Annotated in this window: 51 protein-coding genes (2 of these 51 running past the window's edge); 24 read left to right on the plus strand and 27 right to left on the minus strand. The window is 68.3% G+C overall.

From position 1 onward, the window contains the following. Positions 1-147 carry the 3' portion of a hypothetical protein gene (locus V5F74_RS12130; protein WP_394008293.1) on the plus strand. The gene continues 126 nt to the left of window position 1, outside the view, so only the last 147 of its 273 coding nucleotides appear in the window; its start codon lies beyond the left edge, outside the window; it ends in the stop codon at positions 145-147. A 57-nt stretch (positions 148-204) separates the two neighbouring features. Here V5F74_RS12130 and hisG read toward each other — a convergent pair whose 3' ends face one another. Together hisG and V5F74_RS12140 are read right to left on the minus strand one after the other, a co-directional pair. Beyond that, positions 205-1,182, minus strand: coding sequence for an ATP phosphoribosyltransferase (gene hisG / locus V5F74_RS12135; RefSeq protein ID WP_029559003.1), 978 nt, complete (start codon positions 1,180-1,182; stop codon positions 205-207). Further along, entirely contained in the window at positions 1,179-2,342 is a 1,164-nt protein-coding gene (locus V5F74_RS12140) for an ATP phosphoribosyltransferase regulatory subunit (protein ID WP_024278389.1), read from the minus strand. The genes hisG and V5F74_RS12140 overlap by 4 nt, the downstream gene beginning before the upstream one ends. Positions 2,343-2,500: 158 nt before the next feature. On the opposite strand from V5F74_RS12140, the gene V5F74_RS12145 reads away from it, so the two are divergent. Further along, positions 2,501-2,776 (plus strand): exodeoxyribonuclease VII small subunit, encoded by a 276-nt coding sequence (locus V5F74_RS12145; RefSeq protein WP_394008296.1) that lies wholly within the window; start codon positions 2,501-2,503, stop codon positions 2,774-2,776. Between the two features lie 96 nt (positions 2,777-2,872). Here V5F74_RS12145 and V5F74_RS12150 read toward each other — a convergent pair whose 3' ends face one another. Further along, positions 2,873-3,463 carry a protein-S-isoprenylcysteine O-methyltransferase gene (locus V5F74_RS12150; RefSeq protein WP_394008298.1) on the minus strand — a complete coding sequence of 197 codons (591 nt, stop codon included), beginning with the start codon at positions 3,461-3,463 and terminating at the stop codon, positions 2,873-2,875. After that, complete coding sequence (locus tag V5F74_RS12155; RefSeq protein WP_394008300.1) at positions 3,460-4,836, minus strand: hypothetical protein; 1,377 nt, start codon at positions 4,834-4,836, stop codon at positions 3,460-3,462. The genes V5F74_RS12150 and V5F74_RS12155 overlap by 4 nt, the downstream gene beginning before the upstream one ends. A 130-nt stretch (positions 4,837-4,966) precedes the next feature. Here V5F74_RS12155 and V5F74_RS12160 point away from each other — a divergent pair, with 130 nt between their 5' ends. From V5F74_RS12160 to dxs, 3 genes are all read left to right on the plus strand, one after another. Continuing rightward, positions 4,967-6,238: a glycosyltransferase family 9 protein gene (locus V5F74_RS12160; RefSeq protein WP_394008302.1), complete on the plus strand. Its 1,272-nt coding sequence runs from the start codon at positions 4,967-4,969 to the stop codon at positions 6,236-6,238. Between the two features lie 7 nt (positions 6,239-6,245). After that, positions 6,246-7,163: a glycosyltransferase family 2 protein gene (locus V5F74_RS12165; RefSeq protein WP_394008304.1), complete on the plus strand. Its 918-nt coding sequence runs from the start codon at positions 6,246-6,248 to the stop codon at positions 7,161-7,163. Between the two features lie 119 nt (positions 7,164-7,282). After that, the gene (gene dxs, locus V5F74_RS12170) at positions 7,283-9,226 is read left to right on the plus strand and encodes a 1-deoxy-D-xylulose-5-phosphate synthase (protein ID WP_394008306.1); all 1,944 of its coding nucleotides are present in this window, start codon (positions 7,283-7,285) and stop codon (positions 9,224-9,226) included. A 218-nt stretch (positions 9,227-9,444) separates the two neighbouring features. On the opposite strand, the gene V5F74_RS12175 is transcribed toward dxs, so the two are convergent. From V5F74_RS12175 to V5F74_RS12220, 10 genes are read right to left on the minus strand one after another with little or no spacing between them, the layout of a single operon-like run. Continuing rightward, positions 9,445-11,070, minus strand: a complete 1,626-nt coding sequence (locus V5F74_RS12175) for a gamma-glutamyltransferase family protein (RefSeq protein ID WP_394008307.1) — start codon at positions 11,068-11,070, stop codon at positions 9,445-9,447. Positions 11,071-11,095: 25 nt separating this feature from the next. Beyond that, positions 11,096-12,178, minus strand: a complete 1,083-nt coding sequence (locus tag V5F74_RS12180) for a PLP-dependent cysteine synthase family protein (protein WP_250168097.1) — start codon at positions 12,176-12,178, stop codon at positions 11,096-11,098. Next, the gene (locus V5F74_RS12185) at positions 12,175-13,716 is read right to left on the minus strand and encodes a class I adenylate-forming enzyme family protein (RefSeq protein ID WP_394008309.1); all 1,542 of its coding nucleotides are present in this window, start codon (positions 13,714-13,716) and stop codon (positions 12,175-12,177) included. The genes V5F74_RS12180 and V5F74_RS12185 overlap by 4 nt, the downstream gene beginning before the upstream one ends. Further along, positions 13,713-14,495 carry a VOC family protein gene (locus V5F74_RS12190; protein ID WP_394008311.1) on the minus strand — a complete coding sequence of 261 codons (783 nt, stop codon included), beginning with the start codon at positions 14,493-14,495 and terminating at the stop codon, positions 13,713-13,715. The genes V5F74_RS12185 and V5F74_RS12190 overlap by 4 nt, the downstream gene beginning before the upstream one ends. A 10-nt stretch (positions 14,496-14,505) precedes the next feature. Next, positions 14,506-14,925 carry a PaaI family thioesterase gene (locus tag V5F74_RS12195; RefSeq protein WP_029558991.1) on the minus strand — a complete coding sequence of 140 codons (420 nt, stop codon included), beginning with the start codon at positions 14,923-14,925 and terminating at the stop codon, positions 14,506-14,508. A gap of 11 nt (positions 14,926-14,936) precedes the next feature. Next, complete coding sequence (locus V5F74_RS12200) at positions 14,937-15,953, minus strand: zinc-binding dehydrogenase (RefSeq protein WP_029558990.1); 1,017 nt, start codon at positions 15,951-15,953, stop codon at positions 14,937-14,939. 49 nt (positions 15,954-16,002) lie between these two features. Continuing rightward, complete coding sequence (locus V5F74_RS12205; RefSeq protein ID WP_394008314.1) at positions 16,003-16,980, minus strand: ABC transporter substrate-binding protein; 978 nt, start codon at positions 16,978-16,980, stop codon at positions 16,003-16,005. Between the two features lie 50 nt (positions 16,981-17,030). Next, positions 17,031-17,822 carry an ABC transporter permease gene (locus V5F74_RS12210; RefSeq protein ID WP_197023041.1) on the minus strand — a complete coding sequence of 264 codons (792 nt, stop codon included), beginning with the start codon at positions 17,820-17,822 and terminating at the stop codon, positions 17,031-17,033. Between the two features lie 56 nt (positions 17,823-17,878). Further along, positions 17,879-18,625, minus strand: coding sequence for an ABC transporter ATP-binding protein (locus V5F74_RS12215; protein WP_374253512.1), 747 nt, complete (start codon positions 18,623-18,625; stop codon positions 17,879-17,881). Then, positions 18,622-19,392 (minus strand): GntR family transcriptional regulator, encoded by a 771-nt coding sequence (locus V5F74_RS12220; RefSeq protein WP_250168101.1) that lies wholly within the window; start codon positions 19,390-19,392, stop codon positions 18,622-18,624. Before V5F74_RS12220 ends, V5F74_RS12215 begins: the two co-directional genes overlap by 4 nt. A gap of 345 nt (positions 19,393-19,737) precedes the next feature. On the opposite strand from V5F74_RS12220, the gene V5F74_RS12225 reads away from it, so the two are divergent. The 6 genes from V5F74_RS12225 (at position 19,738) to V5F74_RS12250 (ending at position 25,673) form a co-directional block, all read left to right on the plus strand. Then, positions 19,738-20,241: a MarR family winged helix-turn-helix transcriptional regulator gene (locus V5F74_RS12225; RefSeq protein ID WP_374253515.1), complete on the plus strand. Its 504-nt coding sequence runs from the start codon at positions 19,738-19,740 to the stop codon at positions 20,239-20,241. 436 nt (positions 20,242-20,677) lie between these two features. Further along, a complete protein-coding gene (locus V5F74_RS12230) occupies positions 20,678-22,282 on the plus strand; it encodes a UbiD family decarboxylase (protein ID WP_394008317.1) in 1,605 nt (534 codons plus the stop codon). Positions 22,283-22,496: 214 nt separating this feature from the next. Beyond that, positions 22,497-23,468: an ABC transporter substrate-binding protein gene (locus V5F74_RS12235; protein ID WP_394008319.1), complete on the plus strand. Its 972-nt coding sequence runs from the start codon at positions 22,497-22,499 to the stop codon at positions 23,466-23,468. An 8-nt stretch (positions 23,469-23,476) separates the two neighbouring features. Next, entirely contained in the window at positions 23,477-24,286 is an 810-nt protein-coding gene (locus V5F74_RS12240) for an ABC transporter permease (protein WP_394008321.1), read from the plus strand. Then, on the plus strand, positions 24,277-25,095 hold the full coding sequence (locus tag V5F74_RS12245; protein WP_394008323.1) for an ABC transporter ATP-binding protein: 819 nt from the start codon (positions 24,277-24,279) through the stop codon (positions 25,093-25,095). The genes V5F74_RS12240 and V5F74_RS12245 overlap by 10 nt, the downstream gene beginning before the upstream one ends. 5 nt (positions 25,096-25,100) lie before the next feature. Further along, complete coding sequence (locus V5F74_RS12250) at positions 25,101-25,673, plus strand: UbiX family flavin prenyltransferase (RefSeq protein WP_394008325.1); 573 nt, start codon at positions 25,101-25,103, stop codon at positions 25,671-25,673. 10 nt (positions 25,674-25,683) lie between these two features. Here V5F74_RS12250 and V5F74_RS12255 read toward each other — a convergent pair whose 3' ends face one another. From V5F74_RS12255 to V5F74_RS12285, 7 genes are all read right to left on the minus strand, one after another. Continuing rightward, positions 25,684-26,577, minus strand: coding sequence for an MBL fold metallo-hydrolase (locus tag V5F74_RS12255; RefSeq protein ID WP_394008327.1), 894 nt, complete (start codon positions 26,575-26,577; stop codon positions 25,684-25,686). Continuing rightward, complete coding sequence (gene scpA / locus V5F74_RS12260) at positions 26,574-28,730, minus strand: methylmalonyl-CoA mutase (protein WP_029558978.1); 2,157 nt, start codon at positions 28,728-28,730, stop codon at positions 26,574-26,576. Before scpA ends, V5F74_RS12255 begins: the two co-directional genes overlap by 4 nt. 15 nt (positions 28,731-28,745) lie before the next feature. Then, entirely contained in the window at positions 28,746-29,129 is a 384-nt protein-coding gene (locus V5F74_RS12265) for a hypothetical protein (protein WP_029558977.1), read from the minus strand. A 36-nt stretch (positions 29,130-29,165) separates the two neighbouring features. Then, on the minus strand, positions 29,166-31,007 hold the full coding sequence (locus V5F74_RS12270) for a methylmalonyl-CoA mutase subunit beta (RefSeq protein ID WP_394008330.1): 1,842 nt from the start codon (positions 31,005-31,007) through the stop codon (positions 29,166-29,168). 217 nt (positions 31,008-31,224) lie between these two features. Then, positions 31,225-32,454: a class I SAM-dependent methyltransferase gene (locus V5F74_RS12275; RefSeq protein WP_394008332.1), complete on the minus strand. Its 1,230-nt coding sequence runs from the start codon at positions 32,452-32,454 to the stop codon at positions 31,225-31,227. Between the two features lie 191 nt (positions 32,455-32,645). Further along, complete coding sequence (locus V5F74_RS12280) at positions 32,646-34,673, minus strand: acetyl-CoA carboxylase biotin carboxylase subunit (protein ID WP_250168111.1); 2,028 nt, start codon at positions 34,671-34,673, stop codon at positions 32,646-32,648. Positions 34,674-34,930: 257 nt separating this feature from the next. Continuing rightward, a complete protein-coding gene (locus V5F74_RS12285; RefSeq protein ID WP_029558972.1) occupies positions 34,931-36,463 on the minus strand; it encodes an acyl-CoA carboxylase subunit beta in 1,533 nt (510 codons plus the stop codon). 273 nt (positions 36,464-36,736) lie between these two features. Between V5F74_RS12285 and V5F74_RS12290 the strand changes: the two genes are divergently transcribed. The 3 genes from V5F74_RS12290 (at position 36,737) to V5F74_RS12300 (ending at position 41,615) form a co-directional block, all read left to right on the plus strand. Continuing rightward, on the plus strand, positions 36,737-38,161 hold the full coding sequence (locus tag V5F74_RS12290) for a helix-turn-helix domain-containing protein (RefSeq protein WP_029558971.1): 1,425 nt from the start codon (positions 36,737-36,739) through the stop codon (positions 38,159-38,161). A gap of 156 nt (positions 38,162-38,317) precedes the next feature. Beyond that, positions 38,318-40,159 (plus strand): SH3 domain-containing protein, encoded by a 1,842-nt coding sequence (locus V5F74_RS12295; protein ID WP_394008902.1) that lies wholly within the window; start codon positions 38,318-38,320, stop codon positions 40,157-40,159. Positions 40,160-40,250: 91 nt separating this feature from the next. After that, a complete protein-coding gene (locus tag V5F74_RS12300; RefSeq protein WP_394008335.1) occupies positions 40,251-41,615 on the plus strand; it encodes a glutamate--tRNA ligase in 1,365 nt (454 codons plus the stop codon). A 221-nt stretch (positions 41,616-41,836) separates the two neighbouring features. On the opposite strand, the gene V5F74_RS12305 is transcribed toward V5F74_RS12300, so the two are convergent. From V5F74_RS12305 to V5F74_RS12330, 6 genes are all read right to left on the minus strand, one after another. Then, positions 41,837-43,327: a DegQ family serine endoprotease gene (locus tag V5F74_RS12305; protein ID WP_374253539.1), complete on the minus strand. Its 1,491-nt coding sequence runs from the start codon at positions 43,325-43,327 to the stop codon at positions 41,837-41,839. Between the two features lie 352 nt (positions 43,328-43,679). Further along, on the minus strand, positions 43,680-43,868 hold the full coding sequence (locus tag V5F74_RS12310) for a DUF2065 domain-containing protein (RefSeq protein WP_024278426.1): 189 nt from the start codon (positions 43,866-43,868) through the stop codon (positions 43,680-43,682). Positions 43,869-43,885: 17 nt separating this feature from the next. Beyond that, positions 43,886-44,800, minus strand: a complete 915-nt coding sequence (gene hflC / locus V5F74_RS12315; RefSeq protein ID WP_029558966.1) for a protease modulator HflC — start codon at positions 44,798-44,800, stop codon at positions 43,886-43,888. After that, complete coding sequence (hflK, locus tag V5F74_RS12320; protein WP_029558965.1) at positions 44,797-45,930, minus strand: FtsH protease activity modulator HflK; 1,134 nt, start codon at positions 45,928-45,930, stop codon at positions 44,797-44,799. Before hflK ends, hflC begins: the two co-directional genes overlap by 4 nt. 290 nt (positions 45,931-46,220) lie before the next feature. After that, positions 46,221-46,499 (minus strand): ribbon-helix-helix domain-containing protein, encoded by a 279-nt coding sequence (locus tag V5F74_RS12325; RefSeq protein ID WP_024278429.1) that lies wholly within the window; start codon positions 46,497-46,499, stop codon positions 46,221-46,223. Then, entirely contained in the window at positions 46,480-46,695 is a 216-nt protein-coding gene (locus V5F74_RS12330) for a DUF4169 family protein (protein ID WP_309298293.1), read from the minus strand. Before V5F74_RS12330 ends, V5F74_RS12325 begins: the two co-directional genes overlap by 20 nt. Positions 46,696-46,940: 245 nt before the next feature. Between V5F74_RS12330 and fumC the strand changes: the two genes are divergently transcribed. From fumC to fusA, 10 genes are all read left to right on the plus strand, one after another. Further along, positions 46,941-48,329, plus strand: a complete 1,389-nt coding sequence (gene fumC / locus V5F74_RS12335) for a class II fumarate hydratase (protein WP_029558964.1) — start codon at positions 46,941-46,943, stop codon at positions 48,327-48,329. A gap of 105 nt (positions 48,330-48,434) precedes the next feature. Further along, positions 48,435-49,034, plus strand: a complete 600-nt coding sequence (locus tag V5F74_RS12340) for a ParB-like protein (protein ID WP_024278432.1) — start codon at positions 48,435-48,437, stop codon at positions 49,032-49,034. Between the two features lie 93 nt (positions 49,035-49,127). Continuing rightward, complete coding sequence (locus tag V5F74_RS12345; protein WP_024278433.1) at positions 49,128-49,739, plus strand: LemA family protein; 612 nt, start codon at positions 49,128-49,130, stop codon at positions 49,737-49,739. A gap of 28 nt (positions 49,740-49,767) precedes the next feature. Beyond that, positions 49,768-50,607, plus strand: coding sequence for a TPM domain-containing protein (locus tag V5F74_RS12350; RefSeq protein WP_394008904.1), 840 nt, complete (start codon positions 49,768-49,770; stop codon positions 50,605-50,607). 67 nt (positions 50,608-50,674) lie between these two features. Then, positions 50,675-51,337, plus strand: coding sequence for a TPM domain-containing protein (locus tag V5F74_RS12355; RefSeq protein WP_394008340.1), 663 nt, complete (start codon positions 50,675-50,677; stop codon positions 51,335-51,337). Between the two features lie 92 nt (positions 51,338-51,429). Beyond that, a complete protein-coding gene (locus V5F74_RS12360) occupies positions 51,430-51,813 on the plus strand; it encodes a hypothetical protein (protein WP_156026415.1) in 384 nt (127 codons plus the stop codon). Between the two features lie 149 nt (positions 51,814-51,962). Continuing rightward, complete coding sequence (locus tag V5F74_RS12365; RefSeq protein WP_394008342.1) at positions 51,963-52,946, plus strand: malate dehydrogenase; 984 nt, start codon at positions 51,963-51,965, stop codon at positions 52,944-52,946. Between the two features lie 540 nt (positions 52,947-53,486). Further along, positions 53,487-53,858, plus strand: coding sequence for a 30S ribosomal protein S12 (gene rpsL, locus V5F74_RS12370; protein WP_012113697.1), 372 nt, complete (start codon positions 53,487-53,489; stop codon positions 53,856-53,858). A gap of 17 nt (positions 53,859-53,875) precedes the next feature. After that, the gene (gene rpsG, locus V5F74_RS12375) at positions 53,876-54,346 is read left to right on the plus strand and encodes a 30S ribosomal protein S7 (protein WP_024278437.1); all 471 of its coding nucleotides are present in this window, start codon (positions 53,876-53,878) and stop codon (positions 54,344-54,346) included. 17 nt (positions 54,347-54,363) lie between these two features. After that, a protein-coding gene (fusA, locus tag V5F74_RS12380; protein WP_024278438.1) for an elongation factor G crosses the window boundary here: on the plus strand, positions 54,364-56,367 show its 5' portion. It continues 72 nt past the right edge of the window; 2,004 of the gene's 2,076 nt are visible here — the first part of the coding sequence; its start codon is at positions 54,364-54,366; the stop codon falls past the right edge of the window.

The raw sequence follows: 56,367 nt of genomic DNA on the forward strand, positions 1-56,367 counted from the left end.
TCGCAGGTGCAGCCGCTCGGCTACGCGACGCCCCGCGCCGGCCATCCGGCCTTCGTGGCGCTCTCTGCCGGTCAGGAGCGGAGCTCGCTCTCGGAAGCCGACCGCCTGTTCCTGGCGCAGGGTGACCGCGGCCTCGGCACCAACTGACGAAAACCCCCGGCCGGCGTCCTGCGCCGGCCGGGGGCATTCACGAAGGTCAGCTGTTCAGCCGTTCAGCCGCGCGTCCAGCGCCTCGTAGAGCGGATTGTCGGCGGCGAAGACGTATTCGATGGGGCCGACCGTCACCATGCTGGCGCCGCGCTGGCGCAGGAAGGTGGCGAGGGCGTGCAGCGTGTCCGGCGGGCAGTGCAGGGTCAGCATGCCGGACGACGTGGGGCCGCCGAAGGGCGCCACGCAGCGATAGGCCGCCACCGCCTCGTCCACCAGCGAGGCATCACAATCGGCAAAGCGCGTGCGCACCTCCCGCATGGTCCGGGCGCGCTTCTCGGCTCCCAGCCGGTCGAACATGGCGCGGGCCGCCGCGAGGGGACCGCCGCTCCAGTTGGCGGTGAGGGAGGCGACGAGGTTCGCCTCGGACTTCAGGATGATGCCGTCGTCCACCACCTTCAGCGCATTGGCGGCGAGCGTCGCGCCCGTGGTGGTGATGTCCACGATCAGCTCGGCCGTGCCGGCGGCGGGCGTGCCCTCGGTGGCGCCGGCGCTCTCGACGATGCGGTAGTCGATGATGCCGTGGCGGGCGAAGTAGCCGCGCGTCAGGTTCACATATTTGGTGGCGACGCGGATGCGCCGGCCGGTGCGGCCATGGAAGTGGCTCGCCACGTCGTCGAGATCGTCCATGGTGCGCACGTCGATCCACGCCTGCGGCACCGCGACCACCACATTGGCATGGCCGAAGCCGAGCTTCTCCAGCAGCGCCACGCGGCTGTCCGCCTCATGGATGTTCTCGCGCACCAGATCCTCGCCGGTCACGCCCAGATGGGCGGTGCCGGAGGCCAGCGCCGCGGCGATTTCCGAGGCGGACAGATAGGCGACCTCCACCCCTTCCACCCCGCCCAGCGCGCCGCGATAGTCGCGGGCGCCGCGGGCCTGCGTCAGCGGCATGCCGGCGCGGGAGAAGAAGGCGTGGACATTTTCCTGAAGCCGCCCCTTGGACGGCACGGCGAGGATGAGCGGCGTGGTCATCGGGCGTCCTCCGCGGCACCTGAGAGGCCGGCGAGGCGCTCCACCCAGGCGGCAAGCCCGACGCCGGGGATGGCACCTTCCGCACCGAGCCGCGACAGCAACCGGTCATAGCGTCCACCCGCCACCAGCGGTCCGGCGCCGGGACGGGCCGGGTCGTGCAGCTCGAACACCATGCCGCTGTAATAATCGAGCGGCCGCCCGAAGGCGGTGGAGAAGCGCACGGACGACAGGTTCACCGCATAGGCGGTGAAGAAGCCGGTGCGCCGGTCGAACAGGTCGAGGGCGGCGTTGAGGTCGATGCCCGCATCCGCCGCCAGCGCCCGCATCCGGGCCGAGGCGTCGTCCGGCGTGCCGGAGATGGCGAGGTAGCGCGAGAGGATTTCCGAGGTTTCCGTCGAAAGCCCGCCGCCTGCGTCGAGGGAGGACTGCTCCAGGAACCGCTCGGCGATCTCGGACACGCTGCGCCCGCCCACCGTCGAAATGCCGGCGATGGAGAGAAGATCGGTGATGAGCGCGCGGGCGGCAGCCGGGTCTGCGCCATCGAGCGCCGCCAGCACGCCGGCATGGGCGGGGGCGCCCTCGCGGCTCTTGTCGTTGAGCTGGGCGAGATCGAGGTTCACCCGTCCCTGGCCGAAATCCTTCAGCAGCCGGCGGCGCATGGCCGGCGCCAGCGGCAGGGCATCGAGCAGCGCCGTGAACAGGCCCACATCGCCGAGCCGGATGTCCGGCTGGGGCAGGCCGTAGAGCGCGCAGGCATTGAGGCCGAGGGACAGGATTTCCGCGTCCGCCGCCTCGATGTCGGTGCGGCCGAAGGATTCCACGCCGGCCTGCCGGAACTCGCCGGGGCCTTCGCCACGAAAGCGGAAGACGGGGCCGAGATAGCTCACCCGTGCCGGCATCGCCATGCCCTCGGCCAGCACCGCGCGGGCGACCGGAATGGTGAGGTCCGGCCGCAGGCACAGCTCGTGGCCTTCGGCGTCCGCCGTCAGATACATGCGGCGACGGATGGATTCGCCCGAAAGGTCGAGGAATACGTCGGCCGGCTGGAGGATGGGCGGATCGAGGCGCGCGAAGCCGGCGGCCGCGAAGGTGGCGACCAGCGCCTCCTCGAGGCTCGGGGACGTGCGGGAGGTGAGGGGCGCGGGCGCCGCGGGCGACATGGGTGCAAGGTTTCCGTGAGGTCTTGCGGGCTTCTAGCAAAGCCGGCGCCTTACGGCCACCCCGGCGCCGACTCGGCCCGCCTCCCGGGTGAAGCGCCGCGCTTCGGGTGGCGGCGGGTGTCGTCTATGGTGAGCGCCTGTCGAATCAGGAGGCGGCCATGGCAGGCGCGGGCGGAGCAAAGGGCGGCACGGCGGCGGCCGGCGTCGAAAATCTCTCGTTCGAGCAGGCGCTTGCCGAACTGGAAGCCATCGTCGCCAACCTTGAGCGGGGCAACGTGCCGCTGGAGGAATCCATCGCCATCTATGAGCGCGGCGAAGCCTTGAAGCAGAGGTGCGAGGCCTTGCTGAAGGCGGCCGAGGCGCGGGTGGAGACGATCACCCGCGACGCCGCCGGCCGGCCGGCGGGCACCCAGCCGCTCGATCCGGACGCCTGACAAGCGTCCCGAAACGGGACGGTTGCAGGATTTGTCGGGGACAGTGGGGGAACGCAGCGGGACCGAATCGCTGCTGCGCCCGTTTTCCCGCTTCGTTCAATAGATGCCCGGAATGACGCGCCTGGTGCGACGGGCATAAGCGTCATACTCGGCGCCGAAGGCCTCCCGCATCATCTGCTCTTCGCGCCCGACGCGGAAGAAAAAGAGGATGCCGAAGCCGATCAGGCCGGCCGGTCCGGCGATGAAATTCGGCAGAAGCAGCGCCTGCGCCAAGCCCCACAGGAAGAAGGCCGAGTACATGGGGTGGCGCACTTTCTGATACACCCCCGAGGTGATGAGCTCGTGCTTGTCCTTGATCTCCAGCGTCACCGACCAATACTTTCCAAGCTGCCGGTGGGTGCGCCAGAACAGCAGGAGGGAGCCGGCGAACACCACCACGCCCGCCACCACCTGAAGCACGGTCGGCGGGTAGGAGGCGAACCTGGGGAAGCCCGTCGCCGCATAGATCGCGGGGATGATTCCGAGCCCCAGCGTGGAGATGGACAGAAGGATCATCTCCCGCAGATTGCGGTGCCGCGCATCCGCCACGCGCTGGCGTTTTGCCTTTCGTTCGAAGGGGATACGCAGGACGTACCAGGATACAACGCCCACGGCCCAGGCGATCTTGGCGAAGGTCAGGAGGCTCATGCGGCGGTCTCGGGTTCCGGGAGGGGGAGGATGCAGCCGGCGTCGTCATAGACCAGCGGGCGCAGGGTTCCGTCGGGCAGGAGATAGGCCCGTAAGCTATTGGTATGCGAGGCCAAAACGTCGAATGAGAGGGGTCCGCAGACATACGCATAGAAGTCATGCGTCGAACGGATATCGCCGGCGAGGAAGCACTGGCAGTGCAGGCGCATCACGTCGAACCAGTGGCGGCGGTAGATGGCCGGTGAGATCATCTGCCGGATTTCCACATGCCGGATCAATGGCTTGAGGAAATAGTCGGCGGGCGGCAGCAGCACCGGGGCGAAGCTGACGGGGCCGAGGGTGACGGGGTTCACCTTGTAGAAGGAGACGATGTCGTCGCGCGACTGCACCTCCACCCAGCCGATCTGCTCGGCCGCCGCAACCCGTTCTGCTGCCTCGCGAAAACGTCCGCCGGCCGGGTGCAGGGCGAACTTGGCGGTGGTCGAGCCGAGGGTGAGGATGCGCACCCGCGCGCGGGTGCCGAAGGCAGGATCGGCGGTGAGCGCCGCGGCCACCGCGCTGACCGCGAGCATGGCGCCAAGGCTATGGCCTGCAACGATAATCTCGTCGATGCCCTGCGCCGCCGCCTCCGCTTCCACCGCCCGCAGGCGATCGGCGAAGGCGCGGATGCGGGCTTCCACCTCGGGATGCCGGCCGCGGACGAAATCCACTGAGAATTCAGCGAGATCCAGCGACTGTTTCAGCCGGAAGCGGCGCCCCGGCCAGCGCATCAGGAGGAGCCCGCCGGCGAGGGTCACGGCAAGGCCGGCGACCGTCGCGACCAGCGTGCCGAATGCCGCAAGCCATTGATGAACAAGGAAACCCGCTGCCGCCGCCAGCCCCCAGAACAAGGCGAGCAGCATGTAGGTGAAGAGGAAGAATAGGCCGTAGCGCCGGCTGGAGCGGAAGTAGTTGGCGATCGTGCCGCTCGACACCATGTCCGCCATGGCCCGCACCGAGCCCTTCATGTGGCTCCAGACTGAACGGCCCATGTCAGCCCGGGTCAGGTCATGCCACCCCAGGTTTTCGAACGTGGTTTCGGTATGCCAGTTGGGGCCGTCAGCTTCGGTTCGCCAGAATCCGCCCGTGGGCGTCGGCACGGGTGCCGAGTCGCGGCAGTGGGTCCGCACATTCCACACGTCGCCGAAGCGTTTTAGCTCGCGCACGAAAATGCGGTGGTGTCCCTCCACCGCCATGGGGTCGAAGCCGGCGATGAAGAAGACGTGGCGGCGGCGGACCCGGGCGCGCGCGTCCGCGTCCTGGGGCGGGATACCGCGCGCTTCGGCGTCGGTCCCGGCGGTGGGGCCTGCGAGCGTTCCCTCGGCGTCGTGCATGGGGCGCCTTCTAGCGAAGATGGCCGGGCGTGGCTAGTTGCGGCAACGGCAGGCGCCGGGATAATGGAGCCGTCCCACCTCGGCAGGGCAGGGGCGGCGGGCCCCTCATCGCGGCGGGCATGGAGAGGGCATGTCGAGGCTGCGGGATCTGCTGACCGCCATGTGGAAGCCATCGGCGCCCGTGGGTGGCGACGCGGCCGCTCCCTTGGTGTCCGAGCCTCCGGCGCTGCCCCAGGCCGAGGCGGAGCCGGTACAGCCCGTCCTGCAAACTTCCCCCAGCTTCGCGCCCGGCCTTTGGGATAGCCCCCTGTCCCGCCTCGCCGCGCTGGGTCCGGCGCCGTCGCTGCTGGTGGTGAAGCTCGATCATGCGGGGGATTTCGTCACCGCGCTGCCGGCGATCCGGCGGCTCCGGGAGGCGTTTCCCGCATCGCGCCTGACGCTGCTGTGCGCGCCCTTCATGTGCGATTTCGCCGCCGCGACCGGCCTCTTCGATGCGGTGCACGGCTTCGATTATTATCCGGCGCGGGGCCATCCGCCCGCTGCCGTGCCGGACGCGGCGCTGGCGGCGGTCGCGGCGCTGGATCTGCCGCCCGTGGACATCGCCATCGACCTGCGCCACGCCGACGATTCCCGCGCGCTGCTGGCGGCGCTGCCGGTGCGGTTTCGCGTCGGCTTCGCCGGGCTCGGCGCCCGCCATGCTCTCGACCTCGCCTTGCCGGAGATGGAGGCCTCGGCCCGCGCAGGCGGCCTGCTGGCGCCGCTGCCGGCGGGGGCGCGCCTCTGCGCCCTTGCCGAGGTGCTGGCCAGCGCCTTTCGGGCCGTCCACGGCCAAGGGGCGCCCATCCCTCTCGGTGCCCCGCCGGCTCTGCCGGATTTTCCCGAGGGCTATGTGGTGCTCGCCCCCGGCGCCCGCCTCGCCATCAAGCTCTGGCCCGTGGAGAACTGGCGGGTGCTGGCGGAGCGGCTGCTGGACGCCGGCGCCCTCGGCCTCGTGCTCACCGGCACGGCGGAAGAGGAGCCGCTGTGCGCCGCCATCGCCGCCGGGCTGCCGGCGGATCGCGTGGTCAACCTGGCGGGAAGGCAGGATCTCGCCGGGCTCGCCGCCATCATCGGCGGGGCACGGGCCGTGGTGGCGCTAGATTCCGCCCCGGCCCACCTTGCGGCGGCGCTCGGACGACCGACGCTGTGCCTGTTCTCAGGCCTTGCGGATATCCATAGCTGGGCGCCTGCCGGCCCGCGCGTGGCGGTGCTGAGCGCCCATGCGAGCTGCGCGCCGTGCTTCCTGAACGATGTGGCCGACTGCACCCACGGCCACGGCTGTATGACGCGCCTCACGCCGGACCATGCGCTGGCGGGGCTCGCCGCCCTCGGCCTTGAGTTTGCCGGCGTTCCGCTGCACTAGAGCGCCCATGATGCGCCCCTTTCCGACCGTGGCGGAGGCCCCGTCCGATGAGGACGGCCCACGGCCCGCTCCCGCCGACGTGACGGTCGTGTTCGTCACCTACAACAGCTCGGCCGTCATCGGCCGTGCGGTGGCGAGCGTGCCGGCGGAATGCCCGGTGGTGGTGGTGGACAATGCGAGCCCCGAGGGCACGGCGTGGGCGGCGGCCCTCGCGCGGCCGGTCGATTTCGTCGCCATGCCTGCCAATGCCGGCTTCGGCACGGCCTGCAATGCCGGCGCCCGGCGGGCGGGGACGCCCTATGTCCTTTTCCTCAATCCCGATGCGGTGCTGGGGCCGGATACCATTCCCCGCCTGCTGGCGGCGGCCCGGCTCTATGGCGAGCCATCCATTCTCATGCCGGCCATCGTGGGCGAGAACGGCCGGCTCATGCGCAAGGAAGGCTCCATTCTGGAGACGGTCCCGCGCAGCGCCCGCCTCGCTCCGGAGGAGATCGCGGGGGATTATTGCACCCGCTTCGTCCACGGCGCCGCCTTCATGGTGTCCCGCGCCGCCTTCCTCGATCTCGGCGGCTTCGACGAGGCCATATTCCTCTACCATGAGGACGATGACCTCTCGCTCCGCGTATTGGCCCGCCGCGTCCCCATCGTGGTGGTGACGGACGCGCGGGTGACCCATGCGGGCGGGCGCTCCAGCACGCCCTCCTTCGGCCAGACCTTCCGCATCAACCGCGCCAAGATGCACTCGGAACTCTATGTGCGGGAGAAATACGGCCGCGCCGGCGGGCGGGCGTCGCGGCTCCTCTGGCTGGGGGCCGGCTGCGCGCTGGCGCTGGCGCTGTTCGACCTCCACCGCGTCGCCATCCGGGCGGGAAAATTCGCCGGCTGCCTCGATGGAGTGCGCCGGAATGCCCCGCCGCACGTATAGGTTTCAGGTGTAGACGAAGGTCGCCCGAGCGTCGCCGCAAGGTCAGCCTTTGTACGTTGCATACCAGCGAGCCCGTGTGTAAGGCTCGGTTTCCCGGTTCGTTCCGGTCGGAGTGGTCCGTGACTTTGCTGAAGACCCCGTTGCTCGATACCATCCGCGAACCCGCAGATGTGCGGCGGCTGCCCCAAGAGAAGCTGGCCCAGCTTGCGGCCGAGCTGCGCGCCGAGACCATCGATGCGGTTTCCGTCACCGGCGGGCATCTGGGCGCGGGCCTCGGCGTGGTCGAGCTGACGGTGGCATTGCACCACGTGTTCAACACCCCCCACGACCGGCTGATCTGGGACGTGGGCCACCAGTGCTATCCCCACAAGATTCTCACCGGACGGCGCGAGCGCATCCGCACGCTGCGCACCGGTGGCGGCCTCTCCGGCTTCACCAACCGGGCCGAGAGCGAATACGACCCCTTCGGCGCCGGCCATTCCTCCACCTCCATCTCCGCCGGCCTCGGCATGGCGGTGGCGCGCGACCTCGGCGGCGGCGAGCGGAACGTGGTGGCGGTGATCGGCGACGGCGCCATGTCGGCGGGCATGGCCTATGAGGCCATGAACAATGCCGGCGCCATGGATTCGCGCCTCATCGTCATCCTCAATGACAACGACATGTCCATCGCCCCGCCCACGGGCGCCATGTCGGCCTATCTGGCGCGGCTCATTTCCGGCCAGACCTATCGCTCCCTGCGCGAGATCGGCAAGCAGATCGCCGGGCACCTGCCCAAGTTCGTGGAGCGCGGCGCCCAGCGGGCCGAGGAGTTCGCGCGCGGGTTCTGGACCGGCGGCACGCTGTTCGAGGAGCTGGGCTTCTATTATGTCGGCCCCATCGACGGGCACAATCTCGACCACCTCCTGCCCGTTCTGAAGAACGTGCGGGACGCCAAGACGGGGCCGATCCTCGTCCATGTGGTCACCCAGAAGGGCAAGGGCTACGGCCCGGCCGAGCAGAGCGCGGACAAGTACCACGGCGTCGTGAAGTTCGACGTGGTGACGGGCGCGCAGGTGAAGGCCAAGTCCAACGCCCCGTCCTACACCCGCGTGTTCGCCGAGAGCCTGATCTCCGAGGCGCGGCGCGATCCCAAGATCGTCGCCATCACCGCCGCCATGCCCTCGGGCACGGGGATTGACCTGTTCGGGCAGGCCTATCCCGACCGCACCTTCGACGTGGGCATTGCCGAGCAGCATGCGGTGACGTTCGCGGGCGGCCTCGCGGCGGAGGGCTTCAAGCCGTTCTGCGCGCTCTATTCCACCTTCCTCCAGCGGGCCTACGACCAGGTGATCCACGACGTGGCGCTCCAGGGGCTGCCCGTGCGCTTCATCGTGGACCGCGCCGGCCTCGTGGGGGCGGACGGGGCGACCCATGCGGGCGCCTATGATCTTGCCTATCTCGGCTGCCTGCCCGGCATGGTGCTGATGTCGCCCGCCGACGAGGCGGAACTGATGCACATGATCGCCACCGCCGTGGCCTATGACGACGGCCCCTCCGCCGTGCGCTTCCCGCGCGGCGAGGGCGTGGGCGTGGAGCGGCCGGACCGGGGCGAGGCGCTGCCCATCGGCAAGGGGCGTATCGTGCGCGGCACCGGGGAGGGCGATGTGGCCATCCTCTCGCTGGGCACCCGCCTTGCGGCCGCGCTGGACGCCGCCGAGCGGCTGGAGGCTGCCGGATTCACCGTGACGGTGGCCGATGCCCGCTTCGCCAAGCCCATCGACCGCGACCTCGCGCTGAAGCTGGCCTCCGGCCATGCCGCGCTGGTGACGGTGGAAGAGGGCTCCATCGGCGGCTTCGGCAGCCAGGTGCTGCAATTCCTCACCGACGAGGGCGTTCTGGACCGCGGCACCGTCAAGGTGCGCTCCATGGTGCTGCCGGATATCTATATCGACCACGACACCCAGGCCCGCCAGATCGCCGAAGCCGGCCTCGACGCCAACGCCATTGTGGCGAAGGTGGAGGGGCTGCTGGGCAAGGCCAAGGCGGCGGGGCTCTCCGGGCGGGAACTGTCGCGGGCGGGGTGAGGGGCGGGGGCTCCTTGGGGCATCATCGGAGTCTGCAGCGCCTGCGTTATCCGAACAACCGTCATGGCCGGGCTTGTCCCGGCCATCCACGTCGTGACGCTAGCATCAACGTCCGAATGCCGTTCCCGGCCTAACCACGTGGATGCCCGGCACGAGGCCGGGCATGACGGGTGTCATGGTGGCGCGGCCTGCTCGGGTCTCCGGCTCGGCTCGTCCCCTCAGCTCACCGCCGCCTGACCATCCCGGCGCGGGTCGCTCGCGGCCGCATAGCCTTCCACCGCCGGATCGCCCATGCGCCAGATGAACTGGCCGGCGCCGAAATCCTGATAGGTGTCGTTGAGCACGGCCACCTCGTGGCCCAGCGCCGCGAGGCCGTCCAGCAGCTCCGGCGTGTTGCCGGGCTCGAGGTTGATGGACAGACCCTCGTCGAAGCGCCAGCGCGGGGCGTCGCAGGCGGCCTGCGGGTTCTGGGCGAAGTCGAGCATCCGCACCAGCGTCTGCACATGGCCCTGGGGCTGCATGTTGCCGCCCATCACGCCGAAGCTCATCACCGGCTGACCATCCCTGGTCAGGAAGCCGGGGATGATGGTCTGGAACGGCCGCTTGCGCGGCGCCACCACGTTGGCGCGCTCCGGGTTGAGGCTGAAGCCGAAGCCGCGGTTCTGGAGCGACACGCCCCAGTCCGGCAGCACCACGCCGGAGCCGAAGCCCTGATAATTGCTCTGGATGAAGCTCACCATCATGCCGGAGGCATCCGCCGCCGTGAGGTAGATGGTGCCGCCGCGCACCGGATTGCCCGGCGCGAAGCGCTGGGCGCGGCGCGGGTCGATGAGGCGGGCGCGGCCGGCGATATAATCCTTGTCCAGCATGTCCGCCGGGCTGATCTCCATGGCCCGGGGATCGGCCACGTAGCGATAGACGTCGGCGAAGGCGAGCTTGATGGCCTCGATCTGGAGGTGCTGCGCCTCCACGCTGTCCGCCGACAGGCCCGAAAGATCGAAATGGGAGAGGATGCCCAGCGCCATCAGCGCGGTGATGCCCTGCCCGTTGGGCGGGATCTCGTGCACCGTGTAGCCGCGATAGTCCTGCGCCACGGGCGTCACCCAGTCCGGGGCATAGGCGGCCATGTCGGCGGCGGTGAGGGCGCCGCCATTGGCCTTGGCGTTCGCCTCCAGCGCGTCGGCGATCTCGCCGCGATAGAAGGCCTCGCCCTTGGTCTCGCCGATCAGCCGCAGCGCGCGGGCGGCGCCCGGCATGGTCACATGCTCGCCCACGAAGGGCGCGCGGCCCTTGGGCAGGAACACCTCCCTGAAGCCTGGCTGGCTGGTGAGCTGGGGCAGGGTCGCGGCGGCGGCCCACTTGTGCTGCACGTTGGTGGAGACGAGGAAGCCGCGCTCGGCGATGGCGATGGCCGGCTCCAGCAGGTCCGCGAACCGCAGCTTGCCGAAGCGTTCGGAGAGCGCGACCCAGCTCGCCACCGCGCCGGGCACCGTCACCGCGTCCCAGCCGCGCTGGGGCAGGGTCTTGGCGTCGGCGCCGTACTTGGCGCGGAAGTATTCGGGCGTCCAGGCGGCGGGCGAGAAGCCCGAGGCGTTGAGGCCGTGCAGGCCCTTGCCGTCCCACAGGATGCAGAAGGCGTCCGAGCCGAGGCCGTTGCTGCACGGCTCCACGATGGCCATGACGGCGGCGGCGGCGATGGCGGCGTCCACCGCATTGCCGCCCCGCCCGATCATGGAGAGCCCCGCCTGCGCCGCCCGGGGATGGGAGGTGGAGACCACATTGTTGCCGAACACGGGCAGGCGCCGCGAGGGATAGCCGGCGGACCAATCGAACGACGCAGTCATGGTGCAGTCCCGCAAGAAGAGAAGCTCAGCGCTCAGGGCCGAACACGGCATCGAGCCGCGCGATGTGGGGCTTAAGGTCGATGCCGTGCTCGGCGAGCCAGGCATCGTCATACAGGGTGGAACGGTAGCGCGCGCCGGAATCGCACAGCAGGGTCACGATGGACCCGCCTTTCCCCTCCGCCGCCATCTCCTCGATGAGATCGACGCAGGCGGAGATATTGGTACCGGTGGAGCCGCCGCAGGCGCGGCCGATGACGGCGCTGATCCGGCGGGCGGCGGCGATGCTCGCCGCGTCGGAGATCACCGCCATGCGGTCCACCACCGAGGGGATGAAGGAGGGCTCCACCACCGTGCGCCCGATGCCCTCGATGACGCTCTTGCAGGCATCCACCTGCATCACCGAACGGTCGGCATAGTGGCGGTGGAAGACTGACGCCTCCGGGTCCGCCACGCACAGCCGCGTGGGGAACTTGCGATAGCGGATGAAGCGCCCGATGGTCGCCGCCGTGCCGCCGGTGCCGGCGCTGCACACCACCCAGTCGGGGATCGGAAACGGCTCCCACGCCATCTGCGAGAAGATGCTCTCGGCGATGTTGTTGTTGCCGCGCCAGTCGGTGGCCCGCTCGGCGAAGGTGAACTGGTCCATGTAATGGCCGTCCAGCTCCTCGGCGAGGCGACGGGCTTCTTCCGAGGTGTTCCAGCCGTCGATGAGGTGGGGCTCGCCGCCCTCGAAGGCGATGGCCGCCACCTTCTCCGCCGAGGTCCGCCGGGGCATCACCGCGATGAAGCGCAGGCCCAGCAGCCGGGCGAAATAGGCCTCCGAAATGGCGGTGGAGCCGGAGGAGGATTCGATGATGGTCGTGTCCGGCCCGATCCAGCCGTTGCAAAGGGCATAGAGGAACAGCGAGCGCGCCAGCCGGTGCTTGAGGCTGCCGGTGGGGTGGCTCGATTCGTCTTTGAGATAGAGCGTGATGCCGGGCACGCGCGGCAGCGGGATGCGGATGAGGTGGGTGTCGGCCGAGCGGTTGATGTCCGCCTCGATGCGCGCGATGGCCTCGGCCACCCACGCCTGATCGGGCACGGCGCGGGGCGGGGCGATGACGTTCATGCCGGGCTCCCTGCGGGGCTCATCTCGGCCGCGCTCACATCGGCGATCGCGCGCCGCTTCAGCGCACTGCGGTCGATCTTGTTGGTGGTGGCGAGCGGCATCTGCTCCAGGAACCAGATGCGGCGCGGATGCTGATAAGCGGGGGCGTTGGCGAGCATGAACTGCTTGAGCGCCTCCTCGCTGATGTCGGCGCCGGCGCGGCGCACCACGAAGGCCACGGGCTTCTCGCCCTTGATGTCGTCAGGCACCGGCACGACGCAGGATTGCAGCACCTGCGGGTGGCGGTCCAGCACCGCCTCCACCTCGCCGGGGAAGATGTTCTCGCCGCCGCAGACGAACATGTCGTCGGTGCGGCCGAGGAAATAATAGAAGCCATCCGCGTCGCGACGGAACACGTCGCCGGTGCGGTAGAAGCCGTCAGCGGTGATGGGCGAGCGCACGTCCGGGCGATTGTGATAGCCGAGCATCACCGCCGGGCTCTTCATCTCCAGCTCCCCGGTCTCCGGCGCCTCCGGCCCCACGAGGCGCACGGCGACCTGCGGGTGGGGATAGCCCACCGAGCCCATGGGCACGGGCCGCCCATCCGGATGTCCGGAGAACACGATGGGCCCGCCCTCCGTCGTGCCATAGGCATTGATGATGGCGGCGTTGGGCAGAAGCTGGCGGATCTGCTGGGCCAGCGAATCCGTCACCGGAGCCGAGCCCATGCGCAGCATGCGTACGCCGGAGAGGTCGGCCTTCGCCAGCGCCGCTTTCTCCCGCAGCATCATGGCGATCATGGGCGGCACGGCGGTGAGGAAGGTGCAGCCGTGGCTGGCGATGGCCTCGATATAGGGCACCGCGCGGAACTGGGGCAGCAGCACCGCCGTGCTGCCGGAGGCGCAGGTGAGCAGGGCCAGCGCCAGCGCGTTCATGTGGTAGAGCGGCGCGGCAATCAGCATGCGTTCGCGGGAGAGGTCGGTCTCGGTGCGGCGGGTGTCCGCCACCCACCGGTGCGCGGCGTGGGAGAGCAGCACGCCCTTGGGCCGTCCGGTGGAGCCGGAGGTGTAGAGGCTGAGCGCCGGCTCGTCGGGCGCAGGCACCACCGGCGCGAACGGGCCGGGATCGAGGAGGGCGGCGAGCGTGCCCGGTCCGGTGCCGTCGAAATCCACGAAGGCGACGCCGGCGGGCGGTTCGGCGGGCAGCAGCGCGCGGCGCTCACCATCGTGGACCACGAGGCGGGCGCCGCAATCGGCGATCACGTCGGCGATGGTCGCGGCCGGGAACTTGAAGTTCACCGGCACCGGCACGATGCCGGCGCGCATGGCCCCCATCACCACCGCCACATAATCCGGCCGGTTGGCCGCGAGGATGGCGATGCGGTCGCCGCGCACGAGGCCTTGGCTCAGCAGGCCGCGGGCCACGGCGTCGGCGAGGGCGTCGAAGGCGGCGCGGGTGAGCACGGTGGTGCCGCCGTCGAAATCGAGGCCGATGAACAGGGGATGGTCCGGCGCGTTGGTGCGGCAGACGAAATCCCCGAGGTTCGCGGGCAAGCTCATCGGCTGCTCCTGCAGGTCAGGTTCAGGTCAAAGGCGGGCAGGCTGAGCAGGCCCGCATCGGGGGAAAGGGGCTGCCAGCCGGCATCGTCGCGCGCGGCGGCGCGGGCCGCGATGTCGTCGAAGCTGGCGAAGCGCAGCGTCGCGGTGCGGAAGACGGCTGTCTCGCCCGGCACCACCAGCACGTCGGCATCATCCAGCGGCACGCGCCAGCCTTCGGCCTGGGGCGTTGCGGTGCTGTCGAACGCCCTGGCAAGGCGGCGGGCCTCGGCGTCCGGGTCGGTCGAGGAGATGGTGAAGGCGTCGATGGCGAGGAAGCCGTTGGGATGGGTCATCCATTCCGGCCGCCAGACCAGCTCCGGCGTCAGGTGTTCACAGAAATAGACGCGCCCGGCCGGGAAGGTCTCCGGCGGCAGGCGCACGGTGCGGAAGCGGGCGTCATGCTCGACGCCCTCCACGTCCACCGGCCGCGAGAAGGCCACCGGCCCGGTCGGGGCGAATCCAGCGGCCGCGAGGCGGTCGCGGGTGGTGTCGGCGTCGAAGGTGCGCAGCACGAGGCCGTTGAGGCCGAAGGGACTGTCCAGCACCTCCTGGCGCTGGCGGCCGGTGTCCGGCACCCCCACCAGCTCCAGATAGGCGCCGGGCGTCATCATCAGGTGGTTGATGGACCCGAGCGAATGGTACCCCCGCGGCGTGAGCGTGAAGCCCAGCGCCGCAAAGAGGTCCGCGGCCGCGTCCATGGACTTGAGGGTGTTGATCACCACATGGTCGAGCGCGGCCACGGGCGCCTCCTCAGGCCTTGGGCGGGATCATGTAGACCCCGCGCCCGGAGGCCAGCAGCTTGCCGTCCTCGTCCAGGACCTGCGCCTCGGAGACGCAGAGCTGGCCGCCGAACTTGATGACCTTGCCCACGCAGATGAGGTCGTGCTGCATGGCGGCGCGGTGGTAGTCCACCCGCAGGTCCACGGTGGGCACGCCGCGGCCGGTCTTGGACACCAGCGCCCAGTCGGCGGTGAGGTCAACGAGCGTGGCGAGGATGCCGCCGTGGGCGTAGCCCTTGTCGGCGTTCACCACCCATTCCGGGCGCCACTTGGCGCGCAGGCGGATGGTGCCCTCGCCCACGTCCTCGACGGTGAGGCCGAGCCACTGGTGGAAGGGGCCCTTCAGCAGAAGGGCCTGGACCTGTTCCTTGGTCAGGGGAGCGTCAGACATGGTGCGGCCTCTCAGGGGGTAACGACGATCTTGCCCATGACCTCGCGGTCGCGGATCATGCGCAGGCCCTCGGCGGCCTCTTCGAGGGGGAGAACCTTGTCCACCACCGGCTTCAGCTCGCCCTTCTGGATCATGTCCATGAGGGCGGAGAGGTTCTCGTGGTAGAAGCTGTTGGAGCCGATGACCTTCAGCTCGAAGCTCCAGATGTAGCGAAGATCTTCCTTCGGGTCGTGGCCGGCGGTGGCGCCGCATACGAGGATGGTGCCGCCGCGCTTCACGCAGCGGAGCGAAGGCACCCAGGTGTCGCCGCCGGTGAAGTTCACCACCACGTCCACGCCGCCCTCATAGGTGCGGCGCTGGGGCTTGCCGTACTTCTCGACCGCCCACTTGGAGAAGTCGGTGGTGCGGTAGTTCACGACATGGTCGGCGCCCAGTTCCTTCAGGCGGGCCATCTTGTCGTCGGAACCGGCGCAGGCGATCACCTCGCAGCCCATCTGCTTGGCGAGCATCACGCAGCCCGTGCCCACGCCGCCCGATGCGCCGAGGATGAGCACCTTGTCGCCTGCCTTCACCGTGTTGTGGGTGACCAGCATGCGGTGCGCGGTGCCGTAGGCGACCGGCAGGGAGGCGGCGTCGGTGAAGCTCACGCCGTCGGGCATCTTGATGAGCTGGCCGGCGGTGACGGCGCAGTATTCCGCCATGCCGCCGTCCATCATCTCGCCCATCAGCCCCACCTTGGGGTTGAGCGGGTTCACCAGCACCCGGTCGCCCACCGACCAGCCGGTGACGCCCTCGCCCAGCTCCACGATCTCGCCGGCCATGTCGAGGCCGATGATGACGGGCAGCGGCACCTTGATGCCGGGCATGCCCTTCACCGTGAACACGTCGTGATAATTGAAGGACGACGCACCGACCCGGATCACCACCTCGCCCGGCTTCGCGCTGGGGACGGGATAGTCGTTGACGACCACGAGATCGCTCACGTCGCCATGTTGCTTCAGCAGCAGGGCCTTCATGGTTTTTGTCATTTCACTTCTCTCTGCTTGGAACGTTTCGGCGGCTTGAGCGCCAGGGCGACTACTTGATGGCCTTGGAAGCCTGGTAGGGGGCGGGGTCCAGAGCCGCGTCGGGCAGGTCGCCCTTTACTGCGCCGACGCTTTTGAAGACTTCGAACTCCGCCTTCATCGACGCGATGTCTGCGGGTTCCATGGAGACGGTGTAGATGCCGTCCCAAAGGGCGGCGTAGGCCTTGGCATCGGCTTCGGGGATGTTGCCGGCGGCCATCAGGGCCTTGGCGACGGCGGCCTTGTCGGCCTTGCCGGCCTCGTAGGCGCCGCGCATGCCCGCGATGACCTTGGCGGCGCCCTCGGGATTTTCCTTCATCCACGCGTTGCGCATGAGGCCGACGCCGAGCACGGGCGGGGCCTCCTTGCCGGTAACTTTCGCCCACTCGCCACGGAAGGAGGCGAGCTTGCGCAGCTTCACGTCGGGCAGGAGGGCGATGGTGACGGTGCGCAGCGCCGCGGCGTCGATGTTCTTCTGCACCAGGAACTGCGCGAGGCGCGGATCAGCGCCCGGCACGGCCTCGAAGTCCGAGGCGGTCATGCCGTAATTCTTGATGAGGATTGCCGCGCTGATGGCCGCCGTGGCGCTGCCGGACGGCGACATGCCGATCTTCTTGCCCTTCAGCTCCTCCATCTTGGTGATGGGGGAATCCGCCATCACCACGAAGTCGAGATCGGCCACCTGCGTTGCGAGCACGATGGTCACGGGCAAGCCATCGGCGGCGACCGAGAAGGCGCTGCCGGCGCTGGCGCCGATGGCGAAGTCGATGGCGCCGGCGGCCATGGCCTTGGTGGGGGCGTTCACATCCGGAAACTTCACGAACTCGGCTTCGAGCCCCTGCTTCTCCATGAACTTGCCGGCTTCCAGGAAGGAGCCGAAGCCGAGGCTGACGCCGGAGCTCCAGTATCCGATCCGAACTTTCGCGGCTTCGGCGGGAAGAGATGACAGGCCGATTGCGACTGCGGCGGCCAGTAAAGCAAGACGCTTCATATCGAAATCCCCGTGATGGAAGGTTGTATTGTTTTTTGGCTTTATGGGTTTCAGGCCGGGCGCGGCTTGCGCCAGGCGAAGAGATGCGTTTCGAGGGGCTTCAGCAGCACCGCCTCGATGAAGATCATCAGGATGACAAGGGTGAGGGTCCAGGCGAACACCTGGTCCGTCTGCACGAGGTCTGCCGCCTGCCGCAGCCGATAGCCGATCCCGCTCGACGCGCCGAGGGCTTCCGCCACGATGGAGACGCGGGCCCCGAAGCCGAAGGCGAGGCGCGCGCCGGCGAAGAACTGGGGCAGGATGGTGGGCAGGTAGATCTTCAGAAGAACCTGCAGCCGCGACATGCGGAAGGTTTGCGCCAGCTCGATGAAATCGCGGTTCACCGTGCTCGTGCCCTGCCAGACATTTGTGAGGATGAGCGGCATCGCGGTCATGAACACCACGAAGATGGTCGACCAGTTGGACAGGCCGAACCAGATGAGCGCGAAAATCGCCCAGATGGACGAGGACACCGTGTTGATGACCACCAGCAAAGGCTGGAAGAAGTCGCCCAGCGTGCGGCTCGCCCCGAGCAGCAGGCCCAGCACCACGCCCACCACGGTGGCGAAGATGAACCCCATGGCGATGCGGTAGAAGGTGATGCCGAAATCCGCCCAGAAGCCGGGCGTGACCACGAGCTGCGTCCACACCCCGAACACCCGGCGCGGGCTCGGCAGAATGAAGGCGGGCGCGCCCAGCGAGCCGATGCCCCAGAGGCCGACCACGATGATGATGAGCAGCAGCCTGAGGCCGATGAGGCGCAGCCGGCGGTCCTGGGTCATCTGGAGGGGGGAGCGCTTCATCTGGCTCGGCTTCTGCGAAGGAGGACGGACGCGGCGGAACGCGGCAGGGAACGTATTCACAGGCTGAGGCGCAGCAGGCGCACCTCTTCGGCGACCTCGGGCGAGAGCGGATTGCGGGGGTAGGGCAGGTCGATCTCGCGGGTTTCCTTCACCCGCCCGGGACGCGGCATCAGCACCACGATCTTGTTGGCGAGGACCACCGCCTCCTCCACGTCGTGGGTGACGAACAGCACCGACATCTGCCGCAGGCCGGCGATGCGCAGCACCTCGTCGTGCATCTGCGTGCGGATGGAGGGATCGAGCTTGGAGAAGGGCTCGTCCATGAGCAGGATCGACGGCTCGGTGACGAGGCTGCGGCCCAACGCGGCGCGCGAGCGCATGCCGCCGGACAGTTCGTGGGGGAAGGAGTCGGCGAACTTCTCCAGCCCCACCAGCTCCAGCACCTGCATGACCCTATCGCGCCGCTCCTTGCGCGGCATGCCGGCGGCTTCGAGGCCGAGGGCGACGTTCTGGGCGGTGGTGCGCCAGGGGAACAGACGGTCCTCCTGGAACATGTAGGTCATGGTGCGCCAATCCTTGAAGGCGCTGGATTTCTGGCCGTTCAGGAACACCGTGCCCTGATCCGGCGGGATGAGACCGGCGACGATGTTGAGCAGAGTGCTCTTGCCGCAGCCCGAGGCGCCGACGAGGGCGACGATGGAGCGCTCCGGCACGTCGAGATCGATGTTGCGCAGCACTTCGAGCTGCTCGCCGTCGCGGCGCATGAAGCTCTTGCCGACGCTTTCCAGCTGGACGACGCTCACCGCTCCCTCCCGCTCAGGCTGGAGAGCGGGGCGACGGGAACCACCGCGGCGGAATCCCGGAGCGAGGCGATGACCTTCTCCATGGTCATCTCGCGGAACGTCTCCACATGCCGCCGCGCCACTTCGGCGGCGGCCGCGGCATCGCCGGCGGAGAGATATTCGATGAGCAGGACGTGATCGTTGGCGATGTTGGGGCGCACGCCTTGCACGCCGAAGCCGAGCGCCACGAGGCGCGTCATCTCGTCGAGGAGGCCGGAGAGCGAGCGGCACAGGCGCTGGTTGCCGGCGGCCTCGGCGATGGCCATGTGGAAGCTGCGGTTGGCTTCGAGAAAGAAGTCGATCTGGTTGCCCACATCGGTCGTCAGCTTCACCCGGCAGGCCTCTTCGAGCCGCTCCAGATGGGCCCGGTTGACCCGCCCGGCGGCGCCGCGCGCGGCCAGCGGCTCCAGCACCAGCCGGAGCGCGAAGACCTCTTCCACATCCTTCACGGTGATGGGCGTGACGCGGTAGCCGTGGCGCGGCATGGAGGCGACGAAGCCGTCCTGGATGAGCCGCTGGAGGGCGATACGGCAGCTGGCCTTGCCGATCTCCAGCCGCTCCATCAGCTCCGCTTCGGTGAAGCGCGTGCCCGGCAGGATGCGGCAGGAGACGATCTCGCGCCGGAGCAGGTCGTAGGCCTGCCGGCCTTTCAGGGTCGCGCTCGGAATTTCGAGGACATGCCCCGCATCCGATCCCCGGTCGCTGTCGCGCTCCTCGGTCACGCTCATCACCTCTCGGCTGACTGGTGAGAAGCCTACAGAACGACCTGACTGGGGAGAAGGCTAAATAGATAGCACGCTATGAAAAAATTTATCGATGTAAATCAACCATATGGTGTCCATCTGTCGCAAAAGCGGGCGGTTTTGGTGGGAGGCTCACAGGGCGCTGCCCAAGAAAGGGCCAGTCCCAGTCCCGGCCATGGGCGCTGGAGGGGGCGTGAGCGTGGGGCCTTGGAAACTTGGCGTCTCTCCCTCTAAAACCGAAAGGGGTTCGCGGCCCGGAGGGTTGCGGAAGATGGTGCGCGGCGTTCGACGCCCGCCCGGACGGGTCTGCAGGCGAGCGGAGGGGTGGTGATGGCGGCCAAGGGCAAGCATCAGGCGCAGGAGATGGCGGCGCCGGAGAGCTTCGAGGTCGCCCCGCTGCACCGGATGACGCTCGGCTATCTCATCAGCCTGCTGGCGCGGCTGCTTGCCCAGTCCCTGAAGGTCCGCAACGGGCCGGATGGAATCCTCCCCGGCCAGTATCCCATCGCCGTGGAACTGCTCGCCCAGGACGGCATGAGCCAGCGCGATTTGTGCGAGGTGGTGCGCATCGAGCAGGCCACCATGGCCAACACCCTGAAGCGCATGGAGCGCGACGGCCTCATCACCCGCCGCCAGAGTGCCGAGGATGGCCGGCTCGCCACCATCCATCTCACCGAGGCGGGCGTGCGGCTCGCCCGCGATGCCGTCCGCAACGCTGCCGAAGTCAACAGCGTGGCGCTGGAAGGGCTCGATCCGGCGGCGCAGAAGGCTCTGCGAGACATGTTGATCGATCTCACGGAGCGGCTGGAGGCCGATATCCAGCAGCGCGACTAGGGCTCTGCCTAAAATTAGCGCATGACCATTCTGTAGACTTGCATACCAAGCTATGTATTATGTCTTCCGTGGTCGCTGGGCTCCGGCGTGTCCGCCCCAACGTGACAGCGTGTTGATTGTGTAGAGCACAGCACCTCTCGAGCCCATTCGGCATCGGAAGGTGAACGGCTCGCCATGGGCGGCGTTTCCGAGGGGTTCCGTATCATGAGTGATGCGATAACTGCCGTAGGGTTAGAGTTCAGCAGCTCGAATTGGCTGCGAGTGCCCTGAACAACTGCAAATAAGCTTGGCATTTCTGTCGCGGCGTCCGGCGGGCGTGTGGCCGATGTTCGCGATGGCGGCGTGAAAAAGTCCATCAAATCGGGAGGGGCGCGGCGTCATGCCGTGCCTGTTCAGTGGCGTGGCCACGGCACGTGGCGCGCGTGGAGCGTGACAGATGCGGCACGATACCGAGACGTTTCGCGAGTTTCTGGGCCGGCTTCGCGATCAGGGCGAATTGATCGACCTGCATCAGCCGATCGACATCCGCCACATCGCCACGCTCGTGGACCAGTCCGACAAGGCGTTGTTCTTCCATAACGTCATCGGCTACGACGTGCCCGTCGTCTCCGGCATCATCCGCTCGCAGAAGCGGGCCATCATGTCGCTCGGCTGCACCGCCTATCCCGAAATCGAGATGAAGCTGAGGGCGGCCATCGACCGGCCGGTGAACCCCAACATCGTCAACACCTCGCCCACGCAGGAAGTGGTGATGGAGGGCGATGCGGTCGACCTCTACAAGCTGCCCATCCCCATGAGCTCGATCTATGACGGCGGCCCGATGATCACCGCCGGGGTGGTGATCGCGCGCGATCCGGAATTCGGGCTCAACGCGGGCATCTATCGCTTCATCGTCAAGGAAAAGAACCTCACCGGCATCGATATCGTCACGCCCAACAACATGCGCCTGTTCGCGCAGCGGGCCTACGAGGCGGGACGGCCGTGCCCCATCTCCATCTCCATCGGCACCCACCCCTACGAGATCATGGGCTCGGGCTTCCGCGCGCCTCTCGGCGTGGACGAGATGGCCATTTCCGGTGGCCTGCGCGGCGGCCCGGTGGACCTCGCGCCCTGCCGCACCATCGACGTGCCCTACATCGCCGACGCCGAGATCGTGCTGGAGGCGGAGATCCTGCCCCACGGCTGGATCTATCCGGAAGGCCGCTTCGGCGAGTTCACCCGGCTCATGGGCGGGCTGCACTGGAACCCCATCGTGCGCATCAAGTCGGTCTCCATGCGCAAGGATGCGGTCTATTACGCGCTCCACATGCCGTGGGAGAACACCTGGCTCGCCGCCCCCACCCGCTACGCCCTCATCCGGCAGGCGCTGAAGACCGCCGGCGTGCAGGTGAAGGACATCAACGTCACGCTCGGCGGCTGCGCCTTCTGGCACGCCGTCATCTCCATCAAGAAGCAGCCGGGGGAGGGCAAGAACGCTTTGCTCGCCGCCCTTTCGGTGATGGATTTGAAGCATGTGGTGGTGGTGGACGACGATATCGACGTCTTCAATCCCATGGACGTGGAATGGGCCATCGCCACGCGCGTGCAGGGCGACAAGGACATCATGATCGTCACCGGCGCGCGCGGAAAGCCGCTGGACCCGAGCCTGCCGCCGACGCCGCCCGGCGTGGTGCCCACCACCGCCAAGGTCGGCATCGATGCCACCATCTCCGAGGGCATCCCGAAGGAGCGCTACGAGCGCATCGCCTATGCCTATGCCGACACGGCCAAGATCGGCGACTACGTGTCCGGCAAGGCGGATGAGCCCGGTGCGGTGGCGGGCGAGGAAGATGTCGCCGAGCTGGCCGAGAAGATCGCGCAGATGATCGGCGAGGCGCCGCGCTATTACACGGATATCGCGGAGGCGTTCAGCGACTACAACTTCGCCGTCATCGCCCGCGCCCTCGGCCATCTGCACGCCACCGAACGCCTGTGGCAGGACGCGAAGGGCGCCATGTGCCTGCGCGGCTCGCGCTTTGCCGCCAAGCCGCCGGGCGCGTGAGCCGGGCGGCCGAGACGATGGGCGTGGTGGCTGCGGGGACACCACGCCCATCGTTTTCAAATCGGAAAAGACCAGCTTTCCGGCAAGCCCGGCCCGAAGAACGTCCGGTCCGAAGAAAGTCCGGCCCGAAGAAAAATCATCGCCCGGAAAAGAGAAGCGGCGAGAGCGTTTGAGGTTGGTGAAGCATTCTTCCACTCTTCCAGAGGGTGAACACATGCGTCGCAGGTTCCAGTCTCTTCTTTTCGCGGCGGCGCTTCTGCCGCTGGCCGGCCTGTCGTCCATGGCCGCCTCCGCCGAGACGCTGCTCAAGATCGGCGTCGCCCAGCTCTCGGCCGGCGGCCTGCCGGTCCTCGTGGCGGACCAGAAGGGCTTCTTCGCCGAAGAGGGCCTCAAATATGAGCGCCTCGACTTCAAGGGCGGCGGGCCGGTGGCGCAGGCCCTCGCCTCCGGCAGCATCGATCTGTGCATCTGCGCCGCCGACCATGCGGTCCATCTCCAGGATCGCGGGCTCGGCGGAAAGGTGCTGGTGGCGCTGGCCGAGCAGCACAGCTACGCGCTGATCGGCAAGGCGGATTCCACCGCCAGGAGCATCGCCGACCTCAAGGGCGAGAAGATCGGCATCACCACGGCCGGCAGCCTCACCGACACCACGGTGCGCTATGCCATCCGCAAGGCGGGCTTCGACCCGGACAAGGACTTCGTGCTGCTCTCGGTGGGCCGGGCGGGCGCGCAGAAGGCCGCGCTCCAGGCCGGCGCCATCGCCGGCGGCATGTTCTCGACGCCGGACATCCAAATCGTCATGGCCGAGAAGGGCGCCTACCGGATCATCGAGGATTTCCGCAAGCTGCCCTATCCGGCGCAGGATCTCATCGCCACCGATACCTGGCTGAAGGCCCACCCGGAAGATGCGCGCAAGGTGGCGCGGGCGGTGGTGAAGGCGCTGCGCCTCATCCAGCAGGACAAGACGGTGCTCTTTCCCGCCATCAAGTCCCTGTTCCCCGAGATGAAGGACGACGCCATGGTCGCCCAGCTCGCCGATGACCTGGCCGCCGGCTATCTCTCCAAGGACGGCGTCATGTCGCCGGAGAGCTTCAACTTTCTCATGGCCATGATGACGATCGCCGAGCCGAAGCTGAAGCCGATGCCCTACGCCGACATCGTGGCCCTCTCCTATCTGCCCAAATGAGGCGCCGCATGAGCGACAGCATCACCACGCGCGGGCCGGCCTTCGCCCGGCCGGGACGGCGGAGCTTTTCCTTCGGGATCGGCGCGACGGGGCTGCGGCAGATCGGCCTCATCGCCGTCCTGCTCGGCCTGTGGGAGCTCGCCTCCTACACTCTCTTCAATCCGTTCTGGAGCAGCCGGCCGAGCCTGATCGCGGCGCGGCTGTGGGAGCTCGCTCTCAACGGCGAATTGTGGCTGCACACCAGCACCACGTTGCAGGAGGCGGGCGCCGGGCTCGTGCTCGCGGCGGTGATCGGCATCCCGCTCGGCATCGTGCTGGCCCGCGCGCCGGAAGTCGCCCGCACCCTCGACCCTGTCATCATGGGGCTCTACGGCCTGCCGCGCGTGGCGCTGGCGCCGCTGTTTATCCTGTGGTTCGGCATCGGCCTGTTTTCCAAGATCATGATGGCCTTCACCATGGTGGTGTTCATCTTCCTGATGAACGTCATGGAGGGCATCCGCACCATCGATCCCGACCATCTGGACCTCATGCGGTCCATGCGTGCCGGGCGCTTCTATCTGGTGCGCCGGGTGCTGCTGCCGGCGGTGACGCCGTGGATCCTCGCCTCGTTCCGCATCGGCATCGGCCTCGCCCTCATCGGCGCGGTGGTGGGCGAGCTGATCGGCGCGAACCGGGGCCTCGGCTGGTACGTGGAAAGCCGCGGCGGCCAGCTCGACACAACAGGCGTCTTCACCGGCCTCATCGTGCTGATGGTGCTGGCCATGCTGGCCAACCAGCTTGTCGGCTTCGTCGAGCGGAGGATGATCACATGGCGCTAAACGACTTGGCGCTGACTGACCTGGCGCTGACCGCCGAAACGCCGAGGCCCCGCGCCGCGCTGAAAGACCTCTGCATCTCCTTCCCCCGGCCGGACCTACCGCCGCTGGAGGTGGTCTCGGGCATCTCGCTGGATGTGGCGGAGGGTGAGTTCGTCGCCGTGGTGGGGCCGTCGGGCTCGGGCAAGTCCACCATCCTGCGCGCCATCAGCGGGCTGCTGAAGCCGTCCGGCGGGCGGGTCGAGGTGGACGGGGTGGCGGTCACGTCGCCGCCGCCCAAGGTGGGCTTCATGTTCCAGAAGGACGCGCTGCTGCCGTGGCGGACGGTGGCCGAGAACATCCGCGTCGGCGCCGAGCTGGGCGGCACGCCCTCCGGCGAGCAGGCGGCGCAGGTGGCGCGGCTCATCAAGCTGCTGCGGCTCGACGGCTTCGAGACTGCATGGCCGAAGCAGCTTTCGGGCGGCATGCGCCAGCGCGTGTCGCTGGGGCGCCTCCTGGCCTATCGCCCCTCCCTCATGCTGATGGACGAGCCCTTCGGCGCGCTCGACTACCAGACCAAGATCGCCATGGGCCTCGAACTCTTGAGGGTGTGGGAGGCGGAGCGCCGCTCCATCATCTTCGTCACCCACGATATCGAGGAGGCGGTGGCGCTGGCCGACCGCGTGGTGGTGTTCAGCGCCCGCCCGGCCCGCATTCTCGCCGAGTACCGGGTCGAGTTGCTCCGACCCCGACACATGCGGGCCATGCGCAGCGATCCGGCCTTCACCGAACTGACCGAGGCGATCTGGTCGGATCTGGCGCTGCCGGACTGAATGTCATGAAACGTCTTTTGGTCGCCATCACCGGCGCGTCGGGCGCCATCTACGGCATCCGCGCGCTCCAGCTGCTGCGGGAGCGGGGCGGGGTCGAGACTCATCTCGTGCTCTCCGCCTCGGGAGCGCGCACCATCATCGCCGAGACCGACTTCACGCCGGATGCGGTGCGCGCCCTCGCCCACCACGTCCACAATCCGAAGGACATCGGCGCCTGCGTGTCCTCGGGCTCGTTCGTCACCGAGGGGATGCTGGTCGCGCCCTGCTCCATCAAGACGCTGAGCGGCATCGCCCATTGCTACAATGACGAGCTGGTGGTGCGCGCCGCCGACGTGTGCCTGAAGGAGCGGCGCCGCGTGGTGCTGCTGCTGCGGGAAACCCCGCTCCACGCCGGCCATGTGGAGCTGATGGCGCAGGCCACCCGCAACGGCGCCATCCTCATGCCCCCCGTGCCGGCCTTCTACCACCGGCCCACGTCCATCCTCGACATCGTGGACCAGACCATCGCCCGCGCCCTCGATCTGTTCGGCCTCGATTTGCCGACGACGAAGCGCTGGAACGGAAAGGGCGTGGATTGAGCGGGGGCGCTCAGCCGAGCGCCGTCACCGCCTCCACATTACGCCGGTGGACCGCCTCGTAGGGCTCGAAGTACGAAATCGCGCCCGTGGCAAAGGCCTCTGCCGCGAACGCGCGCAGGTCAAGCCCCGCCAGCACTGGCTCGTCCTTCAGCCTGAGCAGCTTTTCCACATAGAGCCGCGTCGCGTCGATGAGCGCCGGCCCGTAGCCGCCCGCGGCGATCACTTCGGGTGCGCCGTGGCAGGGCAGGATGCGCGTCGCGCCCAGCGCCGCGAGGCGCTCAAGGCCAATCAGGTGCGCGGCGAGGCGGTCGGGCTCGTCCACATAGGTGATGGGGTCTTCCAGCGTGTCGCCGGCGAGGAGGATGCCGCCGGGCAGCAGCGCGACGGTGCCGTCGCGGCTGTGGATGTCCACATGGACCAGCTCGACGGGCAAAGCGCCGACCGTCAGCGACAGGCGGTCCTCGAACAGAAGGTTGGGCAGGATGAGCGGATTGATGGGCGGGTCCGCCGCCTCCAGCCGGGCGCGGTTGGCGCGGAGCAGGGCATCGGTCTCGCGATTGGCGATGATCTCGCAATCGGCGAACACTTCGTTGCCGGCCACGTGGTCGTCGTGCCAGTGGCTGAGCACCACGCGGATGCGCCGCGCGCCCCGCTCTTCCAGCATCGCGCGGATAAGGCGGGCGTGGGCGAGGGTGATGTGGGTGTCGTAGACGAGGGCGTCGTCCCCATCGATCACCGCATAGGAGGCAATGCCGAGGGCGAAGGCGCCATCATCCAGCCAGTTCTCCTGCGACCCATGCAACCGCACGCCGGGGATGCGCCCGTCATAGAAGGCGAGCACGCCGGGCGCGGGCTCCAGCACCTTGAGGGTGGAGCCCGGCGCGATGGCCTGCGCCCCGTTCACTCCGCCGCTTCGAGAGTGTGCCCCAGCCGGTGGGAGAGCGTGTGCAGCAGCTCCTTCGCCGCGTCGGCGATGACGGTGCCGGGCGGGAAGATGGCTTCGGCGCCGAAGGCCTTCAGGGCTTCATAGTCCTGCGGGGGCACGACGCCGCCCACCACCACCATGATGTCGCCGCGCCCTTCCGCCTCCAGCGCCGCCTTCAGCGCCGGCACGAGGGTGAGGTGGCCGGCGGCCAGCGAGGAGATGCCGACGACATGCACGTCGTTCTCCACCGCCTGCCGGGCGGCTTCCTCGGGGGTGGCGAAGAGGGGGCCGATGTCCACGTCGAAGCCGAGGTCGGCGAAGGCGGAGGCGATGACCTTCTGGCCGCGGTCGTGGCCGTCCTGGCCCACCTTGGCGACGAGGATGCGCGGGCGGCGGCCTTCGGCGGTCTCGAAGGCTTCCACCAGCTTCTGCACCTTGCCCACCTTGTCCGTCATGGCGGAAGCCTCGCGCTTGTAGACGCCGGAGATGGCGCGGATCTCCGCGCGGTGGCGGCCGAACACTTTCTCCAGCGCGTCGGAAATCTCGCCCACAGTGGCCTTGGCCCGCGCCGCCTCGATGGCGAGTGCCAAAAGGTTGCCGTTGCCGGCGGCGCCGTTGGTGAGGGCTTCGAGCTTGGAAGCCACCTCGGCCGGGTTCCGCTCGGCCTTGAGGCGGTTCAGCTTGTCGATCTGCGCGGCGCGCACGGTGGCGTTCTCCACCTTCAGCACGTCGATGAGGCGGTCCTTGAGCGGCTTGAACTTGTTGACGCCCACCACGGTCTGCGCCCCGCCGTCGATGCGGGCCTGGGTGGTGGCGGCGGCCTCCTCGATGCGCAGCTTGGGGATGCCGGCCTCGATGGCCTTGGCCATGCCGCCCAGCGCCTCGACTTCCTGGATGTGCGCCCACGCCTTGGCGGCGAGATCGGCGGTGAGCTTTTCCACGAAATAGGAGCCGCCCCACAAATCGATCTGGCGGGTGGTGCCGCTCTCCTGCTGGAGCAGGATCTGGGTATTGCGGGCGATGCGGGCGCTGAAGTCGGTGGGCAGCGCCAGCGCCTCGTCAAGCGCATTGGTGTGCAGAGACTGGGTCTGGCCCTGGGTGGCCGCCATGGCCTCGATGGCCGTGCGCATGACGTTGTTGAACACGTCCTGCGCGGTGAGCGACCAGCCGGAGGTCTGGGAATGGGTGCGGAGCGGCAGGGACTTGGGGTTCTTGGCCCCGAGGTCGGTCATCAGGCGCGTCCACAGGAGGCGGGCGGCGCGCAGCTTCGCCACCTCCATGTAGAAGTTCATGCCGATGGCCCAGAAGAAGGAGAGGCGCGGCGCGAACACGTCGATGGGCAGGCCGGCGGCGGCACCGGCGCGGCCGTATTCCACGCCGTCCGCCAGCGTGTAGGCCAGCTCCAGGTCCTGCGTCGCGCCGGCTTCCTGCATGTGGTAGCCGGAAATGGAGATGGAGTTGAAGCGCGGCATCTCCTTCGAGGTGAAGGCGAAGATGTCCGAGATGATGCGCATGGAGGGTGCGGGCGGATAGATATAGGTGTTCCGCACCATGAATTCTTTGAGAATGTCGTTCTGGATGGTGCCCGAAAGCTTGGAGGCCGCCACCCCCTGTTCTTCCGCCGCCACCACATAGAGCGCGAGGATCGGCAGCACCGCGCCGTTCATGGTCATGGACACGCTCATCTGGTCCAGCGGGATGCCGGAGAACAGGGTGCGCATGTCGTAGATGCTGTCGATGGCGACGCCCGCCATGCCCACGTCGCCGGCGACGCGGGGGTGGTCCGAGTCATAGCCGCGATGGGTGGCGAGGTCGAAGGCCACAGAGAGGCCCTTCTGGCCGGCGGCGAGGTTGCGCCGGTAGAAGGCGTTGGAATCCTCCGCCGTGGAGAATCCCGCATATTGGCGGATGGTCCAGGGCTGGGTGGCGTACATGGGCGCATACGGCCCGCGCAGGAAGGGCGCGATGCCGGGGTAGGTGTCGATGTAGCCGAGCCCCTCGATGTCCGCCGGGCCGTAGAGCGGCTTCACCGGAATGCCCTCGGGCGTCGTCCACGCCTCGGCGGCGGCGGAGGGGACAGCGGGGGCGGCGGCGCGCCAGTCGATCTCGGCGAAATTGGGGATCCGGCTCATGGCATCCATCCTAGCTCAAATGGACTCGGGTCGCGACGGCGCAGGCCTGAGCGGCGACCGGGTCCGGGATTTCATCTCGTCCAGAATGTCCTGCATCTCGCACAGCGCCAGATGCAGCCGGATGCGCGGCAGGCGCGACACCACATCCGCAAGCGAGGTGTTGGCGGCGAAGGCGGAGAGCAGGATCTCCAGCTCCTCCGCGCTGCTGCCGCGCACCATGGCCCAGAACAGATAGGCGCGCGGGTGACGCACCGGCCCGCGCCAGCGCGGCGAGGTGCGGATCGTTCCGCGGTCGTCCTGCATCTGATCCACATCGGCCCAGATGGCGTCGCACCTTTGCGCCAGCTCGGCATCGGTGAGCCGGGCCAGATCGAATCTGAGATTCAAGGCCAGTGTCATTGCGTCCCTGCCCTGAGGGGATGAATGCCAGTGGAGTCATTCTAGGCCGGCCGCAACCTGTGCGCGAGTCAGCGTTTCCAGCGCGTCGCAGCCGGCGAAGATGAAGTCGGTGACGCCCGCGGGCGCAAGCGTCGCCTGAAGCTCGGCGGCGGGCTTGCCGGCGAGCCAGACGGCGGTGGCGCCGGCCGCCTTCAGCGCCTCGGCCGCCGCCACGCCCTCGGCGCCGTAGACCTCATCGGAGGAGACGAGGCAGGCAAAGGGCGTGCCCGACGCCTTGAAGGCGGCGACCAGCGCGTCGCGGTCGGCGAAGCCGTCCGGCACCGAGGCGGCAATGCCGCCGGCCTCGAAGAAGTTCTTGGCGAAGGTGGCGCGGGCGGTGAAGGCGGCCACCGGGCCGAGGGCGGCGAGGAAGACGACCGGCGCCCTGGGCGCGGCCTCGGCGGTGTCGCGCAGGGCCTCGAAGGCCTCGGCGATGCGGGTGGGGGCAAGCGCCCCGTCCGCCACCGGAGCGGTGGGGGGCAGCGGCGCCAGCACCTCCGGCACCTCCTGCACCAGAATGGGGAATTCCGATGTGCCGGTGATGGGGGCCTTGCGGGTGGCGACGTCGGCGTCGCGCTTGGCCTTCACCTCGGCGATCTCGGCCTTGAACCAGCGGTCCTCCAGCACGTCGGCCATGCCGCCGCGCTTCTCGATGGTGCGGAACAGGTCCCACGCCTTGGCGGCGAGGCCGTCCGTGTGCGCCTCCATGGCGCCGGCACCGGCGGCGGGATCGGCGACGCGGTGGACGTTGCTCTCCTCCAGCAGCATCACCTGCGTGTTGCGGGCGAGGCGGCGGGCGAAGGCATCCGGCAGGCCCAGCGCCTGGGTGAAGGGCAGCACCGTCACGCTGTCCGCCCCGCCGACGCCGGCGGCGAAGGCGGCGACCGTGTTGCGCAGCAGGTTCACATAAGGATCACGGCGGGTGAGGGAGCGCCACGCGGTGGTGCCGTGCAGCTTCAGCGGCTTCTCCGGCAGGCCGCATTCGCGCAGCACGGCGGCCCACAGCAGGCGGAGCGCGCGGAACTTGGCGATGGTGGCGGTCTGGTTCACGTCGGCCACCAAAGCTGCCTCGATGCGGCCAGAGGCCTCTTCCAGCGCGATGCCGGCCTCGGCATAGGCCTTGAGGTACGCGACCATGGTGGCGAGCACCGCCGCCAGTTCCTGCGCATCCGAGGCGCCGGCCGCGTGATAGACGCCGCCGTCCGCCCGGGCGAAGGGGCCGGCAAAGCCGCGGGCTTTGAGGATGGCCGAGGTCTCGGCGAAGCGCTTGGCCAAGAGCGGCCACGCCATGGGCAGGGTGCCGTGGGCGGCGAAATCGCTTAAGGGATCGAGGCCGAAGGAGACGGAGACGCCCTCCGGCTTGAAGCCGCGCGCCTCCACGAGATCGGCGAAGGCGAGGGCATCCTCGCGGCCCTGGAAGGCGCCGCTCTCGATGCGCACGTCGATGAGGTCGAGCAGCACGTCCTTCAGGACGAGCGAGAGGTCGGCGCCCTCCGGCAGGCCGAAGCCGTGGGCTGAGGGGGACGCAGAGAAGACGAGGGACAGGCCGGAGGCGCCGCCATCGAGGTCTTCCAGCGCCTGCGCATTGGCCTCGGCCGCATCCGGCTGGTCCACCCGCATGGAGATGACCCAGGGCGCGCCAGCCGGCCGGCCGGCGACGATGGGCGCATCGGCCTTGCGCTCCGGCAGGGCATCGAGCGCCAGCCCCTCATAGGTGCGCGTCACCAGCCGCTTGTCATAGGGCGCGCCCTTCAGCACGCCTTCCACCAGCTTCAGCCAGTCCGCGCGGGTGACGGGAGCGATGTCGGTTGCGAAGGGGAGGGCGGTGGCGTCGGTCATGTCAGGACCTCGGGAGGGAAGGGGTCGGTCGCATCCCGGCCGACTGGAGCGGAGCAAAGCGGAGCGGAAGGAGAGCCGGGATCCAGCGCGAGACTGCGCCGAAGGCGGCCTGCCCCTTGCCGCGCGGGGGAATGGACCGCTGCGCGGGAGCTGTGCGCTGGGCCCCGGATCAGCACTCCGGCTGCGCCGTCGCTTGTCCGGGGCACGGGAGTTTCCATCACCGCCGCTCCCGCGCGGCGAGCGCGCGCTCGGCGTCCACGATGTAGTCGCGGATCACCGGCACGTCGTCGCGCTTCTCGGAGAGGAGGAGCTGGAACACCATGTTGGAGCCGTGCAGGAAGCCCAGCTCCACGGCGGCGAGGTAGAATTCCCACATGCGGCCGAAGCGCTCGCCCATCATGGCATCGGCTTCCGCGCGACGGGCCATGAAGTTCCGGCGCCAGGCGCGGATGGTCCAGTAATAGTGCAGCCGCAGCACCTCGCAGTCGTCCACCCACAGGTGGGTGCGCTCGGTGGAGGCGAACACCTCGGAGAGCGCCGGCACATAGCCGCCGGGGAAGATGTACTTGCGGATGAAGGGCGCCGTGGTGCCGGGGGGCGACATGCGGCCGATGGCGTGGATGAGCGCGAAGCCGCCCGTGTCCAGCAGGTTGCGGATGGTGGTGAAATATTCGTCGAAATGGGCGACGCCCACATGCTCCATCATGCCGATGGAGACCACGCGGTCGAACTTGCCGGTGAGGTTGCGGTAATCCACCTCGCGGAAGTCGATGCGGTCGATGACGCCCGCCGCCTGCGCGAGGCGCCGGCTCTCGGCCAGCTGCTCGGGCGAGACGTTGATGGCGGTGACCTGCGCGCCGCACTCCTTCGCCATGTAGATGGCGAGACCGCCCCAGCCGGAGCCGATCTCCGCCACCCGCATGCCGGGGGAGATGTTCAGCTTCGCCGCGATATGGCGGAACTTGTTGCGCTGGGCATCGGCCAGCGGCTCGTCGGGATGGGTGAAGTAGGCGCAGGAATACGCCATCGTCTCGTCCAGCCACAGCCGGTAGAAGTCCGCCGGGTGGTCGTAGTGGGAGGAGACGTTCTCCTTGGCCTTGGAAACGGGGTTCGCCTGCTGGAACCGCCGCACCGAGCGCCACGCCTTGCGCAGCGCCTGCTGCACCGGGTGGGAGCCGAGGCCCTTGCGGTTCACCGAGAACAGGTTGAGCAGCTCGAACGCGCCGGCCCCGTCCTCGAAGGAGAGGCGGCCGTCCATATAGGCCTCCGCCGCCACCAGCTCCGGATTGAAGAACAGGTCGCGCTCCAGCTTCTTGTCGTGCATCCGCACCGTGACGGACGGGCCGTCCTTGCCCGAGCCGAACACGTGGCGCTTGCCATCGGCCGTGATGACCGTGAGCTGGCCTTTTTCCACGAAGCGGCTGAGGAGGTGGGAGAGGAGGCGCATTCAGAGATCTTTCCGGGCGATCGCCACAATGAAGGAACCGTCATGGCCGGGCTTGTCCCGGCCATCCACGTGGATGGTCCGGGAGCATACCCGAGCACAGTGCGCCAGCGACGCGACGTGGATGCCCGGGACAAGCCCGGGCATGACGATCCCCTGACGCAGGCCGAAAATAGCCTGACGCCAGCCCGGCATCACGCGAATTCCAGGATCACCGCATCCACCGCGAGGCTGTCGCCCGCCTTGGCGTGGACGGCCTTGATCATGCCGTCGCGCTCGGCGCGCAGCACGTTCTCCATCTTCATGGCCTCGACGATGGCGAGGATCTCGCCGTTCTTCACCTCCTGGCCGGGCACCACGGCGACGGAGACCACGAGGCCGGGCATGGGGCAGAGCAGTTCCTTGCCGCCGCCGGCATTCTCCTTCTTCGGCATCAGCGCCGCCAGCGAGGCGGACAGCTCGGTATAGACCTGCGCCTTGGTGGAGATGCCGCGATGGGCGAGCACGTAGCCGTTGGGGATGGGGCGCACCTGCACCGCCACCTGATCGGCATCGATGGTGCCGGTCCACACCACGTCGCCGGGCTTCCAGGTGGAGCGCAGCAGGTGGATGTGGCCGGGGGTGCCGTCCGCCTCGAAGATCTGCACCTTGAAGCCGCCGTCCACCGCCTCGACCTCGCACGGGGTGGAGATCGTCGCCTCGCCGGCCGAGAGGTTGACGATGCGGCGCTTGGCGAAGCGCCACGTCACGCCGGAGGTCTGGCCGGAGATCTGGCGCTTGCGGGTGTTCTGGATGTGGTCGATCACCGCCGCCACGGCCGAAAGCGTGTGCGTCAGCTCGCCTTCCGGGGCGCGGGCGACGAAGCCCTCGGGATATTCCTCGGCGATGAAGCCGGTGGAGAGGTTGCCCGACTGCCAGCGCGGATGGGACATCAGCGCCGAGAGGAACGGGATGTTGTGGCCGATGCCGTCGATGGCGAAGGCATCCAGCGCATCCGCCTGCGCCTCGATGGCGATGGCGCGGGTGGGGGCGTGGGTGACGAGCTTCGCGATCATGGGATCGTAGAAGATGGAAATCTCCCCGCCCTCATAGACGCCCGTGTCGTTGCGCACGGTGATGGGGCCATCCTTGCCTTCCGCCGGGGGCCGGTAGCGCACGAGGCGGCCGGTGGAGGGCAGGAAGTTGCGGTAGGGGTCTTCCGCATAGATGCGGCTTTCCACCGCCCAGCCGGTGAGCTTCACGTCGTCCTGAGTGATAGTCAGCGGCTCGCCGGCGGCGACGCGGATCATCTGCTCCACAAGGTCGATGCCGGTGATGAGCTCGGTGACGGGATGTTCCACCTGCAGGCGGGTGTTCATCTCCAGGAAGAAGAAGCTCTTGTCCTGCCCGGCGACGAACTCCACCGTGCCGGCGCTGTCGTAGCCCACCGCCTTGGCGAGGGCGACGGCCTGCTCGCCCATCTTCTTGCGGGTGGCTTCATCGAGCAGCGGGGAGGGGGCTTCCTCGACCACCTTCTGGTTGCGGCGCTGGATGGAGCACTCGCGCTCGCCGAGATAGATGACGTTGCCGTGCTTGTCGCCCAGCACCTGGATCTCGATGTGGCGCGGATCGACGATGAACTTCTCCACGAACACGCGGTCGTCGCCGAAGGAGGACTTCGCCTCCGAGCGGGCGCGGTCGAAGCCGTCCTGCACCTCGTCGCGGGAATAGGCGATGCGCATGCCCTTGCCGCCGCCGCCGGCGGAGGCCTTGATCATCACGGGATAGCCGATCTCGTCGGCGATCTTGGCCGCTTCCTCGCCAGTCGCGATCTCGCCGAGATAGCCGGGCACGGTGGAGACCCTGGCCGCGGCGGCCGCCTTCTTGGACTCGATCTTGTCGCCCATGGCCTCGATGGCATGGGGGTTCGGGCCGATGAAGACGATGCCGTGCTCGGCCAGCAGCTTGGGGAAGGAGGCGCGCTCGGAGAGGAAGCCGTAGCCGGGATGCACCGCCTCGGCCCCGGTCTTCTTGCACGCCTCCACGATCTTCTCGGCGATGAGATAGGACTGGGCGGCCTGCGGCGGGCCGATATGCACCGCCTCGTCCGCCATCTCCACATGGAGGGCGTCCTTGTCGGCGTCGGAATAGACGGCGACGGTCTTGATGCCCATCTTGCGCGCCGTCTTGATGACGCGGCAGGCGATCTCACCCCGGTTCGCGATCAGGATCTTCGAGAACATGGCGTTCGTTCCTTTGCGCCAGCGGCGCTGAATTCTTTGCGGTCCTCTCCGGGTTTCCCCTCTCCCCAACGAAGTCGGCTTTTGCCGTCTTCGTCATTTCTGACCGATCTCGGCGGCTGCCGTGATCGGGCGGGAGAGGGTGCCGGAGCGCAGCGGAGGCGGGTGAGGGGGCTGCCCGGCGCCTGGCGCAGCGGCGCGATACCCCTCACCCCGGCCCTCTCCCGCAAGGGGAGAGGGAGATCACCGAAATCCCGGCCTCACACCGGCATGTTGTCGTGCTTGCGCGGGGGCTGCTCCAGCTTCTTGGTGCGGAGCATGGCGAGCGCGCGGGCGAGGCGGCGGCGGGTGGAGCGGGGCGTGATGACCTCGTCGATGAAGCCCCGCTCGGCGGCGACGAAGGGCGAGAGGAAGCGCTCTTCGTAATTCTTGGTCTGGGCGGCGATCTTGTCCGGGTCGCCCATGTCCTGGCGGAAGATGATCTCCACCGCGCCCTTGGCGCCCATCACCGCGATCTGCGCCGTGGGCCAGGCATAGTTCACGTCGGCGCCCACGTGCTTGGAGGCCATGACGTCATAGGCGCCGCCGAAGGCCTTGCGGGTGATGACGGTGACGAGCGGCACGGTCGCCTGCGAATAGGCGAACAGCAGCTTGGCGCCGTGCTTGATGAGGCCGCCATATTCCTGCGCGGTGCCGGGCAGGAAGCCGGGCACGTCCACGAAGGTGACGATCGGGATCTCGAAGGCGTCGCAGAAGCGCACGAAGCGGGCCGCCTTGCGGGAGGCGTCCGAGTCGAGCACGCCGGCGAGCACCATGGGCTGGTTGGCGACGAAGCCCACCGTGCGCCCCTCGATGCGGCCGAAGCCGGTGAGGATGTTCTTGGCGTAGGCCGCCTGGATCTCGAAGAAGTCGCCCTCGTCCACGACCTTCAGGATCAGCTCCTTCATGTCGTAGGGCTTGTTCGGATTGTCCGGCACCAGCGTGTCGAGGCTGGCGTCGGTGCGGCCCGGATCGTCGAAGGAGGGCCACTCGGGCACGCCGTCGATATTGTTGGCGGGCAGGAAGTCGATGAGGCGCCGGGTCTCCAGCAGCATCTCCACGTCGTTCTCGAACGAGCCGTCGGCCACCGAGGACTTGGAGGTGTGCACCTTGGCGCCGCCCAGCTCCTCGGCGGTGACGGTCTCGTTGGTCACCGTCTTCACCACGTCGGGGCCGGTGACGAACATGTAGGAGGTGTCGCGCACCATGAAGATGAAATCGGTCATGGCGGGGGAGTAGACGTCGCCGCCGGCGCAGGGGCCCATGATGAGCGAGATCTGCGGGATGACGCCCGAGGAAATCACATTGCGCTTGAAGACCTCGCCGTAGCCGCCGAGCGCCGCCACGCCTTCCTGGATGCGGGCGCCGCCGGCATCGAACAGGCCGATGATGGGGGCGCGGGTCTTCAGCGCCATGTCCTGGATCTTGGTGATCTTGCGCGCATGCTCCTCGGAGAGGGAGCCGCCGAACACCGTGAAGTCCTTGGCGAAAATGAAGACCTTGCGGCCGTTGACGGTGCCCCAGCCGGTGACGACGCCGTCGCCGGGGACCTTCTGGTCCTCCATGCCGAAGTCGACGCAGCGGTGCTGCACGAAGGTGTCGTATTCCTCGAACGTGCCGCGATCGAGCAGCAGGCTGATGCGCTCGCGGGCGGTGAGCTTGCCGCGGGCATGCTGCGCCTCGATGCGCTTGATGCCACCGCCGAGGCGGGCGACACCCCGCCGGCTCTCGAGCTCCTCAAGGATGTCCTTCATGCCGAGCGCCTTTCAATGAGGCCAGAGGTAAATTTGAGACTAGCGGGTTCCCGCGCGCTCGCCAGAGCTTTCGCGCCGGCTTTCCCGCAAGGCCCGCAGGCGTTTCCCGCAAGTGCGTCGCAACTCGGCTAACAGGAGTTGCGATGCATTGGAATATGTGAAAAATTGACATTGCGAATTGTAAATCATTCACATTCCGGAACTCGAAGCTCTGGCGGTACAGGACGTTAGGTCAGTCGCGGCCGACTACCGCTGAGAGGTGCGGGAGGGGACATGCGCCAGAAGGTGTTTGCCGGCCACGCGGTGCGCCGGCTGCGCGAGAAGCTGGGGCTGAAGCAGGGCGAGCTGGCCCAGCGCCTCGCCGTCTCGCCCTCCTATATCAACCAGATCGAGAGCAACCAGCGTCCGCTGACGGCCTCGGTGCTGATCGCCATCTCGCGCACCTTCGCGGTGGACATCACCTCCTTCGGCGCGGAAGACCTCGACCGGCTGGTCGCCGACCTGCGCGAGACGGCGGCTGACCCCCTGTTCAAGGATCTCGACCTCGGCCTTCAGGACATGAAGGCGGTGGCGAACCTGTCGCCCGCCTTCGCTCACGCCTTTCTGCGGATGCACGTCGCGCTGCGCCGCACGGCGGAGTGGCGCGCCTCCCTCGACGATATGATCACGGCCGGCGTCACGCCGGGCGCGGACGAGTCCAAGCTGATCCCCTATGAGGAGGTCCGCGACTTCTTCCATTACATTGACAATTACGTGGATGGCCTTGATCGCGCGGCAGAAAATGCTGCAACGTCACTCGGCATCATGGAAGGGGGCGAACCCGGCGCGGCCATCGCCGCCCATCTCGCCCGCCGCCATCAGGTGCAGGTGGAGATCGGCCCGGCCGACCCCGACGCGCCCCTCTCCCGCTACGATCCGCGGGCGCGGCGGCTGGTGCTCTCCGGCGTGCTGCCGGCGGCGACGCGAGCCTTCCGCATGGCCGTCACCATGGCCCAGCTGGAGCATGGGGCGCTGGTGGAGCACACGGTGTCGTCCGGCGCCTTCCGCAGCCAGACGGCGGGGGAGATCTGCCGGCTGGCGCTGCAGAACTATTTCGCAGGTGCGTTGATACTTCCTTATCGCCGCTTCCTCGAACTCGCCCGCCGCCTGCGGCACGACCTCGACCGCATGGCGCTGGAGACCGGGGCGAGCCTGGAGCAGGTGTGTCACCGCCTCTCCACCCTCCAGCGGCCGGGGGCGAAGGGCGTGCCCTTCTATTTCGCCAAGGTCGACCGGGCCGGCAACATCACCAAGCGGCATTCGGCGACGCGCTTCCAGTTCGCCCGCCATGGCGGGGCTTGCGCGGCGTGGAACGTGCACGAGGCGTTCGAGGTGGCGGGCCGCACTTTGGTGCAGGTAGGCGAAATGCCGGACGGCGCCCGCTACATCTGCCTCGCCCGCGCGGTGTCGAGCCCGGCGCTGCGCCATGGCCAGCCGGCGCGGGCCTATGCCTTCGGCCTCGGCTGCGAGGTCTCTTTCGCCCACGATATCGTCTACGCCGACGGGCTGGACCTGAAGGCGGCGCCGGTGGCGAAGCTCGGCGTCTCCTGCCGCATCTGCCCCCGCCGCGACTGCGATCTCAGGGCCTTTCCGCCCCTCGACCGCGACATCCGCATCGACGAGAACGTGCGCGATATCGTCCCGTTCACCATCTCCTGACGCAATTCGGCCGCGCCTGCGCTTGCGAAACGCCTTGCCTGCGCACACGAAACGCCATGAGCGCGGGTTTAAAGTATCCTCATCGGCTCAATGCGAGTCGCATGGGAGTGGTCCATGAGGGTGCTGAAGCTGACCGGCTGGGTAGCCGGGTTGGCCATGGCGGGGATCGTTTCGGCGCAGGCCGCGCCGGCCTTCTCCACGGCAAACGTCAACATCCGGACGGGGCCGGATACCGAATTCCCCAGCCTCGGCGTCATCCCCGATGGCTCGCCCATCGAGGTGGAAGGCTGCCTCCAGGACGAGTCCTGGTGCGACGTGATCTGGCAGGATTTCCGTGGCTGGGTGTACAGCGAGTACATCGGCTACGAGCAGCAGGGCCGCACCGCCGTGCTGCCCGACTGGGGCGTGGCCGCCATCGGCGTGCCGGTGGTGGCTTTCGCCGCCTCCCAGTACTGGAACACCTATTACGTCAACCGCCCCATCTATGTGAACCAGCCCTGGTATGCGGATCGCTACCGCTGGGAGGTCTATAACCCGCGGCCGCGTCCCGGCTGGGGCCCGCCGCCTCCCGGCCCGCGTCCGCCCGGCTGGTGGCGCACCGGCTACGTGCCGCCTCCCGGCATGCGGCCGCCGCCGGATGCCCCGCGCCCGCCGCCCAATTGGGGCCAGCCCGGCTACCCCGGCAGCCCCGGCTATCCTCCCGGACGTCCCGGCGGTCCTGGCGGTCCCGGTTATCCGGGTGGTCCCGGTGGACCGGGTGGCCCCGGCTATCCCGGTGGTCCCGGTCAGCCCGGCGGTCCTGGCGGTCCCGGTCATCCTGGTGGTCCCGGCTATCCCGGTGGTCCTGGCGGTCCCGGTCATCCTGGTGGTCCCGGTGGACCGGGTGGCCCCGGCTATCCCGGCGGCCCCGGTCAGCCCGGCGGTCCTGGCGGTCCCGGCTATCCCGGTGGCCCCGGTGGACCGGGTGGCCCTGGCTATCCCGGTGGTCCCGGTCAGCCCGGAGGTCCGGGCGGTCCTGGCAATCCGGGAGCTCCCGGCCAGCCCGGCGGTCCGGGACAGGTGCAGCCCGGTCAGCCCGGCGGTCGCCCGGGTCAGCCCGGCGTGCCTCCGGGACAGGTCCAGCCCGGCCAGCCCGGTCAGCCCGGCGGTCGTCCGGGTCAGCCCGGTGTGCCTCCGGGGCAGGTGCAGCCCGGCCAGCCTGGTCAGCCCGGCGGTCGCCCGGGTCAGCCCGGCGTGCCTCCGGGACAGGTCCAGCCCGGCCAGCCCGGTCAGCCCGGCGGTCGCCCGGGTCAGCCCGGTGTGCCTCCGGGACAGGTGCAGCCCGGCCAGCCCGGTCAGCCCGGCGGTCGACCGGGTCAGCCCGGCGTGCCTCCGGGACAGGTGCAGCCCGGCCAGCCTGGTCAGCCCGGCGGTCGTCCGGGTCAGCCCGGTGTGCCTCCGGGGCAGGTCCAGCCGGGGCAACCCGGCCAGCCGGGTGCGCGTCCGGGGCAGCCGTCGCCGGCCGAGCGCCAGCAGCAGCTGCGCCAGCAACAGCAGGAACTGAACCAGCAGCGCCAGCAGCAGCAACAGCAGTTGAAGCAGCAACAGCAGGAGCAGATCCAGCAGCGTCAGCAGCAGATGCAGCAGCGTCAGCAGGAACAGATCCAGCAGCGCCAGCAGCAGCAACAGCGCCAGCAGGAACAGGTCCAGCAACGCCAGCAGCAGCAACAGCAGATGCAGCAGCGCCAGCAGGAGCAGATCCAGCAGCGCCAGCAGCAGATGCAGCAGCAGCGTCAGCAACAGCAGCAGCAGATTCAGCAGATGAATCAGCAGCGTCAGCAGGAGATGCAGCAGCAGCGTCAGCAGTACCAGCAGCAGCGCCAGCAGCTGATCCAGCAGCAGCAACAGCAGCGCCCGCCGCAGCAGCAGGCGCAACCCCCGCAGCAGCGGCCGCAGCCGCAGCAGGGCGGGGGCGGCGGCAACCGGTGCCAGGGCCCGGACTGCCCGCAACCGCGCTGAACGCAAAGGAGAGCCCGGCCGCAAGGCCGGGCTCTTCGCTTTCGGGGCCCCGCCCATCGACGTGCGCCGCAAGGCGGGTTATGGGCTCCTCATGTCCGCTCCCCTGCGAAATCCCGCGCCCGTGCTGCGCTTCGCCCCGTCGCCCACCGGCCTGATCCATGTGGGCAATGCCCGCACCGCGCTCCTCAATGCGCTGATCGCCCGCCGCGCTGGCGGCACGTTCATCCTGCGCTTCGACGACACGGACGCCGCCCGCTCCCGGGCCGAATATGCGGACGCCATCGCCGCCGACCTCGCCTGGCTCGGCATTGCGCCGGATGTCACCGTGCGCCAGTCGGACCGGCTCGCGGACTATGCGGCGGCGGCGGAGCGGCTGAAGGCCATGGGCCGCCTTTATCCCGCCTACGAGACTGAGGAGGAGCTGGACCTCAAGCGCGGCCTCCAGCGCGCCCGCGGCCTGCCCCCGGTCTATGACCGCGCCGCCCTCGCGCTCTCGCCCGAAGACCGCGCCCGGCTGGAGGCCGAGGGCCGCCGCCCGCACTGGCGGTTCCGGCTCGACCATCGCGTGGTGGCGTGGGACGACGGCGTGCGCGGCCAGCAGCAGGTGGACACCAGCACCCTCTCGGACCCCGTGCTGGTGCGCGCCGACGGCAGCTTCCTCTATACGCTCCCCTCGGTGGTGGACGATCTGGCGCTGGGCGTCACGCAGGTGATCCGGGGCGAAGACCACGTGACCAACACGGCGGTGCAGATCGAGATCTTCGAGGCGCTGGGCGGCCCGGTGCCCGGCTTCGCCCACCACAATCTGCTGACCCTTCCGTCCGGCGAAGGCCTCTCCAAGCGGCTCGGCCACCTCTCCTTGGGGGCGTTGCGCGAGGCGGGGCAGGAGGCGCTGGCGGTGGCCGCGCTCTCGGTGCTGGTGGGCACCTCTCATGCGGTGGAGCCGGTGGACAGCCTCGATGCGCTGGCGGCGATGTTGGACCTTGCCGCCATCTCCCGCGCGCCCGCCCGCTTTGATCCGGCGGACCTCGATGCGCTGACCGCCCGCACCCTGCACCTCATGCCCTTCGCCGCCGCCGCCGCGCGGCTTCAGGCGGCGGGCATCGGCGCCGGGGCGGCGTTCTGGATGGCGGTGCGCGCGAACCTCTCCCGGTTTGAGGATGCGCGGGGCTGGTGGGAGATCGTCGCCACGCCGCAGGCGGGCGTCATCGCGGACGCGGATCGCGCCTTCCTCGCCGAGGCCGCCGGCCTGCTGCCGGCCGAGCCGTGGGACGGCACCACATGGAAGGTGTGGACGGGGGCAGTGAAGGCGGCTACGGGGCGTTCCGGCCGGGGCCTCTTCCACCCGCTGCGCCTCGCCCTCACCGGCCGCGAGACCGGGCCCGAACTCGCCGCTTTGTTGCCGCTGATGGGCCGGGCGCGGGCGGAGCGACGGCTGAGGGGCGACGTGGGGTAGCACGCCGGCGTGACGAAACCGCCGTCATGCCCGGCCTTGTGCCGGGCATCCACGTCGGGCCGATGGTGTAGCGGTCTGAAAGCTATCCCCAGCCGCTCCACGTGGATGCCCGGGACGAGCCCGGGCATGACGATGCATCGAAATGGAGGGGATCGCTCCCGTCCCCTGACGCCGTGCTGGGCACCCGGGTCGAGGGCGCCAAAGTCGGGACAGCGCCGCCCTCAGTTCAGCGGCACCGTCACGAACTCCTGCTTGCCCTCGCCGTCGGAGACAAGGAACAGGGCGGAGCGCTTGCCGGCCTTGCGCAGGGCGTCGATCTGCTTCTCCACGTCGGCGGGGCTCGCCACCGCTTCCTGCCCCACCTGCACGATGACCTGACCCGCCTTCAGCCCCTTGTCGGAGGCGGGGGACGAACGGTCCACGTCGGTGATGACCACGCCGGAAATCTCGCTCTTGATCTTGAAGCGCTTGCGCAGGTCGTCGCTCATGGCGGAGAGCTCGATGCCGAGCGCCTTCTTCGGCGGCACCTTCTGCGCCTCGGGGGCGGGCTTCGAGGCCTCCGGCTTGTCGTCCTCGGGCATGCGGGCGACCTTGACGCGCAGGGTCTCCTCCTTGCCCTTGCGGATCACCACCACCTCCACCTCGCTGTCGGCCATGGTGTCCGCCACCGTGCGGGTGAGGTCGCGCACTTCCTTGACGTCGCGGCCGTTGAACTTAACGATCACGTCGCCGGCCTTGATGCCGCCCTGGGCGGCCGGGCTGTTCTCCGTCACCACGCCGATGAGCGCGCCGCGCGGCTTGCCGAGGCCGAGGCTCTCGGCGATGTCCTCGGTGACGGGCTGGATGCGCACGCCGATCCAGCCGCGCCGCACTTCCTTGAACTGCTCGATCTGGGCGATCACCGGCTGCGCGGTGGCCGAGGGCACGGCGAAGCCGATGCCGATGGAGCCGCCCGAGGGGGAGATGATGGCGGTGTTGATGCCGATCACCTCGCCATTCATGTTGAACAGCGGGCCGCCGGAATTGCCCCGGTTGATGGCCGCATCCGTCTGGATGAAGTTGTCGTAGGGGCCGGAATTGATGTCGCGGTTGCGGGCGGAGACGACGCCCACCGTCAGCGTGCCGCCGAGGCCGAACGGGTTGCCGATGGCCATCACCCAGTCGCCCACGCGCAGCTTCTCGCTGTCACCGAACTTCACCGCCACGAGAGGCTTGGGCGGGTTTACCTTGAGCAAGGCGAGGTCGGTCTTGGTGTCGCGCCCGACCACCTCGGCCTTCAGCTTCGAGCCGTCGTTGAAATTGGCGAAGATCTCGTCGGCATCCGAGATGACGTGGTTGTTGGTGACGATGAAGCCGGACGGATCGATGACGAAGCCGGAGCCCAGCGAGGAGACGCGGCGCGAGCGCTGCTCGCTGCCATCCTCTGGGCGGCGCTTGAAGAATTCGTCGAAGAAATCCTCGTAGGGCGAGCCCGGCGGCAGTTGCGGGGCGGGCACCGAGCGGGAAGGGGCGACGTTCTGCGAGGTGGAGATGTTCACCACCGCGTCCATCACCTTCTCGGCCACGTCCGCCACCGTATCCGGCCCCTTGCCGGGCGCGGCATGGAGCGGCGCGCTGCCGATGCCGGTGAAGGCCACCGCCGCCGCCAGCAGCAGCGCGGGCAGCCGGGACCGGCCGGGAAGGAGACGGGAAGGCACGAACGGTGCAGGCATGGCTGTCCTCGAGATCATTCCCAGAGGCTGCGACGCCAGCGCTCCGGGCGCAAGCCCCGCGATGCTCACGATCCGGCGGGGGAGGGCGCACAGTCAGGGACGATTGCGGCAATCTCACCGCCGGCAGCCTGCGACAGGGGCCGCCATGCCGCCCGTGGTCGTTCCCCGTTCAGTTGCCGGGCGTCCGCGTACCTCACCGTTCGTCATCCCCCGGCTTGTTCGGGGGATCCACCGCGCCGCGTGAGTGCTCCCGGCAAGCGGGCCCACCTGCGGCCCGAACGTGGATCGCCCGGACGAGCCGGGCGATCACGCGGATGGATGGATTGGAAAACGGGGCCGGAAAGCCCCGCCTTCAGAAGCTGCGCACCAGAAACACCACCAGCACCCCCAGCGCGCCGACGCCGAGGCCGGCGAGGCGCATGGGGGTTTCCGGCGCGTGGAGGACCGCCCGCATGGCCTTGCGCCACGCCCCCGGAAAGGCGGCGAGGCACAGGCCCTCGATGGCCAGCATGAGGCCGAGGGCGGCCAGGAGGTCCTTCATGCCGCCTGCCGGGCCGGTCAGTTGCCGGCCGCCGGCAGGGCGACGGGCGCGCCTGCCGCGGACACTCCGGTGGGGCTCTGGAAGAAGCGGAAGAAGTTCGAATCCGGCGCCAGCAGCATGCGGGTGTCGGACGACTTCATGCTCGCCTCATAGGCCTGCATGGAGCGGTAGAAGGCGAAGAAGTCCGGATCGCGCTGGTAGGCATCGGCGAAGATGCGGTTGCGTTCCGCGTCGCCTTCGCCGCGCAGCTGCTCGCCCTTGGAGGTCGCCTCCGCCACCACGATGGTGACCTCGCGATCGGCGCGGGCACGCAGGCGCTGGGCGGCCTCGTTGCCCTGGGCGCGGATTTCCGCCGCTTCCCGCTGACGCTCGGTCTGCATGCGCTGGAACACCGCCTGGCTGTTGGCTTCCGGCAGATCGGCGCGACGGATGCGGACATCCACCACGGTGATGCCGAAGTTGGCCGCCTCGCGGTTCACCTGCTCGTTGATCTGCCGCATCAACCCTTCGCGCTGGTCGCGCACCACGCTGATGAAGGTGTTCTCGCCGAGCACCCGGCGCAGCGCCGAGTTGAGCACCGTGGAGAGGCGGGAATTGGCGCCCTGCACCGTGCCCACCGACTGGTAGAAGCGCAGCGGGTTGGTGATGCGGTAGCGCGCGAAGGCGTCCACCACGAGGCGCTTCTGGTCCGCCGCGATCACTTCCTGCTGGGGGTTTTCCAGGTCGAGGATGCGGTTGTCGATATAGACCACGCTGTCGATGAACGGCACCTTCCAGTGCAGTCCGGGCGAGGTCACGGGCGCCAGCGGCTCGCCGAGGCGCAGCACCAGCGCCTGCTGGGTCTGGCTGACGATGAAGGCGGACGAATAGACGAGGACGAGGGCGATGACGCCGAGGACGGCGAGGACGCCGCCGAAGACCGGATTTCTCATCGGGCGGCTCCCTGGGGCTGCGTGGCCGGCGCCGGGGCGCGGCGGATCGTGTCGGTCAGGGGCAGGACGGGCACGACGCCGCTGCCGCCCTGTCGGGCCGCGGAGGGATCGACCAGCACCTTGTCCACGCTGCCGAGCACACGCTCCATGGTTTCGAGGTACATGCGCTGGCGCGTGACCTCCTTCGCCTTCTGGTACTCGTCATAGACCTTGAGGAAGCGGGCGGCCTGGCCGCGGGCTTCCACCACGGTCCGCTCGCGATAGGCCTGGGCCGCATTCTCGATGCGGGAGGCCTCGCCGCGGGCTTCGGGCAGCACGCGGTTGGCGTAGGTCTGCGCCTCGTTCTGGGCGCGTTCGGCGTCGGCGCGGGCGGCCTGCACGTCGCGGAAGGCGTCGATGACCTGGCTCGGCGGATCGACCTTCTGCATCTGCACCTGGGTGACCTGCACGCCGGCCTTGTAGCCGTTGAGCACCTGCTGCATCAGCTCCTGCACGCCGGTCTCGATGCCCTGCCGGGCGCCGGTGAGGATGGGCTGGATGTTGGTGCGGCCGATGACCTCGCGCATGGCGCTCTCGGCCACGGCCTTGATGGTGCCCTCGGGGTTCTGAACGTTGAACAGGTATTCCTCGGCGTTGTTGATGACCCAGAACACCGAGAAGTCCACGTCGACGATGTTCTCGTCGCCGGTGAGCATCAGGCTTTCCTCGGCCACGTCGGTGGTCCGGGTGCCGTTGCGGCGGGGGTCTTCGCTCACCCGCATGCCGATGTCGATGCGGTTGACGAACGTCACCTTGGGGGTGAGCACGGTCTCGACGGGATAGGGCCAGTGATAGTTGAGGCCCGGCTGGGTGATGCCGACGAACTTGCCGAAGCGCAGCACCACGCCCTGCTCGTCGGGCAGCACGCGATAGAAGCCGGAGAGGAACCAGCCGGCCACCACGAGCGCGATGACGAGGATGATGCCGTTGGTCCCGAAGGATCCGGGCATGATGGAGCGCAGGCGGTCCTGGCTGCGGCGGATCAGGTCTTCAAGGTCTGGCGGCGTCGGTCCCGATGAAGAGGGTCCCGAACCCCAGGGACCCCGCGGCCCATTACCCCATGGGCCGCCACTCTGATTCTTCCACGACATCCGTCGTCTCCCGTGGGCGGTGCCGCCACCGGCACCCGCGTCGCTGATCCTGCCACCGGCGCGGATGCGGACTGGCCGCACGCTAGCACGCCGCCCGCAGCGGGTCGCCCGAGGCAAACGACTCCGCTGGGGAGCACATCTGCCGGACAAACCCGTTCGGCGGGAAGGACCTGGACGTGGCACGCCGCGTCAGGCCTGCCCCGCCGGGCCAGGTGGTTATAGGAAACCGTGCACCGCCTTTCAACGCGATGCGCGGTCAGCTCAGTCCGCAGATAAGGTTGACCTCGCGCTTACGCAACGGGAGGGCTGGAGACCTGGAGACGTTCTCCTGCGGCCTGGGCGCGCGCCTGGGTGGCGGCGCCGCGATAATGGTCGAGCACGAACAGGCGGATGGCGGAGGAGAGATTCCCCTGCGAACGGCCGGAATCGATGGTCGCCACGAGATCGGACAGGGTAAGCCGGCGGCCGCTCGCAATCTCCTTCAGAGCCTCCCAGAAGGCATCCTCGAGACTGACGCTGGTCTTGTGCCCGGCAATGACGATGGATCTTTTAACCACGGGGCTTTTCATGTTCATCCCTCTCGGTCAGGGCGTGGCCCTCAAGGTGGCGCTCTTGCCGCGCGTGCTCGTCCGCTTGTTGCTGACGCTCAGCCTTGGTCCGACCGAATCGGATCCGATTCTGGCTGGCTGCCGCATCAGCCGCCTGACGGGCCCGCGCCTTGCGCGCCCGGTGAAGATTGACCACGTCGCCCAACGCTTGCCTCACCTTGCCGTCGGATTCCTCCGCGCCGACGGCAGATGATCTTCTGTACGGCCGGCGTCACGCGTCAGGCCACTTAGCCCGCAGAGGAATTTTACCTCATTGAGCACGGTCAAGATATGGCTAAATTCCAAGGAGGTAACATCCCTCCGCTACCTCTCTGGAACTATTTTAGGGTGGAGGTCCGCCTCCCCCAGCGGGCGTGAGCTGTGCTAAGAGCCGCGCGCCCGCGTCTTAAGGAAAGGCCCGCCATGACCACCCGCACAGAGACCGACACATTCGGTCCCATCGAGGTTGAATCCGACCGCTACTGGGGCGCGCAGGCGCAGCGCTCGCTCGGCAACTTCAAGATCGGCTGGGAGAAGCAGCCGCTGCCGGTGGTGCGCGCCCTCGGCATCGTCAAGCGCGCCGCGGCGGAAGTGAACCGCGATCTCGGCCGCCTCGATCCCAAGCTCGCCGACGCCATCGTCGCCGCCGCCCAGGAAGTGATCGAGGGCAAGCTCGACGCCCACTTCCCGCTGGCCGTCTGGCAGACCGGCTCCGGCACCCAGTCCAACATGAATGCCAACGAGGTGATCTCGAACCGGGCCATCGAGATGCTCGGCGGGGAGATGGGCTCCAAGAAGCCCGTGCATCCCAACGATCACGTCAATATGAGCCAGTCGTCCAACGACACCTACCCCACCGCCATGCACATCGCCTGCGCGGAGGAGATCGTCCACCGCCTGCTGCCGGCGCTGAAGCACCTGCACGGCGCGCTCGCCGCCAAGTCGGCCGAGTGGAAGGACATCATCAAGATCGGCCGCACCCACACCCAGGATGCGACGCCCCTGACGCTGGGCCAGGAATTCTCCGGCTACACCCAGCAGGTCGAGAACGGCATCAAGCGCATCGAGATGACCCTGCCGGCCCTCATGGAGCTGGCGCAGGGGGGCACCGCGGTGGGCACCGGCCTCAACGCCCCGGTCGGCTTCGCCGAGAAGGTGGCGGCGCAGATCGCCGGCATCACCGGCCTGCCCTTCACCTCGGCGCCCAACAAGTTCGAGGCGCTCGCCGCCCACGACGCCATGGTGTTCTCGCACAGCGCCATCAACACGGTGGCGGCCTCCCTGTTCAAGATCGCCAACGACATCCGCCTGCTCGGCTCGGGCCCGCGCTCCGGCCTCGGCGAGCTGTCGCTGCCGGAGAACGAGCCCGGCTCCTCCATCATGCCGGGCAAGGTGAACCCCACCCAGTGCGAGGCGCTGACCCAGGTCTGCGTGCAGATCTTCGGCAACAACGCCGCGCTCACCTTCGCCGGCAGCCAGGGCCATTTCGAGCTCAACGTCTACAATCCGGTGATGGCCTACAACTTCCTCCAGTCGGTGCGCCTGATGGCCGATGCGGCCATCAGCTTCACCGACAATTGCGTGGTCGGCATCGAGGCCCGCGAGGACAACATCAAGGCGGCGCTGGAGCGTTCGCTGATGCTCGTCACCGCGCTCGCCCCGAAGATCGGCTACGACAACGCCGCCAAGATCGCCAAGACCGCGCACAAGAAGGGCACGACCCTGCGCGAGGAGGCCGTGGGCGGCGGCTATGTGACCAATGAGGAATTCGACGCGGTGGTGCGGCCGGAGAAGATGATCTCTCCCGGCTGATCGATTCCCGGTCGTTGAAGCTTGGCGGCGGCACCCGGCACGGGTTGCCGCCGCCTTCGTTTTCGGGCCTGCTCCAGCCGTCGCGCAGGCAGGGCAGGGAATCGAATGGCGGACCTCACCGAGATCGACATCGCGGCGCTCAACCCCACCCAGCTGACGCTGGGCTTGCAGGAGGTGGAGCGGCGGGCCGCGCAGATGCGCAAGCTCTCCCGCCGCGAGCTGAGGACGCTGAAGGAGAGCCGGCCGGTGCCCTACGTGGTGGGGCCGAAGCGCCGGCTCTACATCATCGACCATCACCATCTGTGCCGGGCTCTGCTCGCCGTGGGCGACGAGACCGTGCTGCTGGGCGAGGCGCGGGCCGACTGGTCCAGCCTCGACCTCAAGGCCTTCTGGCATCGCATGGAGACCGAGGGCCTGTGCTGGCCCATCGACGTGGACGGCAACCGCCGCCCCTGCCTGAAGATCCCTGGCCATGTGAGCGAGCTCACCGACAACCCCTGGCGCACGCTCGCCCGCGGCGTGCGCGGGAAGGCCTATGCCAACGAGGACACGCCGTTCCAGGAATTCATGTGGGGCAATTACTACCGCTCCTTCATGACCACGCGGCTGCTGGAGACCGATATCGCGCTGGCCGAGAAGCTGGCCGTGAAGGTGTCGCTGCTGGACGAGGCGCAGGATCTGCCGGGGTATCTGGGCAAGGCGTGAGCAGGGCATCCGGATTGTCCCGGAACCTTTCTCGACCTTTGCCGTGTTATAAGCACGCCGCTGCCGGGATGCGGCGACAGGGGAGGGGCCACCATGTCCATCGTTCTTCGTGAATTTGCCCGCCTGCGGGCGCCGCTCTTCGCCATGCTGGCCGCGCTGACGCTGGCGGGCTGCGGCATCAATGTGATTCCCACCGAGGAGGAGCGCGCCAAGGCGGCGTGGAGCGAGGTGCTGAACCAGTACCAGCGCCGCTCCGACCTCATTCCAAATCTCGTCGAGACCGTGAAGGGCTACGCCGCCCAGGAGAAGGATGTGCTGACCTCGGTGATCGAGGCGCGCGCCAAGGCCACCTCCATCAAGGTCGATGCCTCCACCGTCACCGACCCGGCGCAGTTCAAGCAGTTCCAGGATGCGCAGGCGGGCCTGTCCTCCGCGCTGGGGCGGCTGATCGCGGTGTCGGAGGCCTATCCGGACCTGAAGTCCAACGCCAACTTCCTCGCCCTGCAATCGCAGATCGAGGGCACGGAGAACCGCATTGCGGTGGCGCGGCGCGATTATATCGAGGCGGTGCGGGTCTATAACACCGAGCTGAAGACCTTCCCGGGCGCCCTGTGGGCCGCCACCCTCTATCGCGCCTACAAGCCCATGGAGACCTTCACCATCTCCGAGCAGCAGATGCAGGTGCCGAAGGTGAAGTTCAACTGAGCGGGGAGCGACGGCGATGGGCCACCAGATGGGCCGGCCGCGCGCCTTTGCGGTCCACAGACCGGTCGCGGGCTTCGCGCTCGCGCTGGCCGGCCTTCTGGCGCTGTGCCTCGCCATCGCGTCCGTAGGCGTCGCGCCCGCCTGGGCGGAACTGACCTTCCCGCCCCTCACCGGACGGGTGGTGGACGCCGCCCATGTGCTCGACCCCGGCACCCTTGCCGCGCTCGATGCCAAGCTGGCGGCGCAGGAGGCGAAGGCCACCGACCAGCTGGTCGTTGCCACCGTCCCCTCGCTGCAGGGCACCTCCATCGAGGATTACGCCAACCGCCTGTTCCGCACCTGGCAGATCGGGCAGGCGAAGAAGAACAATGGCGTGCTCCTCCTCGTCGCCCCCGCGGAGCGCAAGGTGCGCATCGAGGTGGGCTACGGCCTCGAAGGCATCCTCACCGACGCGGTGTCGGCCACCATCATCCGCAACGCCATCGTGCCCGCCTTCAAGTCCGGCGACATGGCGGCGGGCATCGTGAAGGGCACGGACGCCATCCTCGAAATCCTGAACCTCGACCCGGACGAGGCGAAGGCGCGGGCGAAACAGCTGGAATCCTCCGACTGGACCGAGGAGGAGGTGGACAACCTCATCTTCTTCGCGGTGATGGTCATCTTCATGGGCTTCATCATCTGGCGCGTCATGCGCGGCGGTGGGCCGGGCGGCCCTGCAGCCCGCAGGCGGCGCGGCGGCGCGGTGGCTGGCGGTCCGATCTCGTGGGAATGGGGCAGCGGCTCCGGCTGGTCCGGCGGTTCCTCCGGCGGGGGCTGGTCGGGCGGCGGCGGCTCCTCCGGTGGCGGCGGCGCGTCTGGGGATTGGTAGGCCCGCCCTTGCGATTTTACCGCGCACCTGCAAACTTCGGGCGCGCCAGTGCAGGGGAGGGGCTCGCGTGAACCAGCAATCCGCCACGACGACCACCACCCAGGATGCGGGCCGCTACGGCCTGCCGCAGCACGCGCTCCAGCGCATCGCCGAGGCGGTGACGCTGGCCGAGGGGAAGACATCGGCCGAGATCCGCGTGGTGGTGACGCGGGCGCCGCTGGTGCAGCACCCCTTCTTCTCCATCCTGTGGGCCTCGCTGGCGGCGCTGGTGCTGCCGTGGCTCATCGTCCTGGCCTATCCCATGCCGGCGCTCTCGGCGCTGGCGCTGCAAGCCACGCTGTTCGTCATTCTCGCCGCCGCGCTCCTCATGCCCGGAATGGCCGAGAAGGCGGTGCCCCGCCTCGCGCTCAAGGCGGCCGCCCGCAACGCGGCCATCGAGACCTTCCTGAGCTACGGCATCCCGCAGACCAAGGGCCGCACCGGCATCCTCATCTTCGCCGCCGCGCGCGAGCGCCTGGTGGAGGTGGTGGCGGACGATGCCGCGCACGGCCCGCTGGGCGCCGCCGCGTGGCGCGACATCTGCGATGCGGTGGCCGCCCGCGCCCGGCAGGGGAGCCTCGCCGAAGGGCTGGTCGCCGGCGTCGAGAAGGCCGGCGACCTCCTCGCCGGCCCCCTCCCGCGCAAGCCCGACGACCGCAACGAGATGCCCAATCACGTGGTGGTGCTGTAACAGCGGCGCCCTCGTCGGTTGTTTTATTTCTCGACGCTCTTTTTGGTTGTATTGTCCGGCCTGGCCGCCTTGAGGTGGTGGGGGAGGACATCATGCTGGTTACAGTCAATCCAGTGGACGCCAAGGGTCAGCGCTACAGCATCACGCTGGAGAAGACGGCGGGCGACAAGGGCTTCATCCGCATCGATCCCGATGGGCCCAAGGACGTGACCATCATCAAGCTCTACGACCTGAGGGCCAGCGGGCCTGCCGCCATTCTCTGCCGGGGTGATGTGTCGGGTCCCGACGTCACCGTCGCCTGCCGCCTGCTGCCCGCAGGGACGGACACGCCGCCGAAGCTCCATGTGGAGATCAGCGGCAGCCTCTTCGGGCTGTATGACGGCGTCTACGACTACGCGGTGACGCCGGAAGAGCTTGAGAGCACGCTCGCCTTTCTCAAGGCCGCCGCCTTTCCGCCGGTCCCGGCCAACGTCTGAAAGGGAAGCCCCGGCCCCGAGGCGCTTAGCCGAAGGTCGTGCGGCATGGCCGATTGAGGGGCCCGCGAGCGCCTTTCCATCGGCCGCGCCGCAGCATAGATTGCGCGCCCGAGCCTTCGGGGCTCATCCAAGGCAAAGGGCTTCTTCTCATGACCAAACCCGCCGTTCGCGTCGCAGTCACGGGCGCCGCCGGTCAGATTTGCTATTCTCTCCTTTTCCGCATCGCCAACGGCGACCTGTTCGGCAAGGATCAGCCGGTCATCCTCCAGCTTCTCGACCTCCCGCAGGCGCAGGGTGCCGTGAAGGGCGTGGTGATGGAGATCGAGGATTGCGCCTTCCCGAATTTCGCGGGCGTGGTCATCACCGATGATCCCAAGGTCGCCTTCAAGGACATCGACGCCGCGATTCTCGTGGGCGCCCGTCCCCGCTCGAAGGGCATGGAGCGCTCCGACCTCCTCTCCGCCAACGCCGAGATCTTCAAGGTCCAGGGCAAGGCGCTGAACGAGGTGGCCAAGCGCGACGTGAAGGTGCTGGTGGTCGGCAACCCGGCCAACACCAACGCCTACATCACCGCCAAGAGCGCCCCGGACCTGCCGGCCCGCAACATCACCGCCATGCTCCGCCTCGACCACAACCGCGCGCTGTCGCAGTTCGCGGCCAAGGCCGGCGTCGAGAGCAAGGACATCGAGAAGGTGGCGGTGTGGGGCAACCACTCCCCGACCATGTATGCCGACTACCGCTTCGCCACCGTGAAGGGCAAGCCGCTGCCGGAGCTCATCAACGACGAGACCTGGTATCGCGAGACCCTGCTGCCGACCGTCGGCAAGCGCGGCGCCGCCATCATCGAGGCCCGTGGCCTGTCGTCCGCGGCCTCCGCGGCCAATGCCGCCATCGACCACATGCATGACTGGATCCACGGCACCGCCGGCAAGTGGGTGTCCATGGGCGTGGCCTCCGATGGCTCCTACGGCGTGCCCGAGGGCATCGTTTTCGGCATGCCTGCCATCTGCACCGCGGGCGAGTACGAAGTGGTCCAGGGCCTGCCCATGGACGACTTCTCCAAGACCCAGTTCGACAAGACCCTCAAGGAGCTGCTGGAAGAGCGCGACGGCGTCGCCGCCCTCCTGGCCTGATTCCTTTCAGATCGCCCCCTCCCGCGCCGCGGGCGGGGGCATTTGTTAAAAAAACATGAATTGCCGGCAGGGTGGCGGCGATTTATGACGGCGGTCACGGCTTCGTAAGCCTCAAAGCCGCGTAATTACGGGAAAGTCGGCGCGTTCCTTATTGACGTTCGGCGACTCTCCGGTTAGAAGCAGCCCACTTTCGCGGCAGGCGGTCGGCGTCTGAGTGATTGTTCCCTTCGAAATCAGCGCTTCCAAGTGCTTGAAGGGCCAATCTTGAAGCCGAAACGCTGCCAGGAACAGCACTGCGATAACTTCAGGTGCATGATCGCGGCGCCGGCCGGGAAAAAAGCCCCGGTATAGCGCGTTGTGATCCTCTGTCGCGAGAAAGGCGTGTCTGCCCCCTTTTGGGCGGTGGACGGCGCCTTTCGTGTTCGTTGGTGCGAAGGGAATTCAGGCCCTTTCGGGGCCAGTCGTGGCGATCCTTCAAAAGGGTCGTCGAAATGAAGGAATGCGGCCGAGGCCGCAGATCAGGACGAGGCGAAGGCGTACATGCCGACGATCAACCAGCTGATCCGTAAGCCGCGCGAAGCGCAGAAGGCGCGCGACAAGGCGCCGGCGCTCCAGGCGAGCCCGCAGAAGCGCGGTGTTTGCACGCGCGTTTACACGACGACCCCGAAGAAGCCGAACTCGGCTCTTCGTAAGGTCGCCAAGGTGCGGCTCACCAACAGCTACGAAGTGATCGGCTACATCCCCGGTGAAGGTCACAACCTTCAGGAGCACTCCGTGGTGATGATCCGTGGCGGCCGCGTGAAGGATCTTCCCGGCGTGCGCTACCACATCCTGCGTGGCGTGCTGGATACCCAGGGCGTGAAGAACCGCAAGCAGCGCCGTTCGAAGTACGGCGCGAAGCGGCCGAAGTGATAGTGAGGATCTGAACGATGTCCCGTCGTCACAAGGCCGAGCGCCGCGAAGTCATCCCGGACGCCAAGTATGGCTCCACCACCCTGTCGCGCTTCATGAATTCCGTCATGCGCGACGGCAAGAAGTCGGTCGCCGAAGGCATCGTCTACGGCGCTCTCGACGTGGTTGAGGCCAAGGCGAAGCACGATCCGGTCGAGGTCTTCATCCAGGCGCTCGAGAACGTTGCTCCCGCGGTGGAAGTTCGCTCCCGCCGCGTCGGTGGCGCGACCTACCAGGTTCCGGTCGAGGTGCGCACCGAGCGTCGCCAGACCCTCGCGATCCGCTGGCTCATCGCCTCGGCCCGCGCCCGCAACGAGAAGACCATGGTGGAGCGTCTCTCCGCCGAGCTGCTCGATGCTGCCAACAATCGCGGCTCCGCCGTGAAGAAGCGCGAAGACACGCACCGGATGGCCGAAGCCAACCGCGCGTTCTCGCATTACCGCTGGTGATCGGAGAGGACTGAGCGATGCCCCGTACTCACGCGATCGAGGACTACCGCAACTTCGGCATCATGGCCCACATTGATGCCGGCAAGACCACGACCACCGAGCGGATCCTCTATTACACCGGCAAGAGCCACAAGATCGGTGAAGTCCATGATGGCGCTGCCACCATGGACTGGATGACCCAGGAGCAGGAACGCGGCATCACCATCACGTCTGCCGCGACGACCGCTATCTGGCAGGGCAAGCGCCTGAACATCATCGACACCCCCGGGCACGTGGACTTCACCATCGAGGTGGAGCGTTCGCTCCGCGTGCTCGACGGCGCCGTGTGCGTGCTGGACGGCAACCAGGGCGTCGAGCCGCAGACCGAGACCGTGTGGCGCCAGGCAGACAAGTACAACGTGCCGCGCGTCGTGTTCGTCAACAAGATGGACAAGATCGGCGCCGACTTCTACCGCTGCGTCGAGATGATCGTGGACCGAGTCGCCGGCAACCCGGTGTGCTGCCAGCTCCCGATCGGTTCCGAGAGCAACTTCAAGGGTATCATCGACCTCGTCCGCATGAAGGCGGTCGTGTGGGAAGATGAAGCCCTCGGCGCGAAGTACCATGACGAGGAGATCCCCGCGGATCTCGCCGACAAGGCCGCCGAATACCGCAACAAGCTGGTGGAAGCCGCCGTCGAGCTCGACGACGACGCCATGGCTGCCTATCTCGACGGCACCGAGCCGGACGAGGCGACCCTCAAGCGCCTGATCCGCCTCGCCGTCATCGGCCGCAAGTTCAATCCCGTGTTCTGCGGCTCTGCCTTCAAGAACAAGGGCGTGCAGCCCCTGCTCGACGCGGTGGTGGACTATCTGCCGTCGCCGATCGATCGCGGCGCGATCAAGGGCATCGACTTCAAGACCGAGGAAGACACCGTGCGTCTTCCCTCGGACGACGAGCCGACCTCCGTCCTCGCGTTCAAGATCATGGACGACCCGTTCGTCGGCACCATCACCTTCTGCCGCGTCTACGCCGGCAAGATGGAAACCGGCATGGGCCTGCTCAACTCCACCCGCGACAAGCGTGAGCGCGTCGGCCGGATGCTGCTGATGCACGCCAACAACCGGGAAGACATCAAGGAAGCCTATGCGGGCGACATCGTCGCCCTCGCCGGCCTCAAGGATGTGCGCACGGGTGATACCCTCTGCGATCCGGCCAAGGCCGTGATCCTGGAGAAGATGGAATTCCCCGAGCCGGTCATCGAGATCGCGATCGAGCCGAAGTCCAAGGCCGACCAGGAGAAGCTGGGCATCGCCCTGTCGAAGCTGGCTGCCGAGGATCCGTCCTTCCGCGTGTCGACCGACTTCGAGAGCGGCCAGACCATCCTCAAGGGGATGGGCGAACTGCACCTCGACATCAAGGTCGACATCCTGAAGCGCACCTACAAGGTGGACGCCAACATCGGCGCTCCGCAGGTCGCCTATCGTGAGACCCTCACGAAGAAGACCGAGGTGGACTACACCCACAAGAAGCAGACCGGTGGTACCGGCCAGTTCGCGCGGGTGAAGTTCACGGTGGAGCCGAACGAGGCCGGCAAGGGCTTCGCCTTCGAGAGCGCCATCGTCGGTGGCGCGGTGCCGAAGGAGTACATCCCGGGCGTCCAGAAGGGCCTCGAGAGCGTGCTTGGCGCCGGCGTGCTGGCGGGCTTCCCGGTGGTGGACGTCAAGGTGACGCTCACCGACGGCGCGTTCCACGAAGTGGACTCGTCGGCCCTGGCGTTCGAGATCGCGTCCCGCGCGGCGTTCCGTGAGGCCCTGCAGAAGGGCACCTCGGTGCTGCTGGAGCCGATCATGAAGGTCGAGGTGGTGACCCCGGAAGACTACACCGGCTCGGTCATCGGCGACCTGAATTCCCGTCGTGGCCAGATCCAGGGCCAGGACATGCGTGGCAATGCGAACGTCATCAACGCGATGGTGCCGCTGGCCAACATGTTCGGCTACGTGAACACCCTGCGCTCCTTCAGCCAGGGCCGCGCCACGTTC

It is taken from the genome of Xanthobacter aminoxidans (assembly GCF_043193615.1).
Classification (GTDB): domain Bacteria; phylum Pseudomonadota; class Alphaproteobacteria; order Rhizobiales; family Xanthobacteraceae; genus Xanthobacter; species Xanthobacter aminoxidans.

Excerpts from the sequence above, each read along its gene's own strand:
- V5F74_RS12245 (WP_394008323.1), top strand. The coding sequence starts at position 24,277 with ATGGCGCTAAACGACTTGGCGCTGACTGACCTGGCGCTGACCGCCGAA.
- rpsL (WP_012113697.1), top strand. The coding sequence starts at position 53,487 with ATGCCGACGATCAACCAGCTGATCCGTAAGCCGCGCGAAGCGCAGAAG.
- V5F74_RS12350 (WP_394008904.1), top strand. The coding sequence starts at position 49,768 with ATGGGCCGGCCGCGCGCCTTTGCGGTCCACAGACCGGTCGCGGGCTTC.
- V5F74_RS12205 (WP_394008314.1), bottom strand. The coding sequence starts at position 16,980 with ATGAAGCGTCTTGCTTTACTGGCCGCCGCAGTCGCAATCGGCCTGTCA.
- V5F74_RS12225 (WP_374253515.1), top strand. The coding sequence starts at position 19,738 with ATGGCGGCCAAGGGCAAGCATCAGGCGCAGGAGATGGCGGCGCCGGAG.
- V5F74_RS12285 (WP_029558972.1), bottom strand. The coding sequence starts at position 36,463 with ATGAAGGACATCCTTGAGGAGCTCGAGAGCCGGCGGGGTGTCGCCCGC.
- V5F74_RS12270 (WP_394008330.1), bottom strand. The coding sequence starts at position 31,007 with ATGACCGACGCCACCGCCCTCCCCTTCGCAACCGACATCGCTCCCGTC.
- V5F74_RS12345 (WP_024278433.1), top strand. The coding sequence starts at position 49,128 with ATGTCCATCGTTCTTCGTGAATTTGCCCGCCTGCGGGCGCCGCTCTTC.
- V5F74_RS12290 (WP_029558971.1), top strand. The coding sequence starts at position 36,737 with ATGCGCCAGAAGGTGTTTGCCGGCCACGCGGTGCGCCGGCTGCGCGAG.
- V5F74_RS12295 (WP_394008902.1), top strand. The coding sequence starts at position 38,318 with ATGGCGGGGATCGTTTCGGCGCAGGCCGCGCCGGCCTTCTCCACGGCA.
- hflK (WP_029558965.1), bottom strand. The coding sequence starts at position 45,930 with ATGTCGTGGAAGAATCAGAGTGGCGGCCCATGGGGTAATGGGCCGCGG.
- V5F74_RS12300 (WP_394008335.1), top strand. The coding sequence starts at position 40,251 with ATGTCCGCTCCCCTGCGAAATCCCGCGCCCGTGCTGCGCTTCGCCCCG.
- V5F74_RS12325 (WP_024278429.1), bottom strand. The coding sequence starts at position 46,499 with ATGAAAAGCCCCGTGGTTAAAAGATCCATCGTCATTGCCGGGCACAAG.
- V5F74_RS12310 (WP_024278426.1), bottom strand. The coding sequence starts at position 43,868 with ATGAAGGACCTCCTGGCCGCCCTCGGCCTCATGCTGGCCATCGAGGGC.
- V5F74_RS12210 (WP_197023041.1), bottom strand. The coding sequence starts at position 17,822 with ATGAAGCGCTCCCCCCTCCAGATGACCCAGGACCGCCGGCTGCGCCTC.
- V5F74_RS12305 (WP_374253539.1), bottom strand. The coding sequence starts at position 43,327 with ATGCCTGCACCGTTCGTGCCTTCCCGTCTCCTTCCCGGCCGGTCCCGG.
- rpsG (WP_024278437.1), top strand. The coding sequence starts at position 53,876 with ATGTCCCGTCGTCACAAGGCCGAGCGCCGCGAAGTCATCCCGGACGCC.
- V5F74_RS12220 (WP_250168101.1), bottom strand. The coding sequence starts at position 19,392 with ATGAGCGTGACCGAGGAGCGCGACAGCGACCGGGGATCGGATGCGGGG.
- V5F74_RS12240 (WP_394008321.1), top strand. The coding sequence starts at position 23,477 with ATGAGCGACAGCATCACCACGCGCGGGCCGGCCTTCGCCCGGCCGGGA.
- fumC (WP_029558964.1), top strand. The coding sequence starts at position 46,941 with ATGACCACCCGCACAGAGACCGACACATTCGGTCCCATCGAGGTTGAA.
- V5F74_RS12185 (WP_394008309.1), bottom strand. The coding sequence starts at position 13,716 with ATGAGCTTGCCCGCGAACCTCGGGGATTTCGTCTGCCGCACCAACGCG.
- V5F74_RS12230 (WP_394008317.1), top strand. The coding sequence starts at position 20,678 with ATGCGGCACGATACCGAGACGTTTCGCGAGTTTCTGGGCCGGCTTCGC.
- V5F74_RS12250 (WP_394008325.1), top strand. The coding sequence starts at position 25,101 with ATGAAACGTCTTTTGGTCGCCATCACCGGCGCGTCGGGCGCCATCTAC.
- V5F74_RS12155 (WP_394008300.1), bottom strand. The coding sequence starts at position 4,836 with ATGCACGACGCCGAGGGAACGCTCGCAGGCCCCACCGCCGGGACCGAC.
- V5F74_RS12365 (WP_394008342.1), top strand. The coding sequence starts at position 51,963 with ATGACCAAACCCGCCGTTCGCGTCGCAGTCACGGGCGCCGCCGGTCAG.
- V5F74_RS12200 (WP_029558990.1), bottom strand. The coding sequence starts at position 15,953 with ATGACAAAAACCATGAAGGCCCTGCTGCTGAAGCAACATGGCGACGTG.
- V5F74_RS12235 (WP_394008319.1), top strand. The coding sequence starts at position 22,497 with ATGCGTCGCAGGTTCCAGTCTCTTCTTTTCGCGGCGGCGCTTCTGCCG.
- V5F74_RS12265 (WP_029558977.1), bottom strand. The coding sequence starts at position 29,129 with ATGACACTGGCCTTGAATCTCAGATTCGATCTGGCCCGGCTCACCGAT.
- V5F74_RS12150 (WP_394008298.1), bottom strand. The coding sequence starts at position 3,463 with ATGAGCCTCCTGACCTTCGCCAAGATCGCCTGGGCCGTGGGCGTTGTA.
- V5F74_RS12275 (WP_394008332.1), bottom strand. The coding sequence starts at position 32,454 with ATGCGCCTCCTCTCCCACCTCCTCAGCCGCTTCGTGGAAAAAGGCCAG.
- V5F74_RS12180 (WP_250168097.1), bottom strand. The coding sequence starts at position 12,178 with ATGAACGTCATCGCCCCGCCCCGCGCCGTGCCCGATCAGGCGTGGGTG.
- hisG (WP_029559003.1), bottom strand. The coding sequence starts at position 1,182 with ATGACCACGCCGCTCATCCTCGCCGTGCCGTCCAAGGGGCGGCTTCAG.
- V5F74_RS12340 (WP_024278432.1), top strand. The coding sequence starts at position 48,435 with ATGGCGGACCTCACCGAGATCGACATCGCGGCGCTCAACCCCACCCAG.
- V5F74_RS12195 (WP_029558991.1), bottom strand. The coding sequence starts at position 14,925 with ATGTCTGACGCTCCCCTGACCAAGGAACAGGTCCAGGCCCTTCTGCTG.
- scpA (WP_029558978.1), bottom strand. The coding sequence starts at position 28,730 with ATGAGCCGGATCCCCAATTTCGCCGAGATCGACTGGCGCGCCGCCGCC.
- hflC (WP_029558966.1), bottom strand. The coding sequence starts at position 44,800 with ATGAGAAATCCGGTCTTCGGCGGCGTCCTCGCCGTCCTCGGCGTCATC.
- V5F74_RS12175 (WP_394008307.1), bottom strand. The coding sequence starts at position 11,070 with ATGACTGCGTCGTTCGATTGGTCCGCCGGCTATCCCTCGCGGCGCCTG.
- V5F74_RS12160 (WP_394008302.1), top strand. The coding sequence starts at position 4,967 with ATGTCGAGGCTGCGGGATCTGCTGACCGCCATGTGGAAGCCATCGGCG.
- V5F74_RS12140 (WP_024278389.1), bottom strand. The coding sequence starts at position 2,342 with ATGTCGCCCGCGGCGCCCGCGCCCCTCACCTCCCGCACGTCCCCGAGC.
- V5F74_RS12280 (WP_250168111.1), bottom strand. The coding sequence starts at position 34,673 with ATGTTCTCGAAGATCCTGATCGCGAACCGGGGTGAGATCGCCTGCCGC.
- V5F74_RS12165 (WP_394008304.1), top strand. The coding sequence starts at position 6,246 with ATGATGCGCCCCTTTCCGACCGTGGCGGAGGCCCCGTCCGATGAGGAC.
- V5F74_RS12145 (WP_394008296.1), top strand. The coding sequence starts at position 2,501 with ATGGCAGGCGCGGGCGGAGCAAAGGGCGGCACGGCGGCGGCCGGCGTC.
- V5F74_RS12360 (WP_156026415.1), top strand. The coding sequence starts at position 51,430 with ATGCTGGTTACAGTCAATCCAGTGGACGCCAAGGGTCAGCGCTACAGC.